Origin of the sequence: Campylobacter concisus, assembly GCF_002913865.1 — a bacterium.
In the GTDB taxonomy this organism is placed as follows: Bacteria; Campylobacterota; Campylobacteria; order Campylobacterales; family Campylobacteraceae; genus Campylobacter_A; species Campylobacter_A concisus_AM.
In genome coordinates this window covers 1-43,954 of the sequence record NZ_POYX01000016.1, presented here as the reverse complement: position 1 = coordinate 43,954, position 43,954 = coordinate 1, and the positions used below count along the sequence as shown (strand labels likewise).

Below are 43,954 nucleotides of genomic sequence, written 5' to 3'. Positions count from 1 at the left end.
ATCTATAAAGAAAATTTACATAGATTGTGACTATGAGATCAAAAATTTTGCAAATTTCATCTCAACTAAACTTGGTTTGGATGCCGAGTATATAAACATAAAAGTTGCAATAAATAACAAAAACTATACTATCAACGAGCGTTATAACATTATGGCTTTATATGGTAGGTTTTATACTAAAGAGCCATTTTATGAGAACTTTAACCTCTCAAATATGCTTCGCCCAGATCCATTTGTCAAAAGAAAAAGTGGTAAATTCTTGCTCACTTGCGCTGCGGCATTTGTGTTAAGTATGTTATATCCGGCTTACAACTACATAGCTGGTCTTGTTTTAGAAAAAGATAGCGCAAGGCTAAATGACGAATATAGCGTCCTAAACGCCCAAGAGACGCAGATAAAAGAGACGCTAGCTAAAATTTCAAGAGAACAAGAGGCGGTAAAAGAGCAAACTCAAAAAGAGAATGAAAAGCTAAATTTCAGAAAAGGTCTGCTTGCTGAGATCGAAAATAAAAAAGATAATTACGCCATGAAGGGTTTAAATCTTTTTAAAATTACCGATATTTTAAATCTAAATGCAGTTCATATCACAAACATCGTAAATAACGATAGAAATTTGACTATAACTGCGGTTAGCGATAATGAAAAAAGGATAACACAGTTGATCAAAGATATCAGCAAAGATGAAAAATACTTGGTAAATACTAAAAAAATTCGCTCAGATGACGCTAAACACGAGTATGAAAGTAATATAAGCATAGAGATTAAACAATGAGGCAAGATATTTTAAGCAAAATAGATCAATACTTTGATAGCAAAAAGCCAAACGAAACAAACCTCATTTTTCTTGGCTCAGCGCTTATTATAGCTTATCTTGTCTATATGCTATGCTTTGATCCTGCGCAAAATTTCTTTGATGAAAAGCTTGATAAACATACGAGAATTTCTACAAAGTTAGAAAACACCAGAAACTATCTAGCCTCAGTAAGCTCTCCTGATGATAGAAATTTTAAGATAAATGAAGAAAATAGAAATTTAAGCAATCTAAAACTTCGCTACACGAATATTTTGAAATTTAATACCTATTTTGATTCAAAGCTTAAAGAGCTTTCTTTTTTGCTTTTTGACAATCAAAACTGGGCAAACTATATAGATAGTATTGTGCTTTTGGCAAAGCAAAATAATATAAAAATTCTAGAGCTTAAAAGCGATATAAAAGAGCCAAATTTCCAAAAGATAGAGCAAATTTTAAATATAGATGTCACTTGTCTTGGAAATTTTAAAGATATGCTTAGCTATATAAACGGACTTGAAGAGTCAAAACTCGTAGTAGATCTTCACAAGATGGATATAAATTCCACTCAAAAAGATCTAGGAGCTAAGCTCTCTATCTCAGTGTGGGGTATGAAGTACTGATGAAAAAATTTGGTTTATTTTTAATTTTATCTCTTTGTTTATTTGGCAGTGAATTTGAAGGCGAGATGAAAAACTATGATGAAGTTTTTGTTAAGATAAAAGAGCAAAGAAAGGGGCTTAATAGCGGTGAAATTTCTAGCTTACAAGATCCTTTCAAGCTAAATTTGCCAGTTGCTCCAAAAGGCGATCAAAACACTACAAAATACTCTTCTGCAAGGGGGTTTATGCTAAAGGCCATTTTGCTAAATAAAGCAAATATAAATGGCAAGTGGTATAAAGTGGGGGATATGATTGATGATTACAATATCACAAGTGTTTATGGCAGCAAGGTTATCATCGTAAAAGATGATGAAAAACAAGAACTAACTCTTAAAAATGGAAGTAAAAATGTTGGTATCAAAATTAAGTAAATTTATTACAACTGCGGTGTTAGCTTCATTTTTAGCTACCCCTATGATGGCAAAACCAAGTACATGCTTGAGTAAAAATTTTAGTATGAAGATCACAGACGATATAAGTCTTGGAGATGTTTTAAATCAGCTCTCTGAAATGTGTGATTTTAGTATCGTTGCAAAAGATGCTTATAGTAAAAAAGAGCTTGATGATAAAGTCTTTGGCGTAAATATAAGAAACATGAGCCTAAGCGAGGTCTTTGATCTGCTTTTAAATGAGAAAAATTTAAGCTATGAGTTTTCAAATAATGTCTTAAAAATCTCATCGCTTCAAACAAAAATTTTTAAAATAGACTATATCACCTCTATCCGTGAAGGCACAGCTATCACAAAAGCTTCTGTTGATGCCTCTCCGTCAGAAGTAGGCAGTAGCTCAAGCAGTGATACTAGCTCAAATGATATAAAAAATGAAAACAACTTGATAAGAACAACTGAGAAATTTGACTTCTGGGAGAAGCTTGATGCTGAGCTAAAAGCTATCTTAAACAATAGCAGCGAGCACATCACCGCGCCAGATCCTATCATAAACCAAAATGCTGGACTTATCACGGTTACAGCGACCCCGTCACAGCTAAAACGCGTTGAAAAATATATAGCTGAGATGCAAAGAAGGCTTAAAAAACAAGTCATCATCGATGTTTCTATCATCGCAGTTGATCTAAATAATGAGTATAAGCAAGGTGTTGATTGGAGTAAATTTGAGCTTGGATTTAACTCATATATAGGTAACTCAGGCACAAATGCAAGCTCAAGTGCAAGCTGGACAAACAAGGGCAACAGCTTAAGCGATGGCTTTGGTCGCACACTAAATATCGCTGCAAATTTAAACTTTAGCCTTGATGGTATGATAAATTTCCTTGAAACAAATGGCAAAACAAAGGTCGTTTCAAGTCCAAAAGTAACCACGCTAAACAACCAACAAGCGCTAATCTCTGTGGGTGATAATATAAACTATCGCGTAATGGAAGAGACGGATAATGGCAGCAACAATAACAATAACAACAGGCTTACAACAACTTATAAGCAATACTCTGTATTTATCGGTATCTTGTTAAATTTACTTCCAGAAGTTTCAGATAACAACAAGATCATGCTTCGCATCAACCCAAGCTTAAGCAGCTTTAAGTATGCAGAAGACGACATAAGATCGCAAAATACAGCCATTAGAGAGATCGCCCCTGATACAGTTCAGAAAAAACTCTCAACCGTAGTTCAGGTAAATAGTGGCGATACGATCATACTTGGCGGACTTATCGGTCAGACTAAAAATAAGCAAAATACAGCCGTGCCACTTCTAGCTGACATACCTTTGATAGGAAGTGTCTTTAAAAGCACAAGAGATGGCGTAAAAACGACCGAGCTTATCTTTGTCATCACGCCAAGAGTTGTTGATCTTGAAGATCCAAAACCAGTTCAGCAGTCGCTAAAAGATCTAGGATTTTCTAAATCGATCTATGAGTAACAAAAATATTTATACACATATAAAAGATGTTTTCATAGACGAAGACGAGAGTTTAAATTTCGTAAATTTAGACAACTCTATAAGCTGCTACAACAAGATAGTTTTAGCTCTAAAAAAGCCACTTAAGCTCATCTTGTTTTATGGCAAGCCAGGTAGTGGCAAGACTTTTTTGCTAAACAAGATCGCAAGTGATCTAAAAGAGGATAAAAGTCTCATCTTTTTCCCACATCCATTTTTTAGTGAGGCGACATTTATCGAGGCACTTTGTGAGCAAATTTATGGAAAAAAGCTTGAAGATATAAACAACTTCGAGAGCTTTATAAAATTTTATTCAAAAGACTTTAGCAGTAAAGATGAAATTTTAAAAAATCAAATGACGGTTATCCTAGATGAAGCGCAGCTCTATCCGACCGAGCTTATCGAGAAGATAAGGCTTATGGCTGATACTAGGATGTTTAAATTTCTCTTTACGATACATAAAACCGAAAACGAAGATATTTTGGCAAAAGATTATTTTCAGACTAGAATTTGGGAAAGCATCGAGCTAAGTAGCGCTGATGTAAATGAGATCATCATCTACTTACAAAGAAAGCTTAGTCAAAAAAACTATGACAAATATCTTAAATTTGAGAAAAAAGATTACGAGTGCGCCTACTCATTTTGCGGTGGAAATTTAAGAACGCTAAACAAGATCATGTATAAATTCTATGAAATTTGCGAATATTACGAGCAGTATCAACCTTCAAAGCTTAGCGGCGATAAGGCAAATACCATGATACTCACCATGGCTGCACTTGATGCGGGGCTAATCGATGCTTGAACCACAAGAAATTCAAAGATTAGAAAAGCTTTATGAAAGCTACAAGAAAAAAAATGGCGGTTTTTTGCATAAAATTTTTAATGCCAAAAACTCTAAAATTTTAATCATCGAGCTTTTACTTATCATCATTTTGCTGGCTGCATTGATAGCGCTAAGCATAGAGAAAACTCCAAGTCTTGCAAGTAAAAGCGATAAAGTTTTAGCCAAAAATGCAACCGCAGTAAAAATGGTAGAAAAAAACGAGACAAATGCAAGCATGCTTAGCGAGCTAAAGCAAAAGAGCGAGGTTGCTAAGGCTAAATTTGAAGAGGGCAAGAAGCAAGATGAGCTAGCTGACAAGATAGCTAAAAAGCTTGAAGAGGTAGTAAAAATAAACGAAACAAACGATACTTCAAAAAATGACCAAAAAAAGCAAAGAAGCTCACAGGGTTGGCTTAAGCTAAATATCCCTGATGAAGAGCCACTTAGCGAACAAAATGGCATAAACGGCATGAGCGTGCCACAAGATGAAGTGATAGATCTTGAGGCAAAACCAGCTAGAAAACGTGTAAATATACAAGTAACTTCAGCATCAAATGAAGAGAGCATGCTAAGAGAGCAGTTTTTAAAGACAAACAATCCAACTATCGCACTTGAGCTTGCTAGATTAAATTTTAGAAATAATAATTTCAAAGAAGCTATAAAGTGGTCGCTTGCAGCAAACGATATAGATAATAGCTTAGAGGAGTCGTGGATCATCTTTGCAAAGTCAAAATATAAGCTAAAACAAAGCGATGATGCCGTCAAAGCTCTAAGGGAGTATAATAAAAACTTAAACAAAGCTTCGATAAATGAGCTTATAAATAAGATAAAAAGTGGAACATTATGAGATTTTTTGTTATTTTTTTGGTTTTTGTTTGTGAAGTTTTTGCTGTTAGCCTGACTGAGATAAGGGATGACTTTAACAGCGCAAACTATGCAAAAGTCTGCAACCAAAAGGTTGAGGAATTTTTAAAAACACAAAATAACGAAGAGCAAATTTCTATGTTTGGCATCGCTTGCATAAAGATGAACGATCTAAACAGGCTAGCAACTCCGATCGATAAGCTAGTAAAGAGCGAAAAATCAAGAGAAAATGCTGCCTATTTTGCTGACATCTTATTTAAGAAAAAGCTCTTGTTTCACGCTATGATAGATGGCGTTGATATAAGCTATATCAGGCTTCCAAAGAGTGATTATATACTTTCATTTTTGTTTGATAAATTTGTAAAAAAAGAGTATGTCGAAGAGCTTGGCACATTTATCTTTGAAGAGCCAAATTCTGACACAAGATATGAGATAAGCCCAACAAATGGACAAATACCAAAGCTAGTGCTTAAAATTTTTAAAAATAACGACCTGAAATCGCAAATAGAGTATAGATAATGAAAAATGTAGAAAATGTAATCTTAAAAAATATAGAACAAAACGGCAAACTAAGCACATCAGATATAGAAAAGATAAAGCAGATAAGCGAGCAAGAAGGCAAAGGCCTTGTTAAAATTTTAAGAGATGAAAATTTACTAAATGACGATGACTTTATGGAAATTTTGTCTGATATTTATAGGAGAGGGCATGTAAATATCGATGAAATTTCAAACGACCTTGAGCTTGATATCAAGGCTTTTGTTAAATTTATAAGCGAGAAATTTAAGGTTTTATACTTTGATCTTGATGATATCGACATCGACTACCGCATCAGCGAAAAGCTAAGCACCGCTCAGCTAAAGACATATAGCGCGATCCCAGTAAAAGAAGATGAGATAAGCGTATATGTCGCTTTTAAAAATCCATTTGACGTTATGGCTCAAGACAAGGTGCAAAATTTATTTAATAGAAAACTGCTAAAAGTTGCCATCGCTCAGCCAACTCAGATAGAAAAATATATAAGTAAGCTAGCACTAAATGAGAGCATAAAAGATGTGATAACAGAGATCAGAAGAGAGCTTTCAAGCTCGGCTAGCCAAGGGCAAAACAGTGAAAACTCTGGAATTTTAAAGCTAATAGAGATCATCTTAAAAACATCTATCCAAAGCAGAGCCAGCGACATCCACATCGAGCCAACCGAGACAAACTGCATCGTAAGAAGCAGGATCGATGGCATGCTAAGCGAGACATTTATATTTGATAAAGATATCTATCCGCCGATGGTTAGCCGCATGAAGCTGCTTTCAAACATGGATATCGCAGAGCGCCGCCGCCCACAAGATGGTAGATTTTCAGCTCAAATTTTAGACAAAGAGTATGATTTTCGTATCTCTACGCTACCTATATTAAATGGCGAAAGTATAGTTTTAAGAATTCTTGATAAGTCAAAGGTCATTATAAATTTAGAAGACCTCGGCATGCACCCAGACAACTTTTCTAAATTTAAAAAGAGCATGAAAGCACCTTATGGTATCATCCTTGTTACTGGTCCAACAGGATCAGGTAAGACTACGACACTTTATGGTGCGCTAAATGATATAAAAAGCGTAAAAACTAAGATCATCACAGTTGAAGACCCGGTCGAATACCAGCTAAATATGATCCAACAAGTGCATGTAAATGAAAAGGCTGGTCTTACCTTTGTTTCAGCGCTCCGTTCTATTTTGAGACAAGACCCAGACGTCATAATGATAGGCGAGATCAGGGATCAAGAGACGCTTCGCATAGCGATACAAGCGGCACTTACTGGTCACCTTGTCTTTTCTACACTTCATACAAATGACGCCATTAGCGCGCTTCCTCGTATGATAGATATGGGCATCGAGCCTTATCTAGTAAGTGGTGCGCTCGTTTGCATAGAGGCTCAAAGGCTTGTTAGAAAGCTCTGCCCACACTGCAAACAAAAGATCACTCTATCTCAAAAGGCATTTGACGAGGTTAAGAAATTTGTCCCTGAAAACTATCAGTTTTACAAAAGTGTCGGATGTCCGCAATGCTCACAAACAGGATATCTTGGACGTGAGATGATAAGTGAAATTTTACCTATTAGTGACCATATAGCAAGTATGGTTGCAAATGGTGCTTCTAAAGACGAGCTTAAAAGCGTAGCTTACGAAGAGGGCTTTATAGATATGTTTCATGATGGTGTCATAAGAGCGGCAAATGGCATAACTACGCTTGAAGAAGTTTATAGGGTTGCTAAGATATGAAATACTTTGAGGTTGAGTACATCCAAAACGGCAAACGCCATAAGATGAGCCTAAGAGCGAACAATAAAAGCGAGATCAAAGATAAAGCAAATGTTACTGGCATGATCGTAAAGATCAAGGAGACGCAAACTTCTAGCATAAATAACTTTGAAAATTTACAAAATGTGATCGCAAAGGCTTTTACTAACCCAAAGGTCAAAATACCAAATTTAGTTGCTACCATAAGACAGCTTAGCGTTATGACAAATGCTGGAATTTCTATCCACGATAGCATTAAAGAGGTTGCAAACTCCACCGAGGATAAGCGCCTTAAATTTATATTTCAAACCATAGATGAGGAGCTAAATCAAGGCTCAAGCCTTACAAATAGCATAGAAAATTTTAAAGAAGAGCTTGGCGACGTGACGCTAGCGATGATAAGGCTAGGGGAAAGCACTGGTAATATGGCTGACGCGCTTGCAAAGCTCGCCTCTATCTTGCAAGAAGTCTGGGATAATCAGCAAAAATTTAAAAAAGCTATCCGCTACCCGATAACCGTCATCTGTGCGATCATCATAGCCTTTGTCATCCTTATGATACTTGTTGTTCCGCAGTTTAGAGAAATTTTCGAGCAGTTAAATGCAGAGCTACCACTGCCAACTAAAATTTTGCTAAATATCGAATACGTCATGACAAACTACGGCTTTTATATCCTTGGAGCACTTGCATTTATCGGATATTTGCTTAGAAAATACTACCTTGATAGTGAAGAATTTCAAGATAAGGTCGATAAATACCTTTTGAAAGTCTATCTCATTGGTAAGATCATATTTTATTCAAATATGAGCAGGTTTAACCTTATCTTTACAGAGCTTGTTCGAGCTGGTTTGCCTATAGCAGATGCCCTTGATACGGCTGTGATAACGGTCTCAAACAAGGATATCAAAAAGAAGCTAAGCGGCGTTAAGATACTTGTTGGTAGGGGTGTTAGCCTAACGGAGGCCTTTAGAGATACAAATTTATATGAAAATATGCTCATACAGATGATAAGCGCTGGCGAGCAAAGCGGTAGCTTAGACGATATGACTGGAAAAGTTACTGACTATTACAGGATGAAATTTAACGATATCATTGATAATATCTCAAACTATATCGAGCCTATCTTGCTTGTTTTTATAGCGGGCATGGTGCTTTTACTGGCTCTTGGTATATTTTTGCCGATGTGGGATCTATCAAAAGCTGTTAAAAACTAAAATAATTAAAATCTTAAAGGAGAGAAGATGTCTGAAAACAAAGAACACATGGTCGAAGAGAGCGCCTTTTTGGTCTCAAAGACCGACCTAAAAGGACGTATTACATATTGTAACGAGCCATTTTTAAAGATAGTTGGAGCAAAGCAAGCTGAAGTCTTAGGTAAGCCTCACAACATCGTAAGACACCCAGATATGCCAAGAGCTATTTTTAAGCTACTTTGGGAGCATATAAAAGATAAAAAAGAAATTTTTGCTTATGTCAAAAACAAAAGCTTTGATGGTGGATATTACTGGGTCTTTGCAAACATCACAGCCTCAGTTGATGACCGCAATAACACGGTTGGTTACTACTCAGTTAGACGCAAGCCAAATCCAAAGGCGATTGAGGTGATAGAGCCTATATATCAAAAGTTATTATCTGTAGAAAAGAGCGGTGGCATGGATGCTTCGATGAAATTTTTAACTGATTTTTTAAACGAAAAAAATCTAAGTTATGATGAATTTGTAAATAACCTACAAAGGCTATAATATGTTTGGAAAAAAACTTGACTCTATAAATGAAATTTTAAGCGTAGTAGGCTCAGCTAGAAATGGCATCTTAGAGCCTAGGATAGTAAATGTAAAAGAAAATGACCCTCTTTATGAAGTAGCACTTGGTATAAATGACTTGCTTGATCAAGTTGAGGCGCTCCAAAGAGAAATTTCAACCTCAATAGACGCTGCTCAAAGCGGACTAACATATAGAAATATCTTTACAGAGGGATTTAGGGGGACTTTTAAACAAAATGCTACCTTTATGAGCCATGGTGTTGTTGGCATAAAAGAAGGTCAAAAAAGTAAGGTTCGTGGCCTACTTTCAAAAGAGCTTGACACACTTGGCAATGGCAACGACGGAATAGAAGACGTTAGAAACGATCTAAATGAGAGTATCAAAAACCTTAGCCAAATGGCACTCATGGCAAAAGATACGGCTAGAATCGCCGAGGATACGACGCAAAGCATCAATGAGCTAAGCGTAAATATGAGCTCACTTGAGGAGCTGATAGAGGGCTCAAGCCACGCCATAAGCACACTAAATAGTAGAACAGACGATATCACTTCGGTTGTAAATTTGATAAAAGATATAGCTGAGCAGACAAATTTACTAGCTCTAAACGCAGCCATCGAGGCAGCACGCGCAGGCGAGCATGGACGTGGCTTTGCAGTTGTCGCTGATGAGGTTAGAAAACTAGCTGAAAATACCCAAAAAGCAACACATGAGATCGGCGTAAATATCCAAACACTTCAGCAAGAAGCCAAAGATATAGATGAAAATTCTAAAAAAATAGATGAAATTTCAAAGATCGCCACAGCAAATGTCGAAAATTTCAAACAAACTTTAGCTAGCTTTAACCAAAATGCAAAAGAGACAGCCCAAAGATCAAAATATGTAGAAGATAAGACCTTTGGCATCATCGCAAAGATAGCTATCATCGTTTATAAAGTAGGCGTTTATTCAGACACGGTAAATGAGCAGGGCTACGGCGACGATATAGCAAAAGACGCGGACGATCTTGTAGCGTGGTATGAAAATGAGTGCGCAAAGAGCTTTAGTCACACTAAAATTTACGAAAAATCACGCCATTTAGTGGATGAGTTTAACAAAAACATCAAAGCCATATTGACAGAAGCTGGCAAGGGCTATAACGAGAAAAATTTAAAACATTTTGTCACTGAGTTTAGAAAGCTTGAAGATCTTAGCAGAGAGATATTTAACTCATACAACGAAATGGTCGCTTCAAAATAACTTCAAATTTGCTAGACTCACTTTGGGTCTAGCTTCTCTTAGATTGATTTAAATTTTATTTTCATAAATTTTTCTGTATTGTTATTTAAAATTATGATAATTAATATTGTTTTTATGCTTGCTTTGTTAAATTTGCGTTTCGCTTTCATTATCAAAAATTAAATTTAACAAAAGGATATCCGTGAATAGATCAAAATTTATCGCCATTTGCCTTAGTGCTTGTGTGGCAAATTCTCTCTATGCAGTAGAGAAAGATAATAACGAAACCAAGCTAGATGGCGTTGTAGTAAGTGCGAGCGGCTTTTCGCAACAGATAAAAGAAGCCCCTGCAAGCATAAGCGTGATAAAGGGCGATGAGCTAACAAAAGATAACTTTACCTCACTTCACTCAATAGCGCAAAAAGTTCCAGGTGTAAATGTTATAGGCGGTGAGGATGGTCCAGCTAGTGGTATCTCGATACGTGGCATGGAGAAGTCTCAAACACTAGTTTTAATTGATGGCAAAAGAGTAAATTCAAGCAGTGCAAATCCAAAGGGCGGAGCAGGGGATATGAACTCAAATTTCATCCCGCCAGCCGAGGCGATCGAGCGTATAGAGGTTATCCGTGGCCCTATGAGCTCGCTTTATGGTAGCGACGCGGTTGGAGGCGTTATAAATATCATTACCAAAAAGGATTTTTCAAAATTTAGTGGTAATGTCGGCATCTCAACCATGATAAACGCGCATAAAGGCATAGGAGACGGCAGACAAGGCGACTTTTATATAAATTTACCTCTTTATAAGGACCTTTTCGCGCTTCAGCTTTGGGGCTATAAAAAGCTAAGAGATGAGGATAATTACAAAGGTGGCTATCAAAAGAGCGATAAGAGAAATTTAAGCGCAAAGCTTTGGATCACGCCAGATGAACACAATAAATTTTTTATCCTTGGCTCAAGTGAAAAACACGACTACTCGCGAACAGTCGGCAAAACAGCTACCATAAAGACAAATAAGGTTTTAAACGCCTATGACTACGAGAAAAAGAGCTATGGCGTGGGCTATCTTGGCGAATTTGATAGCCTAAATGCCGATCTGAGCTACATTTATGATGAGACCCAAAGAACGAGCCTTTTTGACAGCCTCATACCTGCAAAAGCCAAAAATCACAACTTTAACTCAAAATTTACAACATTTTTTGGCGCACACACTCTAACTTTTGGTTATGACTTTAGTAAGCAAAATGTCGGTACAACCTTCATCGTCTCAAACGCCTCAAGAAACGGCTTAAAAGACCCAAAGACCTACTCGATGAGCGAGCATGCGGGATTTATCGAGGATGAGTGGCAAATTTTAGATGAGAAGCTCTTTTTAACGCTTGGTTCAAGACTCACGCACAACGAATTTTTTGGCAACCACCTCTCGCCAAGGGCCTACCTAGTCTATAACGCCACAGATACGATAAGCTTAAAAGGTGGCGTAGCGACTGGCTATAAAACACCAAATGTCAATCAAATCTCCCCAGAAGTAGGCACTATCCAAGGTGGCTGGAGGATAGTTGATTTTGGCAACAAGGACCTAAAGCCAGAAAAGAGCACGACCTATGAAGTTGGGGCTTATTATGACAATCAGGCTGATTTTAGAGGCTCGGTAACGCTTTTTAGAAATGAATTTAAAGATAAGATCCTAGACACAGACGGCAGTAATGTAAATAAAATTCCAGCCTTTGGCACTTGCACAAATGCACCACACGTTACTTGCCCTGGCTGGGGAACTTACTTTAACATAGAAGGTGCGACCGTTTGGGGAGTGGAGTTAAGCGGAGACTACGACATCCTTTCAAATCTAAATTTAAGCTCAAACTACACCTACAATAAGTCAAAGATAAAAACTGGCAACCCAACGATAAACACGCCAAGAGGCTCTATGAAATTTAGTGAGACAAACCTAGCTAGACTTGATGGCAAAAGCCTAACAGCAACGCCAGAGCACACACTTCACGCCACGCTTACATATAAGCCTGTAAAAAGCGTCAAGACATTTTTTGGCACAAACTACGAGAGCAAGCTAACAAGCGTAAATTTTGGCGCTGGCAATAGAGTAAGAGAGAACACAAAAGACCTACTCACCTTTGATACAGGCGTTAGCTGGGACGCAAACAAGCATTTAACGCTTAGCCTAAATGCCTACAATATCTTTGATAAAGTAAGATACGATGAGGCGCTAGCAGACGACGGCAACTACTACTGGTATCCACAAGAGGGCAGGAGATTTTGGTTTAAGGTCGCTGCAAAATGGTAAGAGCGTTTAAATTTTTACTTTTTACGCTTGGTGTGACACAAATTTTACAAGCAGCTCCGCAACAAACGCCTGAGCCACTTAGCCAAAAAGCTGCTAGCAAATTTGAAATTTCAACCTTTAAAATGAGCGCAAATGATGAAATTTATAAAATTTTCACAGCCAAGCTAAAGGGGCAAAATGAGTTTAAAAACGTGCTTTTCTTGCTTGACGCAAACGCTCAGTTTAACATGCTTTTAAATGAATTTGACGCCACGACTGCCCCACTAATAATAGGCATAGGATATGACACAAACAAAAGCTACGAGATAGAAAAACGCACAAGAGATCTCACGCCAAAGGCAGAGGGCGAGGAGTTTAGCAAAGGTGGCGGCGCAGATGCGTTTTACCACTTTTTAACAAGAAATTTAGTGCCGCTAATCGATGAGAAATTTAACGTGCAAAATAGCCAAAAAAGCCTTTATGGACACTCTTTTGGCGGCCTTTTTACGCTCTATGCCTTGCTTAAAAATGATGGCGTATTTTCAAATTTCTTTATCGCTTCGCCATCTCTTTGGTGGGGCGAGTCTGAAATTTTAAAGCAAAATGTGAGCGAGGGTAAATTTAAAGAAAAACTAAAGGCTAAATTCGTCTTTCTTAGCGTTGGCGAGCTTGAAAAGAGAAAGGGCAAAACTGACAAAGCTGGCATTTTAAAGGCGAGTGATCTAGCCCAAATTTTAAAGCAAAGTGGGGTAAATTCTCACTTTGAGCTTTTTAAAAATGAAACCCATGGCAGCGTCATACCTCTAAATTTAAAAGAGCTTTTAAAATATCTAAAGGATTAAAAATTTAAGGCTATTTTTGTTAAAATCCGCCGCATGAGAGTAGATAAATTTTTAAACGTAGTAAATATCACCAAAAGGCGTGCCGTTAGCGAAGATATGTGCAAAAGCGGCGTTGTGAGCATCAACGGCGTGCAGGCAAAAGCGGCAAAAGACGTAAAGATCGGCGATGTTATCACCATCAAATTTCTAGCTCGTGAGGCGAGATATGAGGTGCTAGCGATCCCAACTACAAAAAGCATACCAAAAAGCGCCCAGAGCGAGTATGTAAAAGAGCTTTGATGGTTTTTGAGCTTTTAGAAAATGAGCTTGATGGGCTTGTGCGAGTGCTTCCAAAAAGTGGCGTGGTGCTACTAAGTGGCGATCTAGCAAGTGGCAAAACGACGCTTGTAAAGGCGATCATCAAGGCTCATGGCATAGATGAGAGCGTGACGTCGCCCACATTTTCTTTGATGCAAATTTATGGTAAAGATATCTACCACTACGACATTTATCAGATCGGATTTGACGGGATGGCAAAAAATGGCCTTTTTGAAAATTTGTTTGAAGAGGGGCTTCATCTAGTAGAGTGGGGCGATGAAAATTTAGAAAAAGCTCTAAAGAAAAACGGCGAGAGCTATACATTGGTAAAAATTTCTCCTAGCAAAAATGGCAGAAAATACGAGGTTATAAGTGCATAAACTAGAAGTAAAAGATCTAAAAAAGACGATTAAGAAAAGTGAGATCATAAAAGGTATATCTTTAGAGGTAAATAGCGGCGAAGTGGTGGGGCTTCTTGGGCCAAATGGTGCTGGAAAGACGACCACTTTTTATATGATCTGCGGGCTCATCTCGCCAACTAGCGGAGATGTTTTTTTAAACGACGAAAAGATCACAAATGTCCCGCTTCACAAAAGAGCGCACCTTGGTATTGGCTATTTGCCGCAAGAGTCAAGCATATTTAAAGAGCTAAGCGTAGAAGAAAATTTACTCCTTGGGGCTGAAATTTTAAATCAAAGCAAAGAAGATATCTCTAAAAGAGTAAATGAGATGCTAAATATGCTAAATATCGAGCCTATCCGCCTAAGAAAGGGCGTTAGTCTAAGTGGCGGCGAGCGCAGACGCTGTGAGATCGCTAGAAGCCTCATCATAAAGCCAAAATTTTTGCTGCTTGATGAGCCATTTGCAGGCGTCGATCCTATCGCAGTTAGCGACATACAAAGCATCGTTAGAGACCTTAAAAAGCTAGGTATCGGCGTTTTGATAACAGACCACAACGTCCGTGAGACGCTAGCCATTTGCGACAGAGCCTACGTCATCAAAGATGGCTCGCTGCTAGCAAGCGGCAGTGCGAGCGAAGTGGCAAACAATAAGCTCGTTAGAACGCACTATCTTGGCGAAGAATTTAAGCTACTTGAGTAGATGATGCTAAGGCAAAAGCAAACTTTAGCGCCAAAGATCAAACTAAACCAAACGCTAAGAAGCTGGCTTCCTATCCTTCAAAGCGGGCTTGATGAGCTAAAAGAGACGCTTGAGCCTTTTATAAAAGAAAATCCATTTGCTACGATCGAGCATAAAAATTTAGAAAAAAATGAAAAAAAACGAAATTTTTTCGAGCAGGTGAGCAAAAACTCGGTTAGCGAGAGCATCGAGGCTTTAAGCATATATAAAGAAAGCCTCTATGAAAAGCTCGTTAGCCAGATAAATCCACCACTTTTCCCCACGCAAAAGTCCCAAGATATCGCATATAAGATCATTGAGTGTTTAGATGATGAGGGATATTTTTCTTATGATGATGAAATTTTTACTGGCTTTTGCGAGAGCGAAGTGGAGCGAGTAAGGGCTAGATTTGCCTATCTTGAGCCATGTGGCGTGGGCGCAAAGGATGTGAAAGAGAGCTTTTTATTTCAGCTTAGCGAGACAGAGGCGAGTGAAGAGATCATAGAGTGCGCGAAAAAGATCATCTTAAATTTTGAAAATATAGATAAGCTTAGAAAGCTTAAATTCTATGACGACGCGCTAAAGATCATAAAGAAATTTAAAAATCCCCCAGCCATTGAGTATCTAGAAGAGGCGAGCCAAAAGGTGCCTGACATCTTCGTGCTAAGCACTAGTAGTGGTATAAGCGTGCAGATAAATGACGAGTATTATCCTGAAATTTTGGTCGATACTGAGGGACTAGACGAAAAAGAGGCCTTTGTAAGCTCGCGTATAAAAGAGGCAAGCGAGCTCATAGACGCTCTCGAGATGAGAAAGGCGACACTTTATAAGATAGGGCTCATGATAGTTGAGTATCAGTATGGCTACTTTTTGGGTGGCGACATAAAGCCTATGAAACTAAAAGACCTAGCAGACGAGCTAGGGCGCAACCCTTCAACCATCTCAAGAGCCATCGCAAACAAATATTTAAGCTCTCCAAGAGGCACGGTCGCACTTAAAAATTTCTTTGCAACTGGCTTTGACGAAGAGACTTCAAACGCCGCGATAAAGGAATTTTTGCTAGAGCTTATCAAAAATGAAGACCACAAAAAGCCACTTTCTGATCTAAAAATCCAAGAGCTCATTCAAGCTAAATTTAACATCCAAATCGTTCGCCGAACCATCACCAAATACCGCAAAATTCTAAACATCGGCAGCTCAAGCCAGCGAAAAAGAGTCTATCAGATAAACGGCTAGCTACCACTCATTTATGGCAAAAAGAGTGGCTTTATGCATCTGCGTAAAAAGCTCTGCACTAAGCTCATCGTACTCTTTGTCACGCTTTTTACGCTTCGCCCAGCCTGCTGCGTCATCGTTCCATGAGCCCATACCACCAAAGACATCAGCTGCACTTGCCGCATTAAAAAGAGCCAAATTTAGCTTTGGCATAAGTGGAGCGTTTAGGATATTTTGCTCTATCTTTTCTGGCTCGTTTAGCGCTTTTAGCCCTTCCCTAAAGCAATCGCCAAAATTATCGCACTCTATCTCATCTGCAAATTTAGCGATTTTTGTGAGAAGATCCTTAAATTCCAAAGTGTTATCACTAAATTTTTGAATCTCTGGCATGCCATTTAGACTAAATTCTTTATAGACTATATCCCAGCCCTTTTTGTCTTCTTCAAAGCTCCAGTGAGGCACGAGATAGCTCATTTTATCTTTATAAATGCAAAGAATAGACTTGTAGCTTACGTTTGAAAAGCCTTGCAGCGAGCGCTCCTCTGAAGAGACCGTCAAATTTGTGGCATATCTCACGTCGCTTAGCCCAAGCTTTAAGGCGTGCTTAAACCACTCATTTATGCTAGCTGGCTCATCACCTAAGATAAAGTCAAAAACTAGGCTTTTTATATATTTTTCGCTTTTGTAGTTTAGCTCTAAATTTGACTTTAATGCTTGCTTTATAGAGGCTACGATAATGCAAGAGTTAAAAACTTCACCATTCATTTTTGCTCCTTTTTTGAGATATTTTATTAAAAGAAGTATAAATATCTTTTTAAGAATTGCAAGCGAAAACTTCAGCTTTTTATAGTAAAATAGCCAAAAATTTCAAAGAGGCAAAATGGATTTTAATGAGATTGATAAGCTGATAAATACGCTTAAGAAAAACTTGGAAGTTATCGAAAATAACGGCGTTGTCGAGCCTGAGACAAAGATCGATGCGCTTACTTTTAATAAAAATGTCGAAGAGATCAAAAAAAGACTTTACAGCACAACAGATGAGGGCAGTTTTTTTAAAAATGTCTTTAATACTGAAGATTACTACGAAAACATTAGCTCATACCTCGAGCAGACAAACAAGAGCCTATACTACAAGATAGAAAAAGCTGGTGTGAGCCTAAAGACTAATCAAAATTTACAAGAAAGCCTGACAAACATCTCAAACATTATGCAGGTCTTAGTCGCTGAGTATCAGATACAAAACAAAAAAAAGAAGAAGAGTATCTTCTCAAGAAGTGGCGACACAGCGATGATAAGAGGGCTACTTGCTGAGCTAATGGAACTACAAAATAGGATGAATAAAATTTTACATCTCGACTCTCAAATCGTCTCAAATGTCGTTTTGGAAAATTTTAAAACTATCTACACATTTTTTTATAACTGCATAAGAGTGGCAAAGCAAAGGGGTGATGAGCTGCTTTTGGTTGAGATCGCAGGTATCACAGATAGGATCATCGAGATGATAAGACCTGTGCTTTCAGGCAAGAGCCTAAAGACAAACGAGCTTATCTATCACTACCTCATTTACGAGCTACGAGAGCTAAAAGCCTACGCCATAGGCGAGGATCTAGCTTAAAATTTTATCCATTATCTCTTTTGCCCCATTTGGCAAAAGGATATCTTTTAGAGCTTTGCTGCTTTTGTTTAGATCAAAGCTCTCGATCATTTTTATGACTTCATCTTTGTCTAAATTTTCGCCATTTTGCAGGCAAATTTCAGCTATGCCTTTATCTTTTAGAAATTTAGCGTTATAAAATTGGTGGTTGCCAGCAGCATAAGGAAATGGCACAAAGATAGAAGGCAGGGCATTTGCGCAAAGCTCCCAAAGTGAGCTAGCTCCAGCTCTTGATATGGCAAGATCAGCCTCACTCATCTTTTTTTCTACCTCTTTGCTAAAGTCAAAAATTTCTAAATTTGCCTCGCTAAAGCCAAGCTCATCATATCTTTTTTTCAGCTCATCAAGGGCGTTTTTGCCGCATTGATGAATGATCTTTATCCCTTTTTCTTTTAGATATGGGGCTAAATTTATAGCTAGCTCATTTATCGCTTTTGCGCCTTGTGAACCACCTAAAAAAAGTATAGTTTTTAGCTCGCCCCTAACTCTTTGGCTATCAAAAAATTTCTTTGCCACAGGGTAAGGGCAGGGCGAAAGCTCATCATAAGAGCTAAAAAAGCCCTTTGCATACGGCTTTAAAATTCTATTTAGCTTGCCAGTTACGGCATTTTGCTCGTGGATGAAAAGTGGTGTTTTTGAGATGATGGCTGCTATGGCTGCTGGGGCTGCTGAGTAGCCTCCCACGCTGATGACTGCTTTTACGCCATTTTCTTTAAAAATTTGCCTGCATTTTAAAGCTAGGCTTATGATATTTGTTAGTGATTTTAGCTTGGCTAGGCCTCTTTTATTTACGACGCCACTGCTTGGTAAAAAGAATTTCTTTGCAAATTTATCATCATTTTCAAACCAAAATTTATCCTGACCACTAGTTGAACCGATGAAGATAGGCTTTATGCCTCTCTCATTTAGCTCCTCGCAAAAGCTTCTAGCGATCGCCAAATGCCCGCCAGTGCCGCCACCACAAATAACTATCATAGTTTTGCCTTTTTACTAACCATCAAGACCATGCCGATGCCGATGCATATAGCAAGCACAGAGCTACCGCCATAGCTCAAAAATGGCACAGCGATACCTTTTATCGGCGTGATCGATGTGATGCCGTAGCTATTCATCAAAAATGAAAACGATAAGATAAGCCCGATACCAAGTGAGAATAGGTGATAGACCTTGTTTTCGCTCCTGGCTGAAATTCTAAATATCCTATAAAGTAGCGTGATGAAGATCGCTGTGATACACAAAATGCCAAAAACACCGACCTCTTCAGCTATGCCAGCTAGCACAAAGTCCGTATGCACTTCGCTTAAAAAGCCAAGCTTAAATATCCCAGCACCAAGCCCCTCGCCAAAAAACTCGCCGTGTTTGATCGCATTTAGTGAGTGAGAAATTTGATATGGCTCTGGTGCGTCTGCCACTCTAAGCACGTTTGCCACGCTGTCTGGTAAGAAAGAGAGAACCATGTTTTGTATCGTGCCCCACCATGACTTTATACGCAAAATTCTGTGCTCTGAGCTAACTATCGCCACCGTCATAACAAAGGCAGCGCCAACAATGCCTATGCCAAAGAGCCTAACGCTAGCCCCTGCAAAAAGAGCCATCGTCACAAAAGTAAGCGCCAAAACCACAACCTGTCCAAGATCATTTTGTAAAATAGCGATCAAAACAATGGCTACACAAAAAAGAATTAAATATGGAAAAAGTATCTTGATCTCATCCATCAAAGTTCTCTTGCCATCGCTAAATTTTCTAGTAAAACTCCATGCCAAAAAAAAGACAAAACCAACTTTGAAAAACTCAACAGGCGCAAGCGAAAAGCCTGGCAGTCTGATCCAGCGTCTTGCACCACCAGCATCAGTCACCATAGAAGCTGGCAGGGCATGCATAAGTATCATAGCGATGATGCAAAAGCCAAAAAGGCTAAACCCTATCCAGTTAAGCGCTTTGTCGGGATTTAGCCTTGAGAGCCACCACATGAGAAAAATTCCTATACAGCCGACTGCAAACTGGCGGATGAAAAAGTGAAATTCGTCGTAGTTAAAAAATAAAACTGTAAAAACTGGCAAAGATAGTGAGAAAATGATACTTATGGCGATCAAAGTCGCACAAAGATAGAAAATAACCTTATCAACTGCCAAATTTAGCTCCAACTTTAAAATGAGCCAAAGTATAATAAAAAACGGCTTACAAAGATATTATTTGCTATAATTGCAGGCTTTAAGGATGGGCATGAAGATAGGTATATTTGACTCTGGGCTTGGCGGACTTAGCGTCTTAAACGAAGCTTTAAGTAAGCTTAGCGAGCATGAATTTTTATATTACGCAGATGTGAAAAATGTCCCATACGGACAAAAGAGCAGGGATGAAATTTTAAAATTTAGCTTTGACGCGGTTAAATTTCTTATAGAAAATGGCGCAGAAGCTGTCGTCGTAGCTTGTAACACAGCGACCAGCGTGGCGATAAAAGAGCTTAGAGCAAATTTAAGCGTGCCCATCATCGGTATGGAGCCAGCTGTAAAAAAGGCTCACGATCTAAGCCACGATGACGCCCTAAAAACGCTTGTCATAGCTACTCCAGTCACGGTAAATGGCGCAAAACTAAAAGAGTTAATCACAAATTTAAACGCAAAAGATAAAACCGAGCTGCTAGCTCTGCCTCGCCTTGTAAATTTCGCTGAAAAAGCTGAGTTTGAGAGTGAAAACGTGAAGTCATATCTAAAAGAAGAGCTAGGTAAATTTGATCTAAGTAAATTTGACTTTTTGGTGCTTGGCTGCACGCATTTTAACTATTTCAAAGATAGCTTAAGAGAGGTTTTACCTTCAAACGTAAGCATAATAGACGGCAACGAAGGGACGGTAAAGCGCCTCATAAGCGAGCTTAAACTTCAAATTTCAAATATAAAATTAACTCCAAATATAAAATTTTTCTACTCAGGCGACGAGGTTTGCGAGCAAAGCGAGCTAGAGAAAATTTCAAGAAATTTAGCTCGCCTAGAAAAAATGAGAGCGATTTGCTAGGCTAAATTTAGCTAAAAACTTGAGCCAAATTTAGCTAAATACACTAAATTTTATGTATTTTTATATGTATTTACCTCTTTCTTTGCTTTACTATATAGATAGCACTTATTACCGCAACCACAGTTAAAAGAGTGATCGTTATTGCCAAAAGTGTCTGTTCGTCTGGATTTGAGCCTAGAAAGTAGCCGACTCCAAGCAAAACCGCACACCAAATCCCAGCTCCAAGCGTGGTAAATAGGCAAAATCTAAAAATATTCATCTTAGCTAGCCCTGCTGGCAGGCTGATATACTGACGAATTCCTGGGATAAGGCGTGAGTTAAAGGTCGAAATTTCGCCGTGTTTATTAAAAAATGCTTCAAATTTATCCATCTTTTCGTGGGTGATGCCGACAAATTTGCCGTATTTCAAGATGATCTCACGTCCAAAAAAGTAGCAAAGATAGTAGTTAAAAATGGCTCCAAGCAGGCTACCAAGCGTGCCCGAGATAAAAGCAAGCACTAAGCTCATCTCGCCTTTGTGAGCCAGATATCCAGCTGGCATCATCGCCACTTCGCTTGGAAATGGAAAAAATGAGCTCTCTAAAAACATCATCACAAATATCCCAGCATATCCCCAGCTACTCACGCTTGAAACGATAAAATCAATAATGTCATGTAGCATTTTTACTCCGAAAATTTAATAAAGCGAGCCATTGTAGCAAAGCTTTATTTACTAATAGTAACTAACATAGAGTGATAAAATTTAAATTAAATGGGGTAGTAAAAATTTATAAAGAAGTAGGGCGAAAGCTCGCCCCATTTTTAAAATGCAGGTATGACCTCGCCTTTGTAGCGAGTGATGATGAAATTTTTAGTATCAGGGCTAAGAACCGCATCGACTAAAGCTTTGATCTTAGGATTATTCTCGTTGCCAGCTCTTGTGACGATGATGTTTGCATAAGGGCTGTTAGCGTCTTCAAGTAAAAGTGCGTCTTTTGCCACGCTCATGCCAAGATCAAGGACGAAATTTGTGCTAATAGCAGCGATATCGACATCATCAAGTGTCCTTGGTATCTGAGCACCTTCTAGCTCGACAAATTGTAAATTTTTAGGATTTTTAGTTATGTCATTTACAGTTGCAACTTTTACGTTTTTATCGATCTCTATAAGACCAGCTTTTTCTAAAATTCTAAGCGCTCTGTTGCCATTTGACGGATCGTAAGCGATCGCCACTTTTGCGCCATCTTTTAGCTCTTTGATATCTTTTATCTTTTTAGAGTAAAAGCCAAGTGGCTCGACATGCACGCTCGCAACGCTTACAAGGTGCAGGCCTCTAGCCTTGTTTTGCTCCTCAAGATATGGCAAATGTTGAAAGAAATTTGCGTCTAAGCTGCCATCTTCTGTGGCAACATTTGGTATCGAATAGTCTGAAATTTCAGAAATAACAAGGTCATAGCCCTTATCTTTTAGCTTTGGTTTTACAAATTCTAAAATTTCAGCGTGTGGCACAGGTGAGACTCCAACAGTGATAGTGTGGTCTTTGTCGGCTGCGTGAAGGCTTAGAGCAACTAAAGATGCGGTTAAAAGTTTGATAAATTTCATTGTTTTTCCTTTTTTGATTTGATTTAAAGCGACGCTAAAAAGGTAAAAGCTTTTACGTCGCTTTTTATAAATTTAATTAAAACGCTGGGATGATAGCGCCGTTATACTTTGTCTCGATAAATTTCTTAACTTCTGGTGAGTTGATAGCTTTATCAAGGGCTTTAGTTTTAGGACTGTTCTCGTTGCCAGCTTTAACAACTACGTAATTTACGTATGGGCTATCTTTACCCTCGATCACAAGCGCGTCTTTTGTTGGATTTAAATTTGCATTTAGCGCGTAGTTTGTGTTGATAACTGCGATAGTAACGTCATCAAGCGTTCTTGGCACTTGAGCAGCCTCGATCTCTTCAAATTTAAGCTTTTTAGGGTTATCAACTATATCAAGTGGGGTTTTTAGTGGGTTGTCATTTAGCTTGATAAGTCCAGCGCTAGCTACGATGTCAAGTGCGCGGCTCTCGTTTGTTGGGTCATTTGGGATAGAGACAACTGCGCCATCTTTTAGCTCTTTGATATCTTTAATCTTTTTAGAATAAACGCCCATTGGCTCGAGGTGCACGCCAACTGTTTTTACAAGGTGAGTGCCTTTGTTTTTGTTAAATTCTTCAAGATATGGGATGTGCTGAAAGAAGTTTGCATCAAGGTCGCCGTCCTCTGTCGCAAGGTTTGGCGTGGTGTAGTCGTTAAATTCCTTGATCTCAAGTGTGTAGCCATCTTTTGCCAAAATAGGCTTTACAACCTCTAAAATTTCAGCATGTGGGATAGGTGTAGCACCGACGATTATTGTTTTTGACTTGTCAGCAGCATTTGCGCTAACGCTAAGGCCTAGGGCAACTAAAGAAGTAAGAAGTAGTTTTTTCATTTATTATCCTTTTTTGAAATTTGCCAAGCACCAAAAAGGATAAATTTAAGCTAGAAGGTTAAATTTCTTTTTAAGTACTTAAGCTATTTCTAAGCACTTAAAAAGAAATTCTGTGCTTAGAGATTAGTCTTTCGACGACGCGTTTTTTAGTAGGCGGCACATCTGGCACATATCTGATTTCATCTTTTGTCCTTTCAGCTAAAATTAATTTGGCAATTTTAAGGAAAAAAGCTTAAAATCAGATAAAAAATGTGGCCTTATTTTTTTGAAATTTTATAGAGATAGTTGCCTAAAACTTGGAAAATTTGAACCATAATGATAAGAATAACCACGGTGTAGAGCATGATATCTGGGCGAAATCTCTGGTAGCCATAGTTTATAGCGACAGATCCTAGTCCGCCACCGCCAACTGCACCAGCCATCGCTGAAAAGCCGATATTTACGATAAGCGTTAGTGTAAATGCCGAGATGATGCCAGGAAGTGCCTCGACAAACATCACGCGGAAAATGATTTGAAATTTCGAGCTACCAAAGCTTTGCGCTGCTTCAATGATGCCTTTATCAACCTCTTTTAGAGCATTTTCAATGAGCCTTGCTACAAACGGAGCCGCTCCGATAGTTAGCGGAACGATCGCGGCTGTGGTGCCGATACTTGTACCTACGATCATTTTTGTGACTGGAAATAGCACGATGATCAAAATGATAAACGGAAAGCTTCTAAGCACGTTTATAACGATATCAAGTACAAAATAAAGCTGCTTGTTTGGCTTTAGGCCGTTTTTGTCTGAAAGGATGAGCAAAACCGCAGGTATAAGGCCTATGGCAAAGGCGAGCAGGGTAGAGACGATGCTCATATATAGCGTTTCGCCGATAGCTGGCAGCAGTATCCTAGAAAAAACATCAGGAAATTTAGAAAAATCAATACCAAACATCAAGCAACCTCCCACAAAACGCCACTTTGCTTGATATAGTTAAGCACGTTTTCTTTATCTTTTTCATCTATGTTTATGACAAGTGAGCCAAGGACGTTATCGTTTAGCTTTTCAAGCTTGCCCCAGACTATGTTAAAGTCGATATTTAGGCTTCTTGCCATGTGTGTGATCACGCTGTTTTGAGCCACTTCTTTTGGGAAAAATAGCCTAATATTTGTGCCAGTGCTTGGCAGAATTTCCACCTCGCCTAAAAATTCTTTCATCTTCTCATCTGGCTTTAAAAATAGCTCTTCAATGCTTCCAGAGCCTATGATCTTGCCACCTTCAAGCAAGATAGCACGTTTTGCGATAGACTTTACCACCTCCATCTCGTGCGTGACGATGACGACGCTGATGTCTAGCTCTTTGTTTATCTTCTCAAGTAGCTCTAAAATTTGATTTGTCGTGTTTGGGTCAAGAGCCGAAGTCGCCTCGTCGCTTAGTAAAATTTTAGGATTTAAAGCAAGCGCTCTAGCGATGGCGACACGCTGTTTTTGGCCGCCGCTTAGCTCGCTTGGATAGCTTTTTGCCTTACTTTCAAGACCGACTAAATTTAAAAGCTCTCTCACTCTTTTTTCGGTCTCGTCACTTTTATATCCCCAAAATTTAAGCGGGGTAGCGACGTTTTCAAAGACATTTTTTCTAGCCATCAATGCAAAATGCTGAAATATCATACCAACATCTCGCCTTAAATGTCTTTGCTGTGTCTCATCTAAATTTTTTATCTCTTGATCAAAGACTTTTAAGCTGCCGCCTTGATAGCTCTCTAACCCGTTTATGCACCTTAAAAGTGTTGATTTACCAGCGCCACTATGCCCCACGATAGCAAAAATTTCACCCTTTTTAACCTCTAAATTTACATCAAAAAGGATCTGCGTACCGCCATAAAATTTGGTTAAATTTTCTATTTTTATCACTAAATTTTCCTTATTTTTAACTGCCTAAATTTATAAAATTTCTCGCCTTAGCTCATCTGCGCTCTTTGGCGAAAGAAGTGCTGGGGCTATGTCAAATACGCTAAATGCGCCGCGCTCGCCTCTTTGCGCCAAGCGATATGCCGCTCTGGCGTAAGCTACGAGTACGCTTGCTGTAAATTCTGGATTTGAGTCAAGTTTTAGCGAAAACTCGATCAAGTGTTTGTTCTCGCCATGCTCTCCGCTCACTCCGCTTCGCAGCACAAATCCCCCATGCGGGATACCGCCATGCTCTTTTTTAAGCGTCTCCAGATCGATAAAATGCACGCTCGTGTCGTAGTCGGCAAAATAATTTGGCATCGTTTTTATCTCATGCTCGATGCGTGCCTTATCAGCGCCGTCCTCTGCCACTACGTAGCAATCACGCAGGTGTTTTTCTCTTGTAGTTAAATTTGGATTTTCCCCAGCGCGAACTCGCTCCAAAGCGCTATCTATGGGCACTGTGTATTGGCGAGCATCTACTACGCCCTCGATCCTACGGATGGCGTCTGAGTGGCCTTGGCTCACACCTTTGCCCCAAAACGTGTAGCTGCTGCCATTTTCAAGCACGCTCTCGCCAAATAGCCTATTTAGTGAAAATAGCCCTGGGTCCCAGCCAACAGCGATGACGCCTACATTGCCACCTTTTTTAGCAGCAGCATCCACTGCGGCAAAGTGCTCAGGTATTTTTGCGTGCGTGTCAAAGCTATCTACGACGTTAAAATTTTGTGCAAATTCTGGCGTCTGTGTTGGAAGGTCAGTTGCGCTGCCACCGCAAAGGACTAAAACGTCAAATTTACCCTTGTGAGATAAAATTTGATCCACACTAAATACTGGTGCGCCACACGTTTTTACTTCGCTTGGACCTCTTCGGCTAAAAACTGCCACAAGCTCCATATCCTTGCTATTTCGCACCGCAAGCTCGACGCCACGACCTAAATTTCCATATCCTAAAACTGCTATTTTTATTTTTTCACTCATTTTTGATCCTTTAAATTCTTAAATTTACATGCAAGATAGTGCAGGGCGATAAATTTCATTTTAGTTAGACAATACATTAGCACCCAGGATAGCGTGACAACGACAAACTACCAAAGAAACGCCACCCTTCAACTTTTGCCGCAAAACCTACTCGCCAAGAGCCTTTAGCTCCTCGCATACTTTTTTAAATTTAGCCTCAGCGCTCTGCAAAGCCTCTTTGTTTGTCTCTATAACCTCTTTTGGTGCGTTTGCAACGAAGTTTTGGTTATTTAGCATGCCTGAGAGTTTAGCTATCTCTTTTTCAAGCTTTGTCTTTTGAGACCTTAGTCTTGTGATGATACCGCTCATATCAAGCCCCTCAAGCGGGACAAATGCCTCTAAATTTTCGCTCACATCTCTTATTGAGTTTTCTATTTTCTCATCTACAAAGCCGATCTCTTCGCATTTTGCAAGTAGTTTGATATACTCTTTTACCTCGTCAAGGTCTATTTTTTCATTAAATTTAACAAAGGCTTTTGCTATCTTTGAGTTGCCAAGATCGATAGTAGCTTTTGCACGGCGAATAGCAACGATCGCTTCGATAACTAGCTCAAATTTCTTCTCAACCTCTAAATTTCGCTCTTTTACCTCTGGGTAGCTCATCACCATTATTGACTTTGCATTTTCAAGTTGTGTGCCGCTAAGCTCTTGAAATAGATACTCTGAGAGAAAAGGCATGAAAGGATTTAGTAGCTTCATCGCCTCTTTAAATATACTTCCAAGCTCTTTTACGCTCGCTTTGTCAGCCTTGCTAAGCTCGATGCCCCAGTCGCAAAACTCGTCCCAAAGGAATTTATAAAGTGTGTTTGCAGCGTCATTGAAGCGGTAGGCGTCGATGTTTTCGCGCACCTCTCTCACGCACTCGTTAAAGCGGCTGTTCATATAAATTCCAAGCTTTGTTTCAAGCTTGATATCCTCTAAATTTGGGAATTTACTCTCATTTAGCATTAGGTATTTGCTCGCATTATAAAGCTTGTTGGTGAAATTTCTTACCTGCTTCATCTTGGCGTCGCTTAGCTTGATATCGCGTCCTTGAACGGCTAGAAGTGTTAGCGTAAAGCGCAATATATCGGCACTATACTCATTTATGCTATCAAGCGGGTCGATGACGTTGCCAAGGCTTTTACTCATCTTTCTGCCAAACTCATCCTTTACAAGCGCATGCAGGTAGATGTCGTCAAACGGCAACTTGCCAAGGGCATTTTCACCCTGAAACATCATCCTAGCAACCCAGAAAAATAATATATCAAAGCCAGTGATGAGAAGGTTGTTTGGATAAAACTCCGCAAGGTCTCCTTCGAACCACTTTTCATTTTTTAGCTCATTTTCATTGCCCCAGCCAAGCGTGCTAAATGGCCAAAGACCAGAGCTAAACCACGTATCTAGCACGTCTGGGTCTTGGTGGAAATTTTTACTTTTACACTTTTTGCACTCGCATGGCTCTCCCTCGTCAGCCCACATATGACCGCAATCATCGCAGTAAAATACTGGAATTTGGTGTCCCCACCAAAGCTGGCGTGAGATACACCAATCTCTTAGCTCTCTCATCCACGCATTAAAGCTGTTTATCCAGTGCGGTGGGTAAAATTTAGCAAGGCCATCTGATACTTTTTGTATCGCCTCGTCTGCGATCTCTTTTTTGACAAACCACTGCTTTGAGATATATGGCTCGACGACGTTTTTGCAGCGGTAGCAGTAGCCTACTTGGTTTTCGTAGTCCTCGATTTTCTCGACATTGCCAAGTTTTTCAAGCTCGGCCACGACAATGTCTCTAGCCTCAAGTCTCTCAAGACCTGCAAATTTATCGCACTTGTCGTTTAAAATGCCCTTTTCATCAAACACGGTGATAAACTCAAGGTCGTGCCTTTTGCCAACCTCGTAGTCGTTTTGATCGTGTGCAGGCGTGACCTTAACAAGACCTGTTCCAAACTCCATATCAACGTGCTCGTCTGCGATGATCTCGATCTCTCTATTTATGATAGGTAGCACAACTTTTTTGCCGATTAATTTTTTATAGCGCTCGTCGTTTGGATTTACCATTACCGCCGTATCGCCGAAGTATGTTTCAGGACGAGTAGTCGCCACTACGACATAAGCGCCTTGTCTCGCATGTGCCTTTGCTGGAGACTGCTGCTTGTTCTTCACTGCAACGCACGAAGAGTGCGCTTCATTCGAACTCGCATCGCAACCAGCAAATTCATCATGTGATACTTCTGCTTGATAGTTTTCTAAATTTTGTCCATCTGCAAAGTAGTATCTTAAGTGATATAGCTTGCCTTTGTTTTCTTTGTGCTCGACCTCGATGTCAGAGAGTGCGCCATCATGCGTGCACCAGTTTATCATGTAGTTTTTCTGGACAATTAGCCCTTTGTCGTATAAATTTACAAAGGCTTTTTTCACAGCTCTTCTTAAGCCCTCATCCATAGTAAATCTCTGGCGTGACCAAGCTGGAGTGATGCCAAGTTTTCGCATCTGATGAACTATCATACCGCCACTTTTTTCCTTCCACTCCCACACTTTTTCTACAAATTTCTCACGTCCAAGCTCTTCTTTTTTGATCCCTTGAGCCAAAAGCTGCTTTTCAACGACGTTTTGAGTAGCGATACCAGCGTGGTCGAGACCTGGCTGCCAAAGCGTCTTGTAGCCGTCCATTCTTTTGTAGCGAGTCATAATATCTTGAAGTGTGAAGGTTAGGGCGTGTCCGATGTGAAGCGAGCCAGTCACGTTTGGAGGTGGCATCATAATGCAAAATTTACGTCCATCTTTTTGGATATCTTTGTTTGCGTCTATCTCGAAATATCCGCGTTCTTCCCAAATTTTATAAAATTTGTCTTCTATCTCTTTTGCATTGTAAAATTCTGCCACTTTTATCTCCTCAGTTTCGTTTAAAAAATGCTTAATGTTATCTAAAATTTGTTTAAAAAAATCTTTGCAAAAGTGGGGAAATATGGGCTTGGGGCGGTTAAACGCCCCGTGGTTTAAATAGCTATTTAACGTTAAAGCTTCTCACGGCTAGGTCGTAGTCGTTTTGTCTTTCGTTGTACATATTTTCAGTTGTGACTGCACCAAGAGAACATTTACCGCCAAGTCTTACACGATAAGGCGTATAAAGAACGGCGTCTTTTTCGTCGCCACTTAGCGTGTAAAAGCTTAGCACGCGGTCATCTTTTATGCTTTTATACTCAACTTGCAAGCTGTTTTTTAAGCTCTTGCTAAAGTTGCTTAAATTTTCATTTATCGGCTCAAAGCAGCTACTTACGATCTCGTTTATAACGCCATTTTTAACCATTGTTTTTGAATTTATCACCACTTTTGAGTAGATGATGTCATTTACTTTTAGGCTGTCAAGACCCAGCTCTTTGCCTTTTTCATCGACAAAAACGCGGTAGATGTCAAGCTCTTTTGGCTCGATTTTGTGTTTGATCTCAAGTGGTAAGTAAGCGTAGCTTAAGATAGTCGCATAAAGCTTATTTGAGCCTAGTGGAGTGATGCTAAATTCGCCATTTTTTGTAGTAAAAGAGGTGCTTAAAAGGCCATCAAATTCTTTATTTTCGCCGTTATAGCTAAGTTTAAATTTGTTATTTTTCTCGCCGCTATCTTTGCCAAAGTAGGTATTTAGCGCTCTTAGCGTAAATGCACGCTCCTGCGTTGAGCTAAGCTCATTTAAATTTACTATCAAGAAATTTGCAAGGTCATCTGAGTAGTCGTTTTTCTCAAAGTATTTTGCGTGTAAGTACAAGATAAAGGCGTTATCTCTTACTTTTGAGCTAAAATCAGATGCATTTTCTTCACTTGTTTTAGCATTTTTGATATCTTTTAGCGCGACCTTTGCCTCGTCATTTAGGCCGTTTAGCTTTAGAGCTGCTGCCATTAGGTATTTACTTAGTGCTGTTTTATTGTAGGCTTTGTCGTCGTAAATTTTATTTAAGATTGACCTATCAGCCATATTTGCACGTGAGCTTACATAAAGGGCGTAAAGTGTCTCAAGGTCGTTGTTTGCGTATTTTAAGAGAGAGTTTAGCGCATTTTGTTTGACGCCTTTGCTTACCTCATATCCAGCCTCACTAAGATCAAGTAAAACATCAGTTGCAAAGATGCTTGCAAATGCATTTGTCTCGCCTAGATCGCTCCAGTAGCCAAAGCTACCATCTGGTTTTTGCATCTTAACTAGCTCATCTATGCCACTAACGATAAATCTCTTTTGGTCGCCCTTTTCAAGCTCATCTTTTGGTTTTAAATTTAAAAGCGCAAGCAGTCTTGAACTCCTTTGCTCTGCGCATCCATAAGGGTACTCTACTAAATTCTTTGAAGCTGCCAAAAGCACGCTTGAGACCGAGCTTGACGCATCAACGCTCACATCCTGATAGCCTTTTGGTAGTGAAATTTTACTCTCTTTGTCAAAGACGCTACTTTTTGCGTAGGTGCTGATCGTATAAGGGCTAATGACGCCTAGTAAATTTTGAAGCGTTTTTGAGCTATTTTTGTCGCTTACTGTTATATTGTATTCGCCAGCACCTGTTTCAAGGGCTGAAATTTTAAGCACAAACGCCTTGTTTTCAAGCGGCTTTAGGTTGGCTTTTTCTTGCGTTTTGATGTTTAAATTTTTGCTTGTTACGATGTTTATAGTAAGGTTTTTGTCCGTATTTGTTGTATTTATAAGCCTTAAATTTGCGCTTAATTCATCGCCTTTTAAAAGATAAACTAAAGCGCTTGGCTTAATGATCACATCATCTTTTACTTTTATCTCGCTATTTACGGCGTTCATTGCAGTTGCGTCATTTGCCACAGCATCTACTCTAATGGCGCCGTTAAAGCCATTTGGTGTTTTAAATTCGTATGAAATTTCGCCTTTGTCGTCCGCTTGAAGGCTCACTAAATTTGCATAAGTTTTTACATTTTTGCTATCAACTGGGCTTGCATGCTTTGCCATTTTCGCCGCCACAGCCATCGCCGCAGCATCACCGCCAAAGCTTAGTGTTTTGCCCTCGACCTTGTAGTTTGTGAGCATATTATAAATGTCGTAGTCAAAGACGCCATCAGGTAAAATTTTGTCAAAAAACTTAAGCGGATCAGCTGGCTTTTGCGATGTGATATCAAGCACGCCAACGTCGGTGATAAATAAATTCACATAAGCTTTTGGCTTTGTTTTTAGTGAAATTTTGATATTTTCATCGCTCTTTGCACTTTTTGGCGCTTCTAGGCTAAGCTCTATCTTTCTTGAAGATTTATCGCCGTTTGCATAGACCTTGCCGTAGGTTCTAAACGGAGTTAGCCCAGCGTCAGTCATGCGGTAGATATTTGCACTCACGTAAAGGCCATTAAAGTCAAAGTCAAGTTTAAATTTAACATTTGCTGAGTTGTTTTTTATCTTGACGACCTTGTAGGCTTTGACACCTGCATCTTCAAGCGTGACAAGCGCGATGCCTTCTTTTATGGCTGAGCTTATGTCTGCACTTAGCTCGTCGCCTTTTTTATAGACGCTTTTGTTTAGTTTTATCTGAGACTTGCTAAGCTCTTTTGTAGGCGCTAGGGTTGAGTAGTTGTAGCCGCTCACGTCCATATCAAGGCTCGTGCTCGCACCACTTACTAAATTTGTAGCAGTGATGACGTATGAGCCACTTTGCGTAAATTTATAGCTAAACTCGCCACTATTTTTATAAAAGCTATCCACATCTTCAAGTGTTTGGATCCATTTTATATAGCCGTTTGCGTCCCTTTGATACTGCCATGAGACACGTTTTATATCAAATTTCAAATTTGACTTCACTGCCTTTTGGCTTGACATATCAATAACTACTGTTCTTATCTTTACATCTTCGTTTGGATCAGCAAATGCCGTGCTAGCAGCGATGCCAACCATATCCTTATAAGGATAGAGCGTAAAGCTTTTTGCGTCACTTACGTTTTTGCCATTGTCATTTATGTTGAAATTTATGACGCCTTTTATTATTGAAGGTGCGTTTTTGGTGTTAAAGCTAAGATCTATCATCTGGCTTGATTTGCCATCTTTTGAAAGAGTTAGATCATTTTCTATGCTTGGATAGGCAGCCGCTTTTAGGGTGTCGTTTTTAAATTTATACTCTTTAAATTCGCTATTTTTATACTCATCATCAAAGAAGCTAACCTGCATACTGCCAGCTAAGTTGCTAGCTGCTCCGCCAAAGAGATAACTACTTGTTAAATTTACCTTTACTAGCTCGTTTGCAAAGAATTTATCAGCGTCTATGACTATGTCATTTTTTATCTTGTTTGGCACGAAGCTCTCGACGTAAAATGGCACACTCGCTATCACTTTGCTAGCGTAGATTATCTGCATGTTAAATCTACCGCTTAGATCGCTTAAAATTTCTTTTTCAAAATTTATCATGCCAACATCATTTGTATTCTGCGTGATCTGGGCACTACTTTTGCCTTGCGGATCGATAAATTTGATCTTAACTGGCATATTTTTAAGCGGGTTAAAGTCCCTATCTCTTAGATAAATTGCTCCTTTTAAGCTCTCGTTTGGTCTTATGATATTTGAGGCAAAATGCGTGTAAGCATCGATGCTCTCGCTTGGATTTTGACTGATGAGCTTTGCCTCATTTAGCGCTTCGCCATCTTTTATGATTAGGAAATTTTGCTCCTTGCCAAGTGAGACGACGACTGATGAGATCTCTTTGTAAATATCTTTTTTGTTAAATTTAAAGACGCCAACATCATTTGTCGCGCCAACTGCGATCTCTTCGTTTCTTTTGCCATAAATTTTTACATTTGCGTTTGGCAGCATTGTGTTTTCGCCAAGGCGGTTTGCAAAGACGAAAATTTCATCCTTGCCAAGTTTTGCATTTATGGCGATGTCGCTTAGATAGACGACCTTTGCGACGCTCTTATCTTTGCCGTAGTTTAAGCTTATCTTATAAACTCCGTCTCCTGCTCCTGCAAAGTCAAGCTTGATCTTATTTAGTGAAATTTCGTTTAATGCACCTTCTAGCTTGTAGCTTTTGCTTGCTACTTTTGAGCTAAAATTGCTTAAATCTTCGCTATTGTCGTTGAAATTTAAAAAGTATCTAAAATTTTGATCGCTTAACTTTTCAACGCTCACATTTAGCTCAGGTAAATTTGCACTTCTAATGCCGATCTCCCCAACGCTTGAGATATATGGCTCTTCATTTGTGAAATTTGCAAATGGAGTGAAGTTGCTAGCGACAACCTCGTAGGTTTTAGCCTCCCTTACGACATTTCTATCATCTCCAAAGCCTGGCTTTATCGTGATCTCGTAGCTATTTTGCGGTTTAAACTCATCGCTTGTGATATCGATGTAATAATCATACCCCTCAAGCTCAGAATTTAGCGCGCCATTTTCATCGTCATTTTTATATGACACGTCGCTTATGCTAAAGCTTTTTACGCCTTTGATCTTTATAAATTTCTTTAAATTATTATCGTCACTTAGCCACTCTTTTAGATAAATTCTAAATGCTAAGATGCCATTATCAAGGCTAGTTGGATAAATCTTAGCTATCTCAAAGCTCTTTGCTTCAGCGTTTATATTTACGCTCTCACTGCTTGCTTGCTCACTAAATTTCACCACGCCATCGCCTGCTAGTTTAGCGCCAAATTTACTCTCAAAATTTTCTCCAAACTCAAAAACAGGCTCGCTTATATTTTTATCAAGATCAAGCTCAAAGCTGTTTTGAGAGAGTTGCAAGGCATTAAAGCTTGCACCTTTTACGGCTATTTTTTTCACAAGCTCTTCACTAACTTCGTCATTAAATTTAAGGATAAATTTACTATCAGTGAGCTTTTCTACCTTCTCAAGCGCAAATTCTTTCGTCTCAAAGCTAGCGCTACTGCCATTTTCTAACTTACAGCTGTATTCAGCACCTGCGTGCATATCTTTTGTAAAAAGCGTAAGGCTTTGAGCGTTAAATTTCACCGTGCCACCTAGTGCTGGCTCGCACGAGATAAGCTTTTTCTCGCTTAGCGTGCCTATGAGATTTTTGCTAACATCATCTTCTAGCCCAAATTCCACGCTTAAAGGCGACTTTACCTCGACATTGCCATTTAGACTTAAAGCATATAAATTTACTGCTCCTAAAAGTGCTAGAAGTAGCGCTTTTTGCTGCATTTTATCTCCTTAGTTTTATTGTTATTTCACTTTGATTTGAATTTTCATCAAGGCATTTTAAAGTGTGCTCGCCAAGAGTTAGATCTAGCCTTTTTTCACTTGCATTTTCTATCTTAGAAAAGTTCAAATCATCCACTTTTAGGTAAATTTCATCACCTAAAAACGCGTAGCATTTTAGCATAATTTGTGTTACATTTTCATCTGTCACGATCTCTTCACCGTCATACGGATAGGCAAAAACTGGCTTTTTATCTTTAAAAACTTCAGCGCAAGGGCTATTTTTGACCTCGTCTTTGTCTAAAAAGCCATTTTTTATCAAAAACTCAAGCTCCTCGCCCCTTAAACTCTCGCACTTATCTTGCAGTTTAACTCCAACTATCCTATCATCAAGCGCCGTTTTTTTGCATGTTTCATAACTAAAAGTATCAAGGCAGGTTGGCACTTTTTCAATGCCATCTGGCTCGCTCATAAACTCTAAATTTTGCCTTTGCGCCGTGATCTTAAACATATCAAAAACGATCTTTGAAACGTCATTTAGCCCAGTTAGCTTGTCAGTTTTTTCAGCGTTAAAGTTGCCCACCCAGACGGCTATCGTGTAGTTTTCATTGACACCTATGGCGTAAAGATCGCGTGAGTTTGCGCTAGTGCCAGTTTTAAAGGCGATCTTTGGCGTGTTTTGCGCGTATTGCCAAGCATTTTTTAGATATGACCTTGAAGCTTCGCTCATCATTTTAGCAGTTAGATAGGCGCTTTGAGGCGAGATGAGGGTTATGTTTTTATCTTCATTTTTGTAGTTTTTACCAGCAAACTCAAGCGGCCTATAAATGCCATTATTTGCGTATATCGTATAAAGATGTGCAAGATCAAGCAGGCTCATCTCAGCACTACCTAAAACTATCGAAGAGCCGTAAAACTCCTTGTTTTCATCAACTAAATTTACCTTTTCAAGTAGCTCATAAAGCGAGTTGTCTTTTAGCTTTAAGTCTAAATTTATAACTGGGATATTAAGGCTAAAATTTAGAGCGTCTTTTGCGCTTACAAGCCCCAAAAAATCGTTACTAAAGTTCTTTGGCACATATTCATTTACATAAATTTGCGTGTCAATTAGCTGCGAATTTGGCGTGATAAGGCCGCTATCAAGTGCAAGAGAGTAGATAAAAGGCTTTAGCGTGCTACCTGTGTTTCGCTTCATATTTAGAGCTGAGTTTTTGCCATCACGCGCGCGCTCATCATGCGAGCCGATAAATGCAACAACGCTCATTTTTTTATTATCAATAACCACGGCTGCGGCGTTATTTGCGTTTTTAGCCTTTAGCGAAAACATCGCGTCTTTTAAAATTTTAAGCATATCTTTTTGTAAATTTAGATCCAAGCTCGCCTTTGAAATTTGGTTTTTAAAAGCGACATTTGCGTAGTCGCTGGCATTTACGACGGCCCTTATCCTTACATTTTTAAATGGCTCAGCTTGAGCTCTTTTAAAGGCACTAAGGTCGATCAAATTTGCCTTATAAAGCATCTTTATGACCCTGTTTTTTAGGGCGTTTATGTTTGAGACGCGGTCAAGTCTATTTTTATTTGGATTTTTGGGGATCGTGCTTAAAAGTGCCGCCTGAGCGTAGCTAAGCTCGTTTAGCTCTTTGCCAAAGTAAAAGAAGCTCGCCGCCTTTGCTCCCTCGATATTGCCGCCATATGGGGCTAAATTTAGGTATAAATTTAAAATTTCATCCTTGCTAAAGTGAAGTTCAAGCTGAAATGCTCTAAAAATTTCTTTTATCTTGTTTTTATAGCTTCGATCTCCAGGCTCCAGCATCCTGGCTACTTGCATCGTGATAGTGCTGGCCCCTATGCGGTTGTCACTTCTTAGGTTGTGGAAAAATGCTCTAAAAATGGAGGCAAAATTTACGCCAAAATGGTAGTAAAAATATCTATCTTCAAAGAGCACGACGCATTGTTTTAGCGAGTTTGGGAAGCTTTGCTCGTGAAATCTCCAAATTCCATCACTGCTAAGCTTCATATTTATGATCTCGCCATTTTTATCAAGCAAAATTTTGGCTTCGTCTTTTTTGAGCGCATCTAAATTTAGTGGATAAATTTGATCCAGTATCAAAAAAATAGCAACCATTAGAGCCAAAAATATGGCAAGGAATTTTAGAAATTTAAACTTTTTCATCGGCGTGATTATAGCTGTTAAAGTTTAAGTAGCTATAATTAGGCCTTTTTAAAAAAGAGGAAACAATGCCCTTATCTAGGTTAAACAAAGAACAATACACCGCCGCAACTGCGCCATTTGGACACAATCTCATCATCGCCTCAGCTGGCACTGGCAAGACTAGCACCATAGTCGCTCGCATCGCTCATCTTTTGAATTTAGGCGTAAAGCCTGAGAAAATTTTGCTTCTAACTTTCACCAACAAAGCAGCCAGCGAGATGATAGAGCGTTTAAATAGATATTTTGATAAACAAATCACCTCTAAAATCACCGCAGGCACTTTTCACTCGGTCTCATTTTCGCTTTTAAAAAGCCTTGATAAAGGCGTCACGCTAAAGCAACCAAGCGAGCTAAAGACGCTTTTAAAAAGTCTTGTTGAGAGGCGTAAATTTTACCATTTAAGCGATGTCAAGCCTTACGGCGGAGCATATCTATACGACCTTTATTCGCTATTTCAAAACAGCGAGCAGGGCACTACATTTGGTAAATGGATAAGCGATAAAAGCGAAGAGCAGGGCGTTTATGCTGAAATTTATGAAGATGTCTTAGAGGAGTTTGAGGCCGAAAAGGCTAAATTTTCTTACGCTGATTTTAACGACCTTCTTATAAAAATGCGCGACGAGCTAAAAAAGGGGGCAAATTTAGCTTATGATGAAATTTTGATCGACGAGTATCAAGATACAAACACGCTTCAAGGCAGTCTTATAGACGCATTTAAGACAAAGAGCCTCTTTTGCGTGGGCGATTTTGACCAAAGCATCTACGCATTTAACGGCGCAAATATCGAGATCATTGGCTCATTTAAAGATCGCTTCCCAAACGCAAACATCTACGCTTTAAATGTAAATTACCGTTCAAGCTCAAGCATACTAGCTCTCGCAAATAAGGTGATAAATAACAATCCAAGGCTTTATGAAAAGCACCTCACAGTTAGTCGCGAGGGAAATTTCAAGCCTCCAAGGCTACTTGTCTATAACGAGCTTTTTGACCAGTATCAAAATATCGCCGATATCATCTCATTTTCGCCATTTAATAGAGAAAATATCGCCATAATTTTTAGAAATAACTCATCAGCAGACGGCATCGAAGTCGCACTAAAAGAGAGGGGCATTGGCTCAAAGCGAAAGGGCGGGGTGAGCTTCTTTGAGAGCCGCGAGATCAAAGCACTCATCGATATCATGGGAATTTATGTCAATCCAAAAGATATAATGGCATTTATTCATATCTGCGAATACGCAAAAGGCGTTGGCAGCGCAGTTAGCAAAGAAATTTTTGACGCACTGCTTAAGCTTGGGCATGGAAATTTGATAAAAGGGATAGTTGAGCCAGATGAGAGCGTAAATATCTCATCAAACAAAAGGCGAAACTACCAGCTAGGCCTTTTTGACGACCTTGATGAATTTGCCGAAGTTTCGAGGTTTTCTAAGCTTGGCTTTAGCGATAAATTTCTAGGTCATCCTGTGCTAAAACTACAAAAGCTAAGCGAGAGTGGGGCGCAGTTTTTATATGAAATTTACAACTTTTTAAGAGGCATGAGAAATATCTCAAAGCCAGCCACGATGATAAATGAGATAAAAACTAGCAAAATTTACTCACTAATCGTCGAAAACATCAGCACAAAAAGGGCAACTCTAAAAAATGGCAACGTCGATCTGGCGCTCAAAGAAGAGGTCAAAGAGCGCATAATGGCAAAGAGCGTGGTGCTAAGCGAGCTAGCTAAAAAATATCAAGATATCAGTAAATTTTATAACTTCTTAGCCCTTGGAAGCAACGAGATGAGCGAAGGGCAGGGCGTTAGCTTGCTTAGCGTGCATGCGAGCAAGGGGCTTGAGTTTGACCAAGTCTTTATCGTCGATCTCGCGCAAAACCGCTTTCCAAATTTGAAGCTAATGAGCATGGGCGGCAGCCTAGAAGAGGAGAGACGGCTCTTTTACGTAGCAGTAACCAGGGCTAAAGACGAGCTTTATCTTAGCTACGCAAAATACGACAAGATAAAGAAGGTGACCTACCAGCCAAGTAGGTTTTTGATAGAGGCTGGCATGGCAAAAGAGGAAGCTTAAAGAGTATTTACTCTTGTGAAGTAGAATTTACCAATTTTTTACAAAGAGAAGCGATGAAAAAAACTAAAATTTTAATAATTCTACTTATTTTAGGCGTCGGTGGATATTTTATCTACGATAATTTTTTTAAAGTAAAAGACGAAAAGGTGGAGTTTATCACCAAAAAGGCAAAGAAGGGCTCATTTAGCAAAAAGGTCGATGCGACTGGTGAAATTTTCGCCACAGAGCTAATCGACGTGGGAGCTCAGGTGAGCGGTCAGATAAAAAAGCTCTATGTTAAGCTTGGAGATCAGGTAAAAAAGGGCGATATGATCGCAAGTATCGATAGCTCGACCCAGCAAAATAGCATCGATAATAAAGAGGCACAGCTAGCCATCTACAAAGCCCAGCTTGAAAGCGCAAAAGTAGCTCTAAATATCGCTAAAACGCAGTTTGATAGAGAAAATGCACTTTTTGCCAAAAACGCCACTTCAAAGCAAGAATTTGAAAGCGCAAAAAACACTTTTAGCGCAAACAGCGCAAAGATAAAGGAGCTTGAAGCGCAGATCAAGCAGACAAATATCGAGCTAAGTACCGCTAAGATAAATTTAGGCTATACAAAGATCACCGCTCCAAGGGACGGCACCGTTGTAAGCGTGCAGGTTGAAGAGGGTCAAACTGTAAATGCCAACCAAACTACGCCAACTATCGTAAATATCGCCGATCTTAGCCATGTGAAGATGAAGATGCAAATAGCAGAGGGCGACATCACTAAGATAAAAGTCGGCACGCCAGTTGAATACTCGATCCTCTCTGAGCCAACGAAGAAATTTCAAACGACTGTTAGCTCGATCGATCCAGGGCTCACCACACTAAGTGATGGCAGCTACGGCTCAAGTAGTAGCAGTAAGTCTTCATACTCAAGTAGCTCTAGCAGCAGCTCAGCGGTTTATTACTACGCGCAAAGCATCGTTGATAATAAAGATGGAATTTTAAGGATAGGCATGACCACGCAAAATGAGCTTTTAATAGCAAATGTTGAGGATGCCATCATCGTGCCAAGCATCGGCATCAAAAAAGATGAAAACGGCACTTTTGTCTATGTGCTAAAAGATGGCAAGCCCGTAAAAACAGCGGTCAAAACTGGCATAAAAGATAACCTTGATACGCAGATCATTAGCGGTATAAACGAAGACGATGAGATCATCACATCTCAAGGCTCATCAAGCGAGATCGCCAAGATGATCGCAAAAGAACATAAGAAGTTTTAAGTGATAAGCCTAAAAAACATCACTAAAAGCTTTAAGCTCGGTGACAATGAGATAGAGATCCTACACGGCATAAATTTAGAGATAAAAAAGGGCGAGTTTATAGCCATCATCGGCCAGTCTGGCTCTGGTAAATCAACTCTTATGAATATCCTTGGCTGCTTAGATAGCCCAAGTGGGGGCGAGTATTTGCTGGACGGCAAAGATATATCAAAATTTGACAGCGACGCCCTTGCCAAGCTTAGACGAGATAAATTTGGCTTTATATTTCAAAGATACAACCTTCTTAGCACGATGAACGCCCTTGAAAACGTAGCGCTGCCAAGCATCTACGCAGGTGCAAACAAGAGCGAACGAGAGAAAAGAGGGATGGAAATTTTAGACTCTCTTGGTCTTAGCGAAAAAGCGAAAAATTTACCAAATAAACTTTCAGGCGGACAACAGCAAAGGGTCTCCATAGCAAGGGCGCTGATGAATGGTGGCGAGATCATATTAGCAGACGAGCCAACAGGCGCGCTTGATAGCAAAAGTGGGCTAAGGGTGATGGAAATTTTAGTTGATCTTTACAAAAAAGGCCACACTATCATTATCGTCACGCACGATCCAAAGATCGCAGAGTATGCTAGCCGTGTGATCGAGATAAAAGATGGCAACATCGTAAGCGACAATGTCAAAAATAGCAAAATTTACGAGGCCACAAAGCAAATTCAGCCAGAAAAGAGCAAATTTACCTACTATAAAGATCAGCTAATTGAGAGCTTTAAAATGTCGGTAAATGCGATGCTAGCTCACAAACTAAGATCGCTTCTTACCATGCTTGGCATTATTATCGGCATCACAGCGGTCATTAGCGTCGTGGCCCTTGGCAAAGGCTCGCAGGAGCAAATTTTAGCTGGTATCAGAAAGATCGGCACTAACACGATCGATATCATGCCAGGCAAAGGCTTTGGCGATATGCTCTCAGGCAAGGTAAAAACGCTCTCCATAAGCGACGCAAACATGCTTGCTAAGCAGTCCTTTTTAGACTCTGTCACGCCAAATACAAGCACCTCAGGCGTGCTAACCTATGAAAATATCTCGCTAAGTGCGAGCCTAAAGGGTGGTGGAGTAGGGAGCTTTGACGTAAATGGGCTAAAGCTAGAAGAGGGCAGAATTTACGATGATGACGAGGTTTTAAACTCAGCTTCAGTCGCCTTAATCGATCAAAACACCAAAAATAGCATCTTTAAAAACGAAGATCCTATCGGCAAAACCATACTTTTTAACAAAAAGCCACTTCGCATTATCGGCGTTTTGCAAAAGGATGATTTTAAGATGGGCGATTCAAGCACGCTTAAAATTTACGCTCCTTACACGACTGTGCTAAACAAGATCACTGGGGATAAATTTATAAGCTCGATCACAGCTAAAGTAAATGAAAGCGTCAATGCCCAGATCGCCGAAAAGAGCCTAAGCGAGCTTTTAGAGATCAAGCGCGGCAAAAAGGACTTTTTTACAAGAAACTCAGACAGCATAAAGCAAACGATCGAAGAGACCATCTCAACCATGCGCCTTCTCATCTCAAGCATAGCCGTCGTTTCGCTCGTAGTTGGGGGCATAGGCGTCATGAACATCATGCTAGTCTCAGTCACCGAGCGCACCAAAGAGATAGGCATAAAAATGGCGATCGGAGCTAGACAGAGCAACATCTTGCAGCAGTTTTTGATAGAGGCGGTGCTACTTTGCCTTATCGGCGGAGCCATCGGCATCGTCCTATCCTACGCTATCGGCTACATCTTTAACAACTTCTTAAACGGCTTTAGCATGATCTTTTCAAACGGCTCGATTGTGCTTGCACTTGTCACATCGATGGCGATTGGTATCATCTTTGGCTACATGCCTGCCAAAAATGCCTCAAAACTAAATCCAATAGATGCGCTTTCAAGGGAGTAATATGAAATTTCTAAGCCTAGCTCTAGTGCTCGTTTTAAGCGGTTGCGCTGTTAAAAATATAGATGAAAACTACAAGCAAATTTTACTTGAAGATAACTCTAGTGGCGAGCTAAATTTAGACACTTCTTGGTGGAAGCAGTATCACCAAAGCTATCTTGATGAGCTTGTAGAGCTTTCGCTTAAAAACAACACCGACCTTGCAAAAGCTGCGATAAATGTAAATAAAGCGCTCGCTCAAGCTGGCGTTTTGCAGGCAAATTTAATTCCAAGCTTTAACGCTGGCGTCGAGGCAACAAGTAGCAAAAACATAAAAGAGGGCGGCGCTTCTAGTAGAAGTTTTGGCTCAAGCATAGGGCTTAGCTACGAGCTTGATCTTTGGCAAAAGCTAGCAAATAGCAAAGACGCGGCTATGTTTGAGGCAGATGCTAGCAAATTTGACTTAGAAGCCGCCAAGCTAAGCGTTATAAACTCCGTAGCAGACGCTTATTTTCAAATTTTATATCTAAATGAGAGCATAAAAACTTATGAGCAAATTTTAGAAATTTATAATGAGCTAAATAAGATAGTTGGGCTTAAATTTGAGCTTGGCAAAGAGGAGACGCTAAGTCTAAAGCAGATAAACTCACAGCAATTAAGCGCTCAAAATAAGATAGAAAGTGCCAAAAAAGAGCTTGTGAATGCTAAAAAAACGCTTAGGATTTTGCTAAACGTTAGTCCAGAATTTGAGCTTAAATTTGAAGCTCTCACACTAAGTCCCGTTAAAAGAGCGGGCGTTGATCTTGAAGTGCCAACAAGCGCCATAGCAAACCGACCTGATCTAAGAGCGGCCATTTACCGCATAGAAGAGGGCATCTTAAACTACAAAGCGAGCCAAAAAGAGTTCTATCCGACCATCACGCTAGGAGCCAGCCTCAAAAGCAGCACCAACAAAAAAGAGGAAGCTTTCAGCCTTAAATTTCTAAATGGCAACATCGCTTTGAATTTGCCATTTTTAAACTACCACAAGCTAAAGTCAAATTTAAAGGTTAGCGAGGCGAATTTCGAGCTTGCAAAGCTAAACTACATAAGCACATTAAATAGTGCATTAAACGAGATAGACGCATTTTACAAAGGCTACTTAAATGACGAAGCACTGCTTACAAACTACCAAGAGCAGATAAAAAACTACGAGGAAATTTCAAAAATTTATGAGCTAAAATACTCCTACGGTAAGGTCGAGCTAAAGCAGTTTTTAGAGGCGAAAAACAGCGAGCTAGAAGCCAAAATAGGGTTACTAAAAGCAAAATACACACTTTTGCAAGACGAGCTAAATATCTACAAAGCGATGGCTGGCAAATTTAATAAGTAAAATTATGAGCTTGGCTTGGGACTACAAGGCAAACGCATGCAGCAAGGATGGCAAATTTAGCGCCAAATTTGAAGGCTGCGAAGTCGCTATGGGCGCTCCAACCATTGGCGAGCTACGACTTTTTATAAATGGCGAGCACTATCTAAATTTAAAAAACGAGCTCTTAAACCACGCAAAAACGCTACCAAATTTGGATCAAAATTTAGTTAAAGATGGCAGCACTCATCAAATTTTACTTAGCGAGAGAGCGACTGCTTGCTTTTTATTTTCAAAGGACTCTAAATTTCTAGCTTTTTGTGAATGGACGACAGATAAAATGCAGATTGTAAAGATAGTGCGCCTAGCTGACAGGAGCATAAAAACTGATAACAAGCGCAAAAGAGTAGTGGAATTTCTCTCATTTGATGACGGCGTGCTTAAAATTTTAGACTCACCTATATTTATGCCCAAAAACTATACACTAGATATCCACACACTTTTTGGCGATAAAATTTAATTAGGCTTTAAAAAATAGTTTTCAGGCGTGTTTTCATAGTAAATTTAAATACTAGCTCTTAAATTTAGTACGAAAGATGCTCAAATCTAAAATTTAACGCAAAAGATAACTCTTTGACATACAAAAACAATTTTTTAGTTTTATAAGTTGCCTTTGAATGGCAAAATTAACTCCTTGCTTTAAAATTTAACGCGCAAGATCAATATTTGGCGCACAAGAACAAAAATCATGCATTATTCTTATTTTACTGCTCTTAAATTTAGCACGCATATGATCACCTTATCAGTTTTTTAGAAAAACACTCGCTTTGGATTAAATTTGCCTCCAAAATGCCAGCTTGAGCAAGTGCTTTATTTACATTTTATCACGGCTTTTCAAGGGTTGTGTTACTTTTTAGAGCAAGAAGCACAAGCACTCAAGGTAACTCTCGCTCGCCATTTTCAAAATAGGGT

General features: G+C 39.4%; 34 protein-coding genes and 2 pseudogenes. 24 read left to right on the top strand and 12 right to left on the bottom strand.

The genetic code is table 11. The features are described 5' to 3' along the window. The 17 genes and pseudogenes from CYP77_RS00925 to CYP77_RS00845 form a co-directional block, all read left to right on the top strand. Positions 1–772 (top strand): annotated as a pseudogene (locus tag CYP77_RS00925) (C4-dicarboxylate ABC transporter); the annotation flags it as partial. Continuing rightward, complete coding sequence (locus tag CYP77_RS00920) at positions 769–1,413, top strand: pilus assembly protein PilO (RefSeq protein ID WP_103567507.1); 645 nt, start codon at positions 769–771, stop codon at positions 1,411–1,413. The pseudogene CYP77_RS00925 and the gene CYP77_RS00920, both read left to right, overlap by 4 nt. Beyond that, positions 1,413–1,823, top strand: coding sequence for a hypothetical protein (locus CYP77_RS00915; RefSeq protein ID WP_103567508.1), 411 nt, complete (start codon positions 1,413–1,415; stop codon positions 1,821–1,823). Before CYP77_RS00920 ends, CYP77_RS00915 begins: the two co-directional genes overlap by 1 nt. Further along, positions 1,801–3,327, top strand: coding sequence for a pilus (MSHA type) biogenesis protein MshL (gene mshL, locus CYP77_RS00910; protein WP_103567509.1), 1,527 nt, complete (start codon positions 1,801–1,803; stop codon positions 3,325–3,327). The genes CYP77_RS00915 and mshL overlap by 23 nt, the downstream gene beginning before the upstream one ends. Continuing rightward, positions 3,320–4,147: an ATP-binding protein gene (locus CYP77_RS00905; RefSeq protein WP_103567510.1), complete on the top strand. Its 828-nt coding sequence runs from the start codon at positions 3,320–3,322 to the stop codon at positions 4,145–4,147. Before mshL ends, CYP77_RS00905 begins: the two co-directional genes overlap by 8 nt. Beyond that, entirely contained in the window at positions 4,140–5,015 is an 876-nt protein-coding gene (locus CYP77_RS00900; protein WP_103567511.1) for a CDC27 family protein, read from the top strand. Before CYP77_RS00905 ends, CYP77_RS00900 begins: the two co-directional genes overlap by 8 nt. Further along, entirely contained in the window at positions 5,012–5,551 is a 540-nt protein-coding gene (locus CYP77_RS00895; protein WP_103567512.1) for a hypothetical protein, read from the top strand. The genes CYP77_RS00900 and CYP77_RS00895 overlap by 4 nt, the downstream gene beginning before the upstream one ends. After that, on the top strand, positions 5,551–7,302 hold the full coding sequence (locus tag CYP77_RS00890; RefSeq protein ID WP_103567513.1) for a GspE/PulE family protein: 1,752 nt from the start codon (positions 5,551–5,553) through the stop codon (positions 7,300–7,302). Before CYP77_RS00895 ends, CYP77_RS00890 begins: the two co-directional genes overlap by 1 nt. Continuing rightward, positions 7,299–8,534, top strand: a complete 1,236-nt coding sequence (locus CYP77_RS00885; protein ID WP_103558075.1) for a type II secretion system F family protein — start codon at positions 7,299–7,301, stop codon at positions 8,532–8,534. Before CYP77_RS00890 ends, CYP77_RS00885 begins: the two co-directional genes overlap by 4 nt. Positions 8,535–8,561: 27 nt before the next feature. Further along, entirely contained in the window at positions 8,562–9,062 is a 501-nt protein-coding gene (locus CYP77_RS00880) for a PAS domain-containing protein (RefSeq protein WP_021092381.1), read from the top strand. Between the two features lie 580 nt (positions 9,063–9,642). Further along, positions 9,643–10,320: pseudogene (locus CYP77_RS10300) on the top strand (methyl-accepting chemotaxis protein); the annotation flags it as partial. 181 nt (positions 10,321–10,501) lie between these two features. Then, the gene (locus CYP77_RS00870; RefSeq protein ID WP_103567515.1) at positions 10,502–12,598 is read left to right on the top strand and encodes a TonB-dependent receptor domain-containing protein; all 2,097 of its coding nucleotides are present in this window, start codon (positions 10,502–10,504) and stop codon (positions 12,596–12,598) included. Next, entirely contained in the window at positions 12,592–13,419 is an 828-nt protein-coding gene (locus tag CYP77_RS00865) for an alpha/beta hydrolase (protein WP_103567516.1), read from the top strand. The genes CYP77_RS00870 and CYP77_RS00865 overlap by 7 nt, the downstream gene beginning before the upstream one ends. Before the next feature lie 33 nt (positions 13,420–13,452). Continuing rightward, a complete protein-coding gene (locus tag CYP77_RS00860) occupies positions 13,453–13,698 on the top strand; it encodes an RNA-binding S4 domain-containing protein (protein WP_002940508.1) in 246 nt (81 codons plus the stop codon). Continuing rightward, a complete protein-coding gene (gene tsaE / locus CYP77_RS00855; protein WP_103567517.1) occupies positions 13,698–14,096 on the top strand; it encodes a tRNA (adenosine(37)-N6)-threonylcarbamoyltransferase complex ATPase subunit type 1 TsaE in 399 nt (132 codons plus the stop codon). The genes CYP77_RS00860 and tsaE overlap by 1 nt, the downstream gene beginning before the upstream one ends. Then, positions 14,089–14,817, top strand: a complete 729-nt coding sequence (lptB, locus tag CYP77_RS00850; protein WP_002940487.1) for an LPS export ABC transporter ATP-binding protein — start codon at positions 14,089–14,091, stop codon at positions 14,815–14,817. Before tsaE ends, lptB begins: the two co-directional genes overlap by 8 nt. Positions 14,818–14,820: 3 nt before the next feature. Further along, entirely contained in the window at positions 14,821–16,071 is a 1,251-nt protein-coding gene (locus CYP77_RS00845; protein ID WP_258032408.1) for an RNA polymerase factor sigma-54, read from the top strand. Here CYP77_RS00845 and CYP77_RS00840 read toward each other — a convergent pair whose 3' ends face one another. After that, positions 16,072–16,815 (bottom strand): hypothetical protein, encoded by a 744-nt coding sequence (locus tag CYP77_RS00840; protein ID WP_103567519.1) that lies wholly within the window; start codon positions 16,813–16,815, stop codon positions 16,072–16,074. A 115-nt stretch (positions 16,816–16,930) separates the two neighbouring features. On the opposite strand from CYP77_RS00840, the gene CYP77_RS00835 reads away from it, so the two are divergent. Continuing rightward, the gene (locus tag CYP77_RS00835) at positions 16,931–17,665 is read left to right on the top strand and encodes an imidazole glycerol phosphate synthase (RefSeq protein WP_103558067.1); all 735 of its coding nucleotides are present in this window, start codon (positions 16,931–16,933) and stop codon (positions 17,663–17,665) included. Here the strand turns inward: CYP77_RS00835 and murG are convergent. Together murG and CYP77_RS00825 are read right to left on the bottom strand one after the other, a co-directional pair. Next, positions 17,657–18,679 (bottom strand): undecaprenyldiphospho-muramoylpentapeptide beta-N-acetylglucosaminyltransferase, encoded by a 1,023-nt coding sequence (gene murG, locus CYP77_RS00830; protein WP_103567520.1) that lies wholly within the window; start codon positions 18,677–18,679, stop codon positions 17,657–17,659. The two genes, CYP77_RS00835 and murG, sit on opposite strands and share 9 nt — an antisense overlap. Beyond that, positions 18,676–19,836 (bottom strand): peptidoglycan glycosyltransferase FtsW, encoded by a 1,161-nt coding sequence (locus CYP77_RS00825; RefSeq protein WP_103567521.1) that lies wholly within the window; start codon positions 19,834–19,836, stop codon positions 18,676–18,678. The genes murG and CYP77_RS00825 overlap by 4 nt, the downstream gene beginning before the upstream one ends. A 91-nt stretch (positions 19,837–19,927) precedes the next feature. Here CYP77_RS00825 and murI point away from each other — a divergent pair, with 91 nt between their 5' ends. Further along, positions 19,928–20,716, top strand: a complete 789-nt coding sequence (gene murI, locus CYP77_RS00820; protein ID WP_103567522.1) for a glutamate racemase — start codon at positions 19,928–19,930, stop codon at positions 20,714–20,716. A gap of 70 nt (positions 20,717–20,786) precedes the next feature. On the opposite strand, the gene CYP77_RS00815 is transcribed toward murI, so the two are convergent. The 9 genes from CYP77_RS00815 to pbpC form a co-directional block, all read right to left on the bottom strand. Continuing rightward, entirely contained in the window at positions 20,787–21,377 is a 591-nt protein-coding gene (locus CYP77_RS00815; RefSeq protein WP_103567523.1) for a DedA family protein, read from the bottom strand. A 140-nt stretch (positions 21,378–21,517) separates the two neighbouring features. Then, positions 21,518–22,297: a MetQ/NlpA family ABC transporter substrate-binding protein gene (locus tag CYP77_RS00810; RefSeq protein ID WP_103567524.1), complete on the bottom strand. Its 780-nt coding sequence runs from the start codon at positions 22,295–22,297 to the stop codon at positions 21,518–21,520. Between the two features lie 76 nt (positions 22,298–22,373). Continuing rightward, complete coding sequence (locus tag CYP77_RS00805; RefSeq protein ID WP_002940462.1) at positions 22,374–23,156, bottom strand: MetQ/NlpA family ABC transporter substrate-binding protein; 783 nt, start codon at positions 23,154–23,156, stop codon at positions 22,374–22,376. A 257-nt stretch (positions 23,157–23,413) separates the two neighbouring features. Further along, complete coding sequence (locus tag CYP77_RS00800) at positions 23,414–24,088, bottom strand: methionine ABC transporter permease (RefSeq protein ID WP_002940443.1); 675 nt, start codon at positions 24,086–24,088, stop codon at positions 23,414–23,416. After that, entirely contained in the window at positions 24,088–25,044 is a 957-nt protein-coding gene (locus CYP77_RS00795) for a methionine ABC transporter ATP-binding protein (protein ID WP_009293811.1), read from the bottom strand. The genes CYP77_RS00800 and CYP77_RS00795 overlap by 1 nt, the downstream gene beginning before the upstream one ends. Before the next feature lie 30 nt (positions 25,045–25,074). Next, on the bottom strand, positions 25,075–26,061 hold the full coding sequence (locus tag CYP77_RS00790) for a diaminopimelate dehydrogenase (RefSeq protein WP_103567525.1): 987 nt from the start codon (positions 26,059–26,061) through the stop codon (positions 25,075–25,077). Positions 26,062–26,208: 147 nt separating this feature from the next. Next, positions 26,209–28,965, bottom strand: a complete 2,757-nt coding sequence (locus CYP77_RS00785) for a valine--tRNA ligase (RefSeq protein ID WP_103567526.1) — start codon at positions 28,963–28,965, stop codon at positions 26,209–26,211. Positions 28,966–29,086: 121 nt separating this feature from the next. Further along, on the bottom strand, positions 29,087–34,210 hold the full coding sequence (locus CYP77_RS00780) for an alpha-2-macroglobulin family protein (protein ID WP_103567527.1): 5,124 nt from the start codon (positions 34,208–34,210) through the stop codon (positions 29,087–29,089). Between the two features lies 1 nt (position 34,211). Further along, entirely contained in the window at positions 34,212–36,380 is a 2,169-nt protein-coding gene (gene pbpC / locus CYP77_RS00775) for a penicillin-binding protein 1C (protein WP_103567528.1), read from the bottom strand. Between the two features lie 65 nt (positions 36,381–36,445). Here pbpC and CYP77_RS00770 point away from each other — a divergent pair, with 65 nt between their 5' ends. From CYP77_RS00770 to CYP77_RS00750, 5 genes are read left to right on the top strand one after another with little or no spacing between them, the layout of a single operon-like run. Further along, positions 36,446–38,479, top strand: a complete 2,034-nt coding sequence (locus CYP77_RS00770) for an ATP-dependent helicase (protein WP_103567529.1) — start codon at positions 36,446–36,448, stop codon at positions 38,477–38,479. A gap of 53 nt (positions 38,480–38,532) precedes the next feature. Further along, on the top strand, positions 38,533–39,729 hold the full coding sequence (locus CYP77_RS00765) for an efflux RND transporter periplasmic adaptor subunit (RefSeq protein ID WP_103567530.1): 1,197 nt from the start codon (positions 38,533–38,535) through the stop codon (positions 39,727–39,729). Then, the gene (locus tag CYP77_RS00760) at positions 39,730–41,658 is read left to right on the top strand and encodes a MacB family efflux pump subunit (protein ID WP_103567531.1); all 1,929 of its coding nucleotides are present in this window, start codon (positions 39,730–39,732) and stop codon (positions 41,656–41,658) included. Position 41,659: 1 nt separating this feature from the next. After that, positions 41,660–43,006: a TolC family protein gene (locus CYP77_RS00755; protein WP_103567532.1), complete on the top strand. Its 1,347-nt coding sequence runs from the start codon at positions 41,660–41,662 to the stop codon at positions 43,004–43,006. A gap of 4 nt (positions 43,007–43,010) precedes the next feature. Continuing rightward, on the top strand, positions 43,011–43,502 hold the full coding sequence (locus CYP77_RS00750) for a flagellar protein (RefSeq protein WP_103567533.1): 492 nt from the start codon (positions 43,011–43,013) through the stop codon (positions 43,500–43,502). The last annotated feature ends 452 nt before the right edge of the window (positions 43,503–43,954 follow it).

Excerpts from the sequence above, each read along its gene's own strand:
- CYP77_RS00890 (WP_103567513.1), top strand. The coding sequence starts at position 5,551 with ATGAAAAATGTAGAAAATGTAATCTTAAAAAATATAGAACAAAACGGC.
- CYP77_RS00800 (WP_002940443.1), bottom strand. The coding sequence starts at position 24,088 with ATGTTTGGTATTGATTTTTCTAAATTTCCTGATGTTTTTTCTAGGATA.
- CYP77_RS00780 (WP_103567527.1), bottom strand. The coding sequence starts at position 34,210 with ATGCAGCAAAAAGCGCTACTTCTAGCACTTTTAGGAGCAGTAAATTTA.
- murI (WP_103567522.1), top strand. The coding sequence starts at position 19,928 with ATGAAGATAGGTATATTTGACTCTGGGCTTGGCGGACTTAGCGTCTTA.
- CYP77_RS00905 (WP_103567510.1), top strand. The coding sequence starts at position 3,320 with ATGAGTAACAAAAATATTTATACACATATAAAAGATGTTTTCATAGAC.
- CYP77_RS00755 (WP_103567532.1), top strand. The coding sequence starts at position 41,660 with ATGAAATTTCTAAGCCTAGCTCTAGTGCTCGTTTTAAGCGGTTGCGCT.
- pbpC (WP_103567528.1), bottom strand. The coding sequence starts at position 36,380 with ATGAAAAAGTTTAAATTTCTAAAATTCCTTGCCATATTTTTGGCTCTA.
- CYP77_RS00770 (WP_103567529.1), top strand. The coding sequence starts at position 36,446 with ATGCCCTTATCTAGGTTAAACAAAGAACAATACACCGCCGCAACTGCG.
- CYP77_RS00845 (WP_258032408.1), top strand. The coding sequence starts at position 14,821 with ATGCTAAGGCAAAAGCAAACTTTAGCGCCAAAGATCAAACTAAACCAA.
- CYP77_RS00920 (WP_103567507.1), top strand. The coding sequence starts at position 769 with ATGAGGCAAGATATTTTAAGCAAAATAGATCAATACTTTGATAGCAAA.
- CYP77_RS00915 (WP_103567508.1), top strand. The coding sequence starts at position 1,413 with ATGAAAAAATTTGGTTTATTTTTAATTTTATCTCTTTGTTTATTTGGC.
- CYP77_RS00810 (WP_103567524.1), bottom strand. The coding sequence starts at position 22,297 with ATGAAATTTATCAAACTTTTAACCGCATCTTTAGTTGCTCTAAGCCTT.
- murG (WP_103567520.1), bottom strand. The coding sequence starts at position 18,679 with ATGATAGTTATTTGTGGTGGCGGCACTGGCGGGCATTTGGCGATCGCT.
- CYP77_RS00900 (WP_103567511.1), top strand. The coding sequence starts at position 4,140 with ATGCTTGAACCACAAGAAATTCAAAGATTAGAAAAGCTTTATGAAAGC.
- tsaE (WP_103567517.1), top strand. The coding sequence starts at position 13,698 with ATGGTTTTTGAGCTTTTAGAAAATGAGCTTGATGGGCTTGTGCGAGTG.
- CYP77_RS00840 (WP_103567519.1), bottom strand. The coding sequence starts at position 16,815 with ATGAATGGTGAAGTTTTTAACTCTTGCATTATCGTAGCCTCTATAAAG.
- CYP77_RS00805 (WP_002940462.1), bottom strand. The coding sequence starts at position 23,156 with ATGAAAAAACTACTTCTTACTTCTTTAGTTGCCCTAGGCCTTAGCGTT.
- CYP77_RS00765 (WP_103567530.1), top strand. The coding sequence starts at position 38,533 with ATGAAAAAAACTAAAATTTTAATAATTCTACTTATTTTAGGCGTCGGT.
- CYP77_RS00860 (WP_002940508.1), top strand. The coding sequence starts at position 13,453 with ATGAGAGTAGATAAATTTTTAAACGTAGTAAATATCACCAAAAGGCGT.
- CYP77_RS00895 (WP_103567512.1), top strand. The coding sequence starts at position 5,012 with ATGAGATTTTTTGTTATTTTTTTGGTTTTTGTTTGTGAAGTTTTTGCT.
- mshL (WP_103567509.1), top strand. The coding sequence starts at position 1,801 with ATGTTGGTATCAAAATTAAGTAAATTTATTACAACTGCGGTGTTAGCT.
- CYP77_RS00815 (WP_103567523.1), bottom strand. The coding sequence starts at position 21,377 with ATGCTACATGACATTATTGATTTTATCGTTTCAAGCGTGAGTAGCTGG.
- CYP77_RS00885 (WP_103558075.1), top strand. The coding sequence starts at position 7,299 with ATGAAATACTTTGAGGTTGAGTACATCCAAAACGGCAAACGCCATAAG.
- CYP77_RS00865 (WP_103567516.1), top strand. The coding sequence starts at position 12,592 with ATGGTAAGAGCGTTTAAATTTTTACTTTTTACGCTTGGTGTGACACAA.
- CYP77_RS00880 (WP_021092381.1), top strand. The coding sequence starts at position 8,562 with ATGTCTGAAAACAAAGAACACATGGTCGAAGAGAGCGCCTTTTTGGTC.
- CYP77_RS00835 (WP_103558067.1), top strand. The coding sequence starts at position 16,931 with ATGGATTTTAATGAGATTGATAAGCTGATAAATACGCTTAAGAAAAAC.
- CYP77_RS00790 (WP_103567525.1), bottom strand. The coding sequence starts at position 26,061 with ATGAGTGAAAAAATAAAAATAGCAGTTTTAGGATATGGAAATTTAGGT.
- CYP77_RS00750 (WP_103567533.1), top strand. The coding sequence starts at position 43,011 with ATGAGCTTGGCTTGGGACTACAAGGCAAACGCATGCAGCAAGGATGGC.